The organism is Pseudomonas sp. LB3P31, assembly GCF_054897945.1.
Genome location: NZ_CM142710.1, coordinates 5,707,520 through 5,763,119, shown reverse-complemented (window position 1 = coordinate 5,763,119; position 55,600 = coordinate 5,707,520). Strand labels below are relative to the sequence as shown.

General features: G+C 58.7%; 53 protein-coding genes and 2 pseudogenes (2 of these 55 cut by a window edge). 36 read left to right on the top strand and 19 right to left on the bottom strand.

The features are described from left to right. The 5 genes from ACYZTK_RS26245 to ACYZTK_RS26225 form a co-directional block, all read left to right on the top strand. A protein-coding gene (locus ACYZTK_RS26245) for a flavin reductase family protein (RefSeq protein WP_462012489.1) crosses the window boundary here: on the top strand, positions 1–459 show its 3' portion. 27 nt of this gene lie to the left of the window's left edge; the window shows 459 of its 486 coding nt (coding positions 28–486); its start codon lies off the left edge, out of view; it ends in the stop codon at positions 457–459. Between the two features lie 127 nt (positions 460–586). Beyond that, the gene (locus ACYZTK_RS26240) at positions 587–2,038 is read left to right on the top strand and encodes an NAD-dependent succinate-semialdehyde dehydrogenase (RefSeq protein ID WP_462012488.1); all 1,452 of its coding nucleotides are present in this window, start codon (positions 587–589) and stop codon (positions 2,036–2,038) included. Positions 2,039–2,160: 122 nt separating this feature from the next. After that, positions 2,161–2,550, top strand: a complete 390-nt coding sequence (locus ACYZTK_RS26235) for a carboxymuconolactone decarboxylase family protein (protein ID WP_462012487.1) — start codon at positions 2,161–2,163, stop codon at positions 2,548–2,550. 90 nt (positions 2,551–2,640) lie between these two features. Beyond that, a complete protein-coding gene (locus tag ACYZTK_RS26230) occupies positions 2,641–3,393 on the top strand; it encodes a GntR family transcriptional regulator (RefSeq protein ID WP_462012486.1) in 753 nt (250 codons plus the stop codon). 2 nt (positions 3,394–3,395) lie between these two features. Then, positions 3,396–3,959: an NUDIX hydrolase gene (locus ACYZTK_RS26225; protein ID WP_462012485.1), complete on the top strand. Its 564-nt coding sequence runs from the start codon at positions 3,396–3,398 to the stop codon at positions 3,957–3,959. A gap of 240 nt (positions 3,960–4,199) precedes the next feature. On the opposite strand, the gene ACYZTK_RS26220 is transcribed toward ACYZTK_RS26225, so the two are convergent. Beyond that, on the bottom strand, positions 4,200–5,156 hold the full coding sequence (locus ACYZTK_RS26220) for a threonine dehydratase (RefSeq protein ID WP_462012484.1): 957 nt from the start codon (positions 5,154–5,156) through the stop codon (positions 4,200–4,202). 104 nt (positions 5,157–5,260) lie between these two features. Between ACYZTK_RS26220 and ACYZTK_RS26215 the strand changes: the two genes are divergently transcribed. Further along, positions 5,261–6,061 carry a helix-turn-helix transcriptional regulator gene (locus ACYZTK_RS26215; protein WP_462012483.1) on the top strand — a complete coding sequence of 267 codons (801 nt, stop codon included), beginning with the start codon at positions 5,261–5,263 and terminating at the stop codon, positions 6,059–6,061. An 84-nt stretch (positions 6,062–6,145) separates the two neighbouring features. On the opposite strand, the pseudogene ACYZTK_RS26210 reads toward ACYZTK_RS26215, so the two are convergent. Next, positions 6,146–6,295 (bottom strand): annotated as a pseudogene (locus ACYZTK_RS26210) (LysR substrate-binding domain-containing protein); the annotation flags it as partial. A gap of 113 nt (positions 6,296–6,408) precedes the next feature. Further along, positions 6,409–6,927 carry a GNAT family N-acetyltransferase gene (locus ACYZTK_RS26205; RefSeq protein WP_462012482.1) on the bottom strand — a complete coding sequence of 173 codons (519 nt, stop codon included), beginning with the start codon at positions 6,925–6,927 and terminating at the stop codon, positions 6,409–6,411. A gap of 155 nt (positions 6,928–7,082) precedes the next feature. Here ACYZTK_RS26205 and ACYZTK_RS26200 point away from each other — a divergent pair, with 155 nt between their 5' ends. The 3 genes from ACYZTK_RS26200 to arsH are packed head-to-tail and all read left to right on the top strand — an operon-like array spanning position 7,083 to position 8,638. After that, positions 7,083–7,430, top strand: a complete 348-nt coding sequence (locus ACYZTK_RS26200) for a metalloregulator ArsR/SmtB family transcription factor (RefSeq protein ID WP_462012481.1) — start codon at positions 7,083–7,085, stop codon at positions 7,428–7,430. Between the two features lie 26 nt (positions 7,431–7,456). Then, complete coding sequence (locus ACYZTK_RS26195) at positions 7,457–7,927, top strand: arsenate reductase ArsC (RefSeq protein WP_462012480.1); 471 nt, start codon at positions 7,457–7,459, stop codon at positions 7,925–7,927. Positions 7,928–7,939: 12 nt separating this feature from the next. Then, the gene (gene arsH / locus ACYZTK_RS26190) at positions 7,940–8,638 is read left to right on the top strand and encodes an arsenical resistance protein ArsH (protein ID WP_462012479.1); all 699 of its coding nucleotides are present in this window, start codon (positions 7,940–7,942) and stop codon (positions 8,636–8,638) included. 137 nt (positions 8,639–8,775) lie between these two features. Here arsH and ACYZTK_RS26185 read toward each other — a convergent pair whose 3' ends face one another. Beyond that, entirely contained in the window at positions 8,776–14,610 is a 5,835-nt protein-coding gene (locus ACYZTK_RS26185) for a DUF3320 domain-containing protein (RefSeq protein WP_462012478.1), read from the bottom strand. Between the two features lie 371 nt (positions 14,611–14,981). Here ACYZTK_RS26185 and ACYZTK_RS26180 point away from each other — a divergent pair, with 371 nt between their 5' ends. After that, on the top strand, positions 14,982–15,305 hold the full coding sequence (locus tag ACYZTK_RS26180) for a type II toxin-antitoxin system TacA family antitoxin (protein ID WP_462012477.1): 324 nt from the start codon (positions 14,982–14,984) through the stop codon (positions 15,303–15,305). Then, entirely contained in the window at positions 15,268–15,849 is a 582-nt protein-coding gene (locus ACYZTK_RS26175) for a GNAT family N-acetyltransferase (RefSeq protein WP_462012476.1), read from the top strand. The genes ACYZTK_RS26180 and ACYZTK_RS26175 overlap by 38 nt, the downstream gene beginning before the upstream one ends. Before the next feature lie 48 nt (positions 15,850–15,897). Here ACYZTK_RS26175 and ACYZTK_RS26170 read toward each other — a convergent pair. Continuing rightward, positions 15,898–16,167 (bottom strand): annotated as a pseudogene (locus tag ACYZTK_RS26170) (M20/M25/M40 family metallo-hydrolase); the annotation flags it as partial. A gap of 239 nt (positions 16,168–16,406) precedes the next feature. On the opposite strand from ACYZTK_RS26170, the gene ACYZTK_RS26165 reads away from it, so the two are divergent. Beyond that, positions 16,407–16,655 carry a hypothetical protein gene (locus ACYZTK_RS26165; RefSeq protein WP_462014982.1) on the top strand — a complete coding sequence of 83 codons (249 nt, stop codon included), beginning with the start codon at positions 16,407–16,409 and terminating at the stop codon, positions 16,653–16,655. Between the two features lie 21 nt (positions 16,656–16,676). On the opposite strand, the gene ACYZTK_RS26160 is transcribed toward ACYZTK_RS26165, so the two are convergent. After that, entirely contained in the window at positions 16,677–17,558 is an 882-nt protein-coding gene (locus ACYZTK_RS26160) for a LysR family transcriptional regulator (RefSeq protein ID WP_462012475.1), read from the bottom strand. A gap of 99 nt (positions 17,559–17,657) precedes the next feature. Here ACYZTK_RS26160 and ACYZTK_RS26155 point away from each other — a divergent pair, with 99 nt between their 5' ends. Both ACYZTK_RS26155 and ACYZTK_RS26150 read left to right on the top strand, forming a co-directional pair. Beyond that, positions 17,658–18,593, top strand: a complete 936-nt coding sequence (locus ACYZTK_RS26155) for a DMT family transporter (RefSeq protein ID WP_462012474.1) — start codon at positions 17,658–17,660, stop codon at positions 18,591–18,593. 317 nt (positions 18,594–18,910) lie between these two features. Beyond that, positions 18,911–19,975: an acyltransferase family protein gene (locus ACYZTK_RS26150; protein ID WP_462012473.1), complete on the top strand. Its 1,065-nt coding sequence runs from the start codon at positions 18,911–18,913 to the stop codon at positions 19,973–19,975. Positions 19,976–19,985: 10 nt separating this feature from the next. Here the strand turns inward: ACYZTK_RS26150 and ACYZTK_RS26145 are convergent, their stop codons facing one another. From ACYZTK_RS26145 to ACYZTK_RS26135, 3 genes are all read right to left on the bottom strand, one after another. Continuing rightward, positions 19,986–21,338, bottom strand: coding sequence for an SLC13 family permease (locus ACYZTK_RS26145; protein ID WP_462012472.1), 1,353 nt, complete (start codon positions 21,336–21,338; stop codon positions 19,986–19,988). 129 nt (positions 21,339–21,467) lie between these two features. Continuing rightward, complete coding sequence (scpB, locus tag ACYZTK_RS26140) at positions 21,468–22,262, bottom strand: methylmalonyl-CoA decarboxylase (protein WP_462012471.1); 795 nt, start codon at positions 22,260–22,262, stop codon at positions 21,468–21,470. Next, the gene (locus tag ACYZTK_RS26135; protein ID WP_462012470.1) at positions 22,259–23,488 is read right to left on the bottom strand and encodes a CaiB/BaiF CoA transferase family protein; all 1,230 of its coding nucleotides are present in this window, start codon (positions 23,486–23,488) and stop codon (positions 22,259–22,261) included. Before ACYZTK_RS26135 ends, scpB begins: the two co-directional genes overlap by 4 nt. Positions 23,489–23,624: 136 nt before the next feature. Between ACYZTK_RS26135 and ACYZTK_RS26130 the strand changes: the two genes are divergently transcribed. The 4 genes from ACYZTK_RS26130 (at position 23,625) to ACYZTK_RS26115 (ending at position 26,394) form a co-directional block, all read left to right on the top strand. After that, the gene (locus ACYZTK_RS26130) at positions 23,625–24,539 is read left to right on the top strand and encodes a LysR substrate-binding domain-containing protein (RefSeq protein WP_462012469.1); all 915 of its coding nucleotides are present in this window, start codon (positions 23,625–23,627) and stop codon (positions 24,537–24,539) included. A gap of 91 nt (positions 24,540–24,630) precedes the next feature. Beyond that, positions 24,631–24,933 carry an ArsR/SmtB family transcription factor gene (locus ACYZTK_RS26125; protein WP_462012468.1) on the top strand — a complete coding sequence of 101 codons (303 nt, stop codon included), beginning with the start codon at positions 24,631–24,633 and terminating at the stop codon, positions 24,931–24,933. 143 nt (positions 24,934–25,076) lie between these two features. Next, positions 25,077–26,090: a zinc-dependent alcohol dehydrogenase family protein gene (locus tag ACYZTK_RS26120; protein ID WP_462012467.1), complete on the top strand. Its 1,014-nt coding sequence runs from the start codon at positions 25,077–25,079 to the stop codon at positions 26,088–26,090. After that, positions 26,080–26,394 carry an antibiotic biosynthesis monooxygenase family protein gene (locus ACYZTK_RS26115; protein WP_462012466.1) on the top strand — a complete coding sequence of 105 codons (315 nt, stop codon included), beginning with the start codon at positions 26,080–26,082 and terminating at the stop codon, positions 26,392–26,394. The genes ACYZTK_RS26120 and ACYZTK_RS26115 overlap by 11 nt, the downstream gene beginning before the upstream one ends. A gap of 100 nt (positions 26,395–26,494) precedes the next feature. On the opposite strand, the gene ACYZTK_RS26110 is transcribed toward ACYZTK_RS26115, so the two are convergent. Beyond that, positions 26,495–28,354 carry an ABC transporter ATP-binding protein gene (locus ACYZTK_RS26110; protein ID WP_462012464.1) on the bottom strand — a complete coding sequence of 620 codons (1,860 nt, stop codon included), beginning with the start codon at positions 28,352–28,354 and terminating at the stop codon, positions 26,495–26,497. A 170-nt stretch (positions 28,355–28,524) separates the two neighbouring features. On the opposite strand from ACYZTK_RS26110, the gene ACYZTK_RS26105 reads away from it, so the two are divergent. Next, positions 28,525–29,079 carry a YdeI/OmpD-associated family protein gene (locus ACYZTK_RS26105; RefSeq protein WP_462012463.1) on the top strand — a complete coding sequence of 185 codons (555 nt, stop codon included), beginning with the start codon at positions 28,525–28,527 and terminating at the stop codon, positions 29,077–29,079. Between the two features lie 418 nt (positions 29,080–29,497). Then, positions 29,498–30,802, top strand: a complete 1,305-nt coding sequence (locus ACYZTK_RS26100; RefSeq protein ID WP_462014981.1) for an NAD(P)/FAD-dependent oxidoreductase — start codon at positions 29,498–29,500, stop codon at positions 30,800–30,802. A gap of 128 nt (positions 30,803–30,930) precedes the next feature. Here the strand turns inward: ACYZTK_RS26100 and copD are convergent, their stop codons facing one another. Genes copD through ACYZTK_RS26080 form a run of 4 tightly spaced genes read right to left on the bottom strand, consistent with a single transcriptional unit; the run spans position 30,931 to position 34,971 of the window. Further along, complete coding sequence (gene copD, locus ACYZTK_RS26095; RefSeq protein ID WP_462012462.1) at positions 30,931–31,851, bottom strand: copper homeostasis membrane protein CopD; 921 nt, start codon at positions 31,849–31,851, stop codon at positions 30,931–30,933. 3 nt (positions 31,852–31,854) lie between these two features. Continuing rightward, a complete protein-coding gene (gene copC / locus ACYZTK_RS26090; protein ID WP_462012461.1) occupies positions 31,855–32,238 on the bottom strand; it encodes a copper homeostasis periplasmic binding protein CopC in 384 nt (127 codons plus the stop codon). 56 nt (positions 32,239–32,294) lie between these two features. Continuing rightward, entirely contained in the window at positions 32,295–33,182 is an 888-nt protein-coding gene (locus ACYZTK_RS26085) for a copper resistance protein B (protein WP_462012460.1), read from the bottom strand. A 10-nt stretch (positions 33,183–33,192) separates the two neighbouring features. Beyond that, positions 33,193–34,971 (bottom strand): copper resistance system multicopper oxidase, encoded by a 1,779-nt coding sequence (locus ACYZTK_RS26080; protein WP_462012459.1) that lies wholly within the window; start codon positions 34,969–34,971, stop codon positions 33,193–33,195. A 218-nt stretch (positions 34,972–35,189) separates the two neighbouring features. Between ACYZTK_RS26080 and ACYZTK_RS26075 the strand changes: the two genes are divergently transcribed. The 6 genes from ACYZTK_RS26075 (at position 35,190) to ACYZTK_RS26050 (ending at position 41,087) form a co-directional block, all read left to right on the top strand. After that, on the top strand, positions 35,190–35,465 hold the full coding sequence (locus tag ACYZTK_RS26075) for a metal/formaldehyde-sensitive transcriptional repressor (protein ID WP_461981654.1): 276 nt from the start codon (positions 35,190–35,192) through the stop codon (positions 35,463–35,465). A gap of 8 nt (positions 35,466–35,473) precedes the next feature. Then, complete coding sequence (locus ACYZTK_RS26070) at positions 35,474–36,613, top strand: nickel/cobalt efflux protein RcnA (protein ID WP_462012458.1); 1,140 nt, start codon at positions 35,474–35,476, stop codon at positions 36,611–36,613. 222 nt (positions 36,614–36,835) lie between these two features. After that, entirely contained in the window at positions 36,836–37,264 is a 429-nt protein-coding gene (locus tag ACYZTK_RS26065) for a GFA family protein (RefSeq protein ID WP_462012457.1), read from the top strand. A gap of 369 nt (positions 37,265–37,633) precedes the next feature. Beyond that, positions 37,634–38,968 carry an MFS transporter gene (locus ACYZTK_RS26060; RefSeq protein WP_462012456.1) on the top strand — a complete coding sequence of 445 codons (1,335 nt, stop codon included), beginning with the start codon at positions 37,634–37,636 and terminating at the stop codon, positions 38,966–38,968. Positions 38,969–39,035: 67 nt separating this feature from the next. Then, positions 39,036–40,286, top strand: coding sequence for an OprD family porin (locus ACYZTK_RS26055; RefSeq protein ID WP_462012455.1), 1,251 nt, complete (start codon positions 39,036–39,038; stop codon positions 40,284–40,286). Positions 40,287–40,373: 87 nt separating this feature from the next. After that, positions 40,374–41,087, top strand: a complete 714-nt coding sequence (locus tag ACYZTK_RS26050) for a GntR family transcriptional regulator (RefSeq protein WP_462012454.1) — start codon at positions 40,374–40,376, stop codon at positions 41,085–41,087. A gap of 9 nt (positions 41,088–41,096) precedes the next feature. On the opposite strand, the gene ACYZTK_RS26045 is transcribed toward ACYZTK_RS26050, so the two are convergent. The 3 genes from ACYZTK_RS26045 to ACYZTK_RS26035 all read right to left on the bottom strand — a co-directional run bounded on the left by ACYZTK_RS26045 (position 41,097) and on the right by ACYZTK_RS26035 (position 44,139). Further along, entirely contained in the window at positions 41,097–42,047 is a 951-nt protein-coding gene (locus ACYZTK_RS26045) for a PDR/VanB family oxidoreductase (RefSeq protein ID WP_462012453.1), read from the bottom strand. A gap of 86 nt (positions 42,048–42,133) precedes the next feature. Next, positions 42,134–43,192 carry a Rieske 2Fe-2S domain-containing protein gene (locus ACYZTK_RS26040; protein WP_462012452.1) on the bottom strand — a complete coding sequence of 353 codons (1,059 nt, stop codon included), beginning with the start codon at positions 43,190–43,192 and terminating at the stop codon, positions 42,134–42,136. Positions 43,193–43,356: 164 nt separating this feature from the next. Then, on the bottom strand, positions 43,357–44,139 hold the full coding sequence (locus tag ACYZTK_RS26035) for an AraC family transcriptional regulator (RefSeq protein WP_462012451.1): 783 nt from the start codon (positions 44,137–44,139) through the stop codon (positions 43,357–43,359). Between the two features lie 108 nt (positions 44,140–44,247). Between ACYZTK_RS26035 and ACYZTK_RS26030 the strand changes: the two genes are divergently transcribed. After that, positions 44,248–45,129: an EamA family transporter gene (locus ACYZTK_RS26030; protein ID WP_462014980.1), complete on the top strand. Its 882-nt coding sequence runs from the start codon at positions 44,248–44,250 to the stop codon at positions 45,127–45,129. A 34-nt stretch (positions 45,130–45,163) separates the two neighbouring features. Here the strand turns inward: ACYZTK_RS26030 and ACYZTK_RS26025 are convergent, their stop codons facing one another. After that, positions 45,164–46,042: a diguanylate cyclase domain-containing protein gene (locus tag ACYZTK_RS26025; RefSeq protein ID WP_462014979.1), complete on the bottom strand. Its 879-nt coding sequence runs from the start codon at positions 46,040–46,042 to the stop codon at positions 45,164–45,166. A 445-nt stretch (positions 46,043–46,487) separates the two neighbouring features. Here ACYZTK_RS26025 and ACYZTK_RS26020 point away from each other — a divergent pair, with 445 nt between their 5' ends. The 9 genes from ACYZTK_RS26020 to ACYZTK_RS25980 all read left to right on the top strand — a co-directional run bounded on the left by ACYZTK_RS26020 (position 46,488) and on the right by ACYZTK_RS25980 (position 54,877). After that, positions 46,488–47,501, top strand: coding sequence for an iron ABC transporter substrate-binding protein (locus tag ACYZTK_RS26020; protein WP_462012450.1), 1,014 nt, complete (start codon positions 46,488–46,490; stop codon positions 47,499–47,501). 21 nt (positions 47,502–47,522) lie between these two features. Beyond that, a complete protein-coding gene (locus tag ACYZTK_RS26015; protein ID WP_462012449.1) occupies positions 47,523–49,103 on the top strand; it encodes an ABC transporter permease in 1,581 nt (526 codons plus the stop codon). Continuing rightward, entirely contained in the window at positions 49,100–50,170 is a 1,071-nt protein-coding gene (locus ACYZTK_RS26010) for an ABC transporter ATP-binding protein (protein ID WP_462012448.1), read from the top strand. The genes ACYZTK_RS26015 and ACYZTK_RS26010 overlap by 4 nt, the downstream gene beginning before the upstream one ends. Before the next feature lie 77 nt (positions 50,171–50,247). Further along, a complete protein-coding gene (locus ACYZTK_RS26005) occupies positions 50,248–50,934 on the top strand; it encodes a response regulator transcription factor (RefSeq protein ID WP_462012447.1) in 687 nt (228 codons plus the stop codon). A gap of 99 nt (positions 50,935–51,033) precedes the next feature. Next, entirely contained in the window at positions 51,034–51,798 is a 765-nt protein-coding gene (locus tag ACYZTK_RS26000) for a COG4705 family protein (protein ID WP_462012446.1), read from the top strand. A gap of 28 nt (positions 51,799–51,826) precedes the next feature. Continuing rightward, entirely contained in the window at positions 51,827–52,264 is a 438-nt protein-coding gene (locus ACYZTK_RS25995; RefSeq protein ID WP_462012445.1) for a hypothetical protein, read from the top strand. A gap of 100 nt (positions 52,265–52,364) precedes the next feature. Beyond that, positions 52,365–53,030: a response regulator gene (locus ACYZTK_RS25990; protein ID WP_462012444.1), complete on the top strand. Its 666-nt coding sequence runs from the start codon at positions 52,365–52,367 to the stop codon at positions 53,028–53,030. Continuing rightward, on the top strand, positions 53,006–54,379 hold the full coding sequence (locus ACYZTK_RS25985) for an ATP-binding protein (protein WP_462012443.1): 1,374 nt from the start codon (positions 53,006–53,008) through the stop codon (positions 54,377–54,379). The genes ACYZTK_RS25990 and ACYZTK_RS25985 overlap by 25 nt, the downstream gene beginning before the upstream one ends. 57 nt (positions 54,380–54,436) lie before the next feature. Then, positions 54,437–54,877, top strand: a complete 441-nt coding sequence (locus tag ACYZTK_RS25980) for an EamA family transporter (RefSeq protein ID WP_462012442.1) — start codon at positions 54,437–54,439, stop codon at positions 54,875–54,877. Between the two features lie 4 nt (positions 54,878–54,881). Here ACYZTK_RS25980 and ACYZTK_RS25975 read toward each other — a convergent pair whose 3' ends face one another. Further along, positions 54,882–55,600, bottom strand: partial view of a carboxylate-amine ligase gene (locus ACYZTK_RS25975; protein WP_462012441.1) — the 3' portion only. Its footprint extends 466 nt past the window's final position; 719 of the gene's 1,185 nt are visible here — the last part of the coding sequence; the start codon falls outside the window, past its right edge; the stop codon is at positions 54,882–54,884.

The following is a 55,600-nucleotide window of genomic DNA, read 5'->3' as shown; positions in this document are numbered from 1 at the left end:
GTCATGAGCTCCTTTCCATCCGGGGTCACGGTGGTCACCACCCTGGACCCGGACGGCGGCATCGTCGGCATCACCGCCAGCGCCTTCAGTGCGCTGTCGATCGACCCGGCCCTGGTGCTGTTCTGCCCCAACTACGCCTCGGACACCTACCCGATTCTGCGTGACAGCAAGCAGTTTGCGATTCACCTGCTGTCCGCCGACCAGACCGCAGAAGCCTATGCCTTTGCCAGCAAGGGCAAGGAAAAGGCCAAAGGCATCGAGTGGCATTTGAGCGAGCTGGGCAACCCGTTGCTGGGCAAGGCGACGGCGATCATCGAGTGCGAGCTGTGGCGCGAATACGACGGCGGTGATCACGCGATCATCGTCGGTGCGGTGAAGAACCTGATCCTGCCCGAGCAGCCGGTGACGCCGATGATCTACCACAAAGGCAAGCTGGGCCCCCTGCCCGCGCTGGCCTGATATTTCCCCTGTAGGAGTGAGCCTGCTCGCGATGGCGATGCAGCAGTCACAAATGATGCTGGATGTGCCGCCGTCATCGCGAGCAGGCTCACTCCTACAGTTGATCACCATTACTCCAGGAGTCCGCATGAGCCCAGCAGCCTCACCACTGTTCCGCCAACAGGCCTACATCAACGGCCAATGGCTCGATGCGCCAGACGGTGCGGTTCAGGACATCTTCAATCCGGCCACCGGCGAGTTGATCGGCCAGGTGCCCAATCTCGGCGCCGCCCAGGCTCATGAAGCCATCGAAGCCGCCAACAAGGCTTGGCCGGCCTGGCGCGCACTGACCGCCAAGGAACGCAGCACTGTCCTCAAGCGCTGGCACGCGCTGATGCTGGAGAACGCCGACGCCCTGGCGCACATCCTCACCCTTGAACAGGGCAAGCCACTGGCCGAAGCCAAGGGTGAGATCCTCTACGCCGCGAGCTTCATCGAATGGTTTGCCGAGGAAGCCAAGCGCATCTACGGCGACACCATTCCAAGCCACAAAGGTGACGCACGCATCGTCGTCAGCAAGGAACCGATCGGCGTGGTTGCTGCCATTACCCCGTGGAATTTCCCGGCCGCAATGATCACCCGCAAGGCTGGCCCGGCGCTGGCCGCCGGCTGCCCATGCATCGTCAAGCCCGCTCCGGAAACGCCGTTCTCGGCCCTGGCGATGGCGGCCCTGGCCGAACAGGCAGGCATCCCCCCGGGCATCTTCAACGTGATCACCGGCGACGCCGTGGCCATCGGCGCCGAGCTGACCGCCAGCCCGCTGGTGCGCAAACTGTCGTTCACCGGCTCCACGGCGATCGGCAAGCTGTTGATGGCGCAATGCGCGCCAACCCTGAAAAAAGTCTCGCTGGAACTGGGCGGCAACGCGCCATTTATCGTATTCGATGACGCCGATCTGGAACGTGCGGTGGAAGGTGCGCTGATCGCCAAGTTCCGCAACGCCGGGCAGACCTGCGTCTGCGTCAACCGTTTCCTGGTGCAGGCGGGCATTCACGATGCCTTCGTCGCGCGACTGGCCGAACGAGTGGCGCAACTGAACGTCGGCAGCGGTTTCGACGACGGCATCACCCAGGGTCCGCTGATCAACGAACGTGCCGTGGCCAAGGTCGAAGACCATGTGCAGGACGCCCTCGCCCACGGCGCGCAACTGCTCTGCGGCGGTGAACGTCACGCCCTCGGCCACGGCTTTTTCCAGCCGACCGTAATGGCTGGCATCACCGCCTCGATGAAAGTCGCCCGGGAAGAAACCTTCGGACCATTGGCGGCGGTGTTTCGCTTCGACACCGAAGCCGAGGCGATCCACCAGGCCAACGACACCGAGTTCGGCCTCGCCGCCTATTGCTACACCCGCGACCTGGGCCGCGCCTGGCGCATGAGCGAGGCGCTGGAGTACGGCATGGTCGGGATCAACGAAGGGCTTATTTCCACGGAAGTCGCCCCGTTCGGCGGCATCAAGTCCTCGGGCCTGGGCCGCGAAGGCTCAAAATACGGCATCGAAGATTACCTGGAACTCAAATACACCCTGATGGGTGGACTCTGACTCACTCTGTAGGAGCTGCCGAAGGCTCGGGCCGCGATCGGACGATCTTTTGATCTTAAAGACGAACATCAAAAGATCGCAGCCTTCGGCAGCTCCTACAGGGGACGCAGGAGATTTTTGAAATGAGCAATGAAAAGTACGAACAAGGTCTGAAAATCCGCACTCAGGTGCTGGGTGAAGCCTACGTGCAGCGCTCGATCGATAACGCCGACGACTTCACCCGCCCGCTGCAGGAAATGGTCACCGAGTACTGCTGGGGCCACGTCTGGGGGCGTGACGGCTTGTCGCTTAAAGAACGCAGCATGATAAACTTGGCGATGATTTCGGCCCTCAACCGGCCGCACGAACTCAAGCTGCATGTACGCGGCGCCTTGCGTAACGGGCTGAGTCGTGAACAAATACGCGAAATTCTGCTTCAGGTCGGTATTTATTGCGGAGTCCCCGCTGCCGTAGACAGTTTCCGGCTCGCCCGTGAAGCCTTCGCCGAAGCCGATGCCGAGGCCTCCAGTTAACCCTTGGCTGTTTGATCTGACCGGAGCACAGACGATCGTCGTGATCGAAGTGCCCCTTTTGCATGGACAGCCACACTCAGAGCGGACCCCATGAAACGCCTGCCACTCGACGACAGCTTCAAGGTCAATCGCAACCCCGTTACCCTGCGCGAAATCGTGCTGGATAAGCTGCGAAGCGCCATCATGAACTTCCAGCTCCTGCCGGGAGACCGTCTGGTCGAGCGCGATCTGTGCGATCGCCTGGGCGTCAGCCGCACGTCCGTGCGCGAGGCCTTGCGTCACCTCGAATCCGAAGGCCTGGTGGAATTCGCCGACGCCAAGGGGCCGCGGGTCGCGATCATTACCCTGTCCGATGCCGGTGATATCTACGAGCTGCGCTGCGTGCTCGAAGGCCTGATCGTCCAGTTGTTCACCCTGCGTGCCAAGGCCAAGGACATCAAGGCCCTGGAGAAAGCCCTGGAGGAAAACCGCAAGGCCCTCAAGGACGGCGAGCTGCAGCAGGTGATCGATTCGGTGCAGGGCTTCTACGATGTGCTGCTCGAAGGTTCGGGCAACCATGTCGCGGCCACCCAGCTGCGTCAGTTGCAGGCGCGCATCAGCTACCTGCGGGCGACTTCGGTGTCCCAGGTGAACCGCCGCGGCGCGAGCAACCAGGAAATGGAACGCATGGTCGAGGCGATCAAGAGCGGCGATCCGCTGGCCGCCCACCAGGCCTGCGTCGATCACGTTCGGGCAGCGGCTGCCGTGGCCCTCGATTACCTCAAGAGCAAGCAGGAAGAAACCGGCCAGATGCCGGTGATCACCTTGCCGATTGCCCTCAAAGAACCTCGCATAGGTCGCTAATCATGTTCAGCCCGAGCTTTTGCCCAAGGTGTGGTGCCAGTGACCTCAAGTCGCAGCTGCCGCCGGGTGATACGCACGAGCGCCTGATGTGCGACGGTTGCGGCTACATCCATTACGTCAATCCGAAGATCATTGCCGGCTGCATCATTGAGCAGGACGGCAAGTATCTGCTGTGCCAGCGCGCCATCCCGCCCCGCCCGGGCACCTGGACGCTGCCGGCGGGTTTCATGGAAGGCGGCGAGACCACTGAGCAGGCGGCCTTGCGCGAAGTCTGGGAAGAGAGCGGAGTGCGCGCGGAAATTCTGTCGCCCTACTCGATTTTCAGTGTGCCGAAGATCAGTGAGGTGTACATCATCTTCCGTGCCATTGCCCTGGAGATTACCGGGCAATATGGGCCGGAGACGCTGGACTACAAGTTTTTCGCGCCTGAGGATATTCCCTGGGAGAGCATCTATTACCCGGCGATCCGGCAGATCCTCGAGCGTTATATCGAGGAGCGCCAGGCTGGTGTTTATGGGATCTATATCGGTAACGACGATACCGGCAAGATCCACTTTATCCGCTAACACCATTCCCCCCGTAGGAGCTGCCGAGAGAAACGAGGCTGCGATCTTTTGATCTTGCTTTGTGTACATATCCAGACATCTGTGGGAGCAAAGCTTGCTCGCGATAGCGGTGTACCAGTCACCATCAATATTGGATGTCGATCCGTCATCGCGAGCAAGCTTTGCTCCCACAGGGGGTGGTCCATTTACCGCTAATACTGCGCCGAACTGTCCGTGAAAAGTGGAACTGACTCACCCCGCTCACCCAATCACCCTCGCATACACCCCCCGATCCACATTCCCCCCAGACAAAATCACCGCCACCTTCCTCCCCGCCATCGCCCCCCGCTCCTGAATCAGCGCCGCCAGCGCCGACGCCCCTGCCCCCTCGGCAAGGTTATGAGTATCGGTGTAGTACACGCGCATTGCCTCGGCAATCTGCCCGTCATTGACCGCGACAACCCGCACCGCACCCTCACAGTAGACTTCGAATGCCTCGGGGATCGGTTTACGCACGGCCAGGCCATCGGCAAAAGTGTTCGCCGATGGGGTTTCGCGGATTTCTCGCGCTTCAAATGACAGCTTTGCCGCGGCAGCCTCGGTCGACACCACCCCCACCACTTTGGTTTTCAGCCCCAGCGCATCACGCGCGGCGATCACCCCGCAAATCCCCGAACCGCAGCCGATCGGCACGTAGACGGTGTGCAGGTCTGGCACTGCCGTGAACAGCTCCAGCGCATAGGTGGCCACGCCCTTGACCAGCTCGGTGTGGAACGGCGGCACCAGGAACAGATCATGTAGCTGCGCCAGGCGCGCGGCCTCTACCCGTGCATCATCGAAGTCGCGGCCACACTCGACCACCTCACCGCCAAAGCCGCGCATGGCATTGTTCTTCTCGACCGAGTTGCCCTCGGGCACCACGATCAATGCGCGCAAACCCAGTGCACCGGCCGCCAGCGCCAGGCTCTGGCCATGGTTGCCGCGGGTGGCAGTGACGATACCCTTGGCGTTGGGGTGAGTGCGCTTGAGCCAGTGCATGAAGGTGATGCCGCCGCGCACTTTGAACGCGCCGGTGGGGGTATGGTTTTCATGCTTGACCCACACCGTGCAGCCCAACCGTTCAGCCAGCAAAGGCCAGGCGTATTGGGCAGTGGCAGGCATGACCTGATACACCTGGCGGGCCGCTTGTTCGATGTCGTCGCGAGTCAATAGGTGCATGGGCCGTCTCCCTGAGGTTTGGCCCAGTCTAGCCTTGGGTCGATACGTCGGCTTTCAGAAAACCGACCTGACTTTTTTGCCTCATCTTTACTACTATGCGAGGCATGAATCCGCGAAATCGCCTGCCGCCAACGCTCCAGACTGAACCGGTCCGCCGTGTCGAGGCCGGCCCGTGGGCGATCGAGTTGCTGCCTGGCAGCGCCTACGCGGCCCGCTACGTCGCCAGCCATGCCGCGATCGGCTTTGCCTTCGACAGCCAGCGCGGCCTGCACGCCATCGGCAGTGACCGCGTGCTGCCCTTCCTCGCCAACCCCAACGGCCTGGCGTTTGTCCCGGCCGGTTGTGACGTGTTGTCCGAGTCAGCCCATGGCGGCGAATATCTGCGAGTCATGCGCGCCGATGGTCTGCAGTCGCTCGGGGAGCGCGTGTTCAACAACCGCATCGACCCGCAGGCCATCAGCCTTGCCCAATGCATGCGCAGCGCATTGCTGCACCCCTCGGTGAGTGACGATTGGGAAGCCTGGGCACTGGCGTTGGCAGATCGAGCAACGGCGCACAGCACATTGCCGGCGCAGTCACCAGGCTCCATCACCGCCAGCCGCCTGCGCCTGCTCGACGAGTTTATCGACGCCGGGCTGCAGGGCCCCTTGAGTGTGCAGACCATGGCCGGCCTGCTAGGTCTGTCAGAAGGGTTTTTCATGCGCGCCTTCAAGCAGGCAACCGGCAAAAGCCCGCACAGCTACCTGATCGACCGCCGCCTCGCCAAGGCCCGCGCGCAATTGCGCGATTCAACTACCGGCCTGGCGCAAATCGCCCTCAGCTGCGGCTTCAACTCCCAGGCACACATGGCGACGGCGTTCAGGCAACGGCTTGGGGTGAGCCCGGTGCAATTGCGCCGGGGTTAAACTGACCCTGTTCCTCAGGCGCCAAAGCGCACCAATGCCGCATCGACAAACCTTCGCAGCTTGGCAGTTCTCTGCCGATTGGCCGCGGTCGGCCGGCCGTGACCAGTAGGCGTATCCCAGGCACTCGTGATCCTGCAGATCCTGGGGGGTTTGCGGTACCCCGCGCTCGGCCAGGTAGTGCGGTGCCGCGCAGGTGTCCAGCCGATACGGCGCCAACGGCCGGGCGGTCAGGCTCACTCCCACAATCTGTGTTCCGTCGATTGAACTGGGTTTGCTGGTGCCGTTGTTAAAGACGCCGCATTCTGGCGCTGCGATTGCGCAGCCAGAACCTATGAACATTTATGCATTCAACTCACTGGCCAGAACATTGCACACCGACTTGCCGGAGCAAACCCGCGCTTGTACTCATCGCTCAATGCCGCCGCCAGCCGCTGATCCAGGTCTGAGGCGTGCTTAATCTGGAACCCCAGACGCGTGTAAAAGGGTGCATTCCATGGCACGCTCTTGAATGTCGTGAGCGTTACAAAACGCAGTGCGTTTGACCGGGCATACCGCTTCGCCTCTTCGATCAGTTTTCGCCCCAAGCCTCGTCCTTGCATGGACTGCATGACAGATAATTCATTGATATGGAGATCATTGCCATGACGCTTTGCGCTGATAAATCCCAGTGGCTGATTCTCGGCATCAACAGCTACCCAGCACGTTGATTGCGCAATGAGTTGGCTATGCAACTCGACGCTCATTGGCAGGGAATCAGCCAGCCAGGTCAACCCTTCGACGCTGCGGAATGATTGCGCAGCGGACATTTCAATGGAGGGCAGCAGTTCGGCATCTTGCGGTACCGCCAAGCGAATAATCGAGGGCATGTGGCTCCATTAATGGTGTGGTGAATTAGCGTGCCCATTCTAATCCCAGTCCTGTACTGGTGGCAGATGCCACGCACGCAACATCGAATTTCCCCCTTGCGCACAACATATGGATATTCGTATATTCGCTCATCCATATGTAACGAGGGCCCGTGATGATCACCCCCCCCGAAGTCTTCAAGAGCCTGGCCGACGAGACCCGCGTGCGCGCCACCCTGCTGATTGCCAATCAAGGCGAGCTGTGCGTTTGCGAGCTGATGTGTGCGCTCGATGACAGCCAACCAAAAATCAGTCGCCACCTGGCGCAACTGCGCAGCAACGGTCTGCTGCGGGATCGACGTCAGGGCCAGTGGGTGTATTACCGCCTCAACCCGGATCTTCCGGAATGGGTTGATGAAATCCTGCGAGTGACCTCGAACTCCAACTCCGATTGGCTTAAGGACAACACCTCCCGCCTGCAGAACATGGATGGCCGACCTGTGCGCGAAGCCGTCTGCTGCTGATCCCCTTCCTTTTCCAGGAGCACCCCATGCGAGTCCTGTTCATGTGCACAGCCAACAGCTGCCGCAGCATCCTGTCCGAAGCCATGTTCAATCACCTGGCGCCGGCAGGGTTCGAAGCGGTGAGCTCGGGCAGTTTCCCCAAGGGCCAGGTATTGCCGCGCAGCCTGTCCACCTTGCAGCAGGCCGGCATTGCCATCGACGGCTTGCACAGCAAAGGCAACGACGCCTTCGAAGGCAACCCGCCGGACATCGTCATCACCGTCTGCGACAAAGCCGCCGGTGAAAGCTGTCCGGTGTACTTCGGCCCGGCGCTGAAAGCCCACTGGGGGCTGGAAGATCCATCCGACGTTACCGGTGACGAAGCGCTGATCGATGCCGCCTTCCGCACCACGCTCGCGCGTATCGAGCAGCGCTGCAAGGCCTTCCTCGAACTGCCCTTCAACCGCCTCAGCCGCGATGAGCTGAAACACGAGCTCGATCGCATCGGCACTCTCTAAGGAGGACTATTCATGTCAGAACACCTGCCCAATCTCGATCCCACCCTGTTCAATGGCCTGCAAACGTCAGCCACGGGCGAGCACAAACCACGCATTCTGCTGCTGTACGGATCGACCCGCGTTCGCTCCTTCAGCCGCCTGCTGATAGAAGAAGCCGCACGCCTGCTCGAACACTTCGGCGCCGAGGTGCGCATCTTCAATCCCTCCGGCCTGCCATTGCCTGACGATGTCCCGGTCGAACACCCCAAGGTCCAGGAACTGCGCGAGCTGGTGCTGTGGTCAGAGGGTCAGGTTTGGTGTTCGCCGGAACGCCATGGCGCGATGTCGGCGGTGTTCAAGGCGCAGATCGACTGGATCCCGCTGGAGCTCGGCGCGGTTCGGCCGACCCAGGGCAAGACCCTGGCGGTGATGCAGGTCTGTGGCGGTTCGCAGTCGTTCAACGCGGTCAATCAAATGCGCGTGCTGGGACGCTGGATGCGCATGTTCACCATCCCCAATCAATCGTCGGTGCCAAAGGCCTATATGGAATTCGACGAGGCCGGGCGGATGAAACCGTCACCGTTCTATGATCGCGTGGTCGATGTGATGGAAGAGCTGGTGAAATTCACCGTGCTGCTGCGCGACCGCCAGGAATTTCTGGTCGATCGCTATTCGGAGCGCAAGGAGACTGCAGAGCAACTGATGGCGCGGGTTAATCAGCGTTCGATTTGAGGCTGGCGGCTGTGCCGCGACATTGCGGCAGGTCAGGCTGAATCATCATACGCAGGCGCGCATTAACTTTGACCTGGCATCGCAGTGACCTTTTATTCGCCATTTTTAAGGTCACCGCGATGAATTAATCAGATTCTCTAGCCAAGGATTCGCTCTATACGTTCACGAGCCGCCCCCGTGAGACGTTTCACGCCTAGTAACCTGGCCACCTCCAGGGCCAAATCCCCTGCATCGATAATACTCGCGGCAATGCGCAACTCCTCGGCAGCAATTTCCTCGATTGAACGCGCATCATTGGCCGATGCCGGAACACGGTATGTAGACCACTCCATTACATCGCCCTCAGCGTGCCAGACGAAAACCTCCTCGGATTCCGCGTGCCGGACGTGATGGTGCTGTTCTACCAACTCCAGCACTCTATCTCGAATAAGCCGTCCTGACCGCTGGAAGCCGTGCGCACGAGCAACACGCTGGACCAGGAGCGCGTCGAGAATTGGGGCTTCCTGGCGTAACACCTGTTCAATGATCTCACGGAGCACCGAGGTGTAAGCAGGCAAGTGAAACTGCTCGGCTTGGATCATGGGCGCAAGTGAGGAAAGATCGGCGACGCGATACTCACCCCGCAGCCCCGAAGAAATAGGTTGATCACTGTGAGCGCGAGCGATACGAACCTCAGCAATACCCACCGGAAGTTCACCCAAAGCGGTAACGAGCACGTCTGGCAACTCCTCAGTTATACCGGGCCTGGTTGAGAAATCGATAGCGATTGGAACGGACAGCGGCTCATTGGTTACTGAGTTCGCAACTGCGTCCACTCGGGATTTAGCGAGAAGGTTGTTCAAAGCCGTGTGCAGCTTCTGCAAAGCGCCTTCCTTGTCTACCCACCATTCCGTGGACCAGAGGCGCACCAGGTTCCATCCCAACCCGCTGAGAATCGCTCCTCGCACTTTATCGCGATCCCGAGCAGTGGCGGCACTATGGTAGGTAGCACCGTCACACTCGACCCCAGCCAGGTAGTCACCCGGACGATCAGGGTGAACAATGCCGAGGTCAATGCGAAAACGCGACACTCCGATCTGAGGCACTACCTGCCAGCCGAGACGCCGCAGCCCTTGAGCAACAGCTTCTTCGAACGGCGAGTCGTATCCGCCAACCGATCCATGTACCGCCTCGGCCAAAGCCTTGGGACCACGCTGAGCAAACTCTATGAAGTGTTTCAAATCACGAACTGCGCGTGCATTGGTCCGGTTGAGGTCGATCATTGACGGATCGAAGGACGAGAACACCAACATCTCTCGTCGTGACCGTGTGATGGCGACGTTTAACCTGCGCCATCCACCGTCTTTGTTGAGAGGACCGAAGTTCATCGACATGACCTGCGCACCCGGCTCGGAAGGGCCATATCCTATGCCGAGCATGATCAGATCTCGCTCATCTCCCTGGACCGTTTCCAGGTTTTTGACGACCACGGGTTCGGTCTGGGTGTCCTGGAAGAAGGGTTCGATTTGCGGATAATGTTTACGGGCGGTGTCCAGCAAGTCGTTGATGAAATTTTGCTGGTCGGAGTTGAGCGTAATGATACCGATCGAGTGACCAGCAGCAATGAACGCAGGATCGGTAAGGCGTTTGACGGTCTCACTGACGATGGCTTCAGCTTCAGCCTGGTTATAGCGGCCTTTCCCTTTCGCGTAGACGCCCTCGACCCTTCGCCACTCGACGGCACTGGCACGGGTCTCTGCCGCTGGAAACGTGATGAGGTTACTGTCGTAGTAACGGTGATTGGAGAACGCAATCAGGCTTTCGTGACGACTACGGTAGTGCCAACTCAAACTGTGGCTCGGTACCCCTGCTCCCAAGCACTCGTCAAGGATGCTTTCCATGTCCTCGGCCGTGTCATCATCACCAGCATTCGGGCCGCGGCTGAAAAAGTTCGTCGGCGGCATCTGGCGCGGGTCACCGGCGATAACTACCTGCTTACCCCGGGCTATCGAACCAATTGCATCCCATGGCGCAATTTGCGAAGCCTCATCGAAAATTACCAAGTCGAATGGAGGCTGATCGGCGGGCAAGAACTGTGCAATCGACAATGGGCTCATGAGCATGCAGGGCGCCAGACGATTCAGCGCATCTCCCATCTCAATCGCCAACTGCCGGACTGGTTTGTGCCTGCGCGACTTCTGCAGTTCATGCTTGAGAATGGCAAAGCCGCTGCTTTTAGGAATGTCATTCTTTGAAGGAATCAGGCCACACAGTTTCGCCCGAATATAACGCACTGTCAGGTTCGCCAGTTCATCGTCCAAGCGGATAAAAGCGCCAATGTCACTCATGTGCTCGGCAGCAACAAAGTTCCTCAGAAGCGGTTCGCTGTCGATGCCCTGTGTCGCAAACCAATGGGCATAGGCTGTGACAAAAGTTTCCTCGCTTGCAGACGGATCCAGGCTTCCTGCTTCCAGTGCCAGGGCCAGGCTTGCCAGGCCCGCTTCACCAGCCTGTTCACGCACTCGACACCAATCACACCAGGCCTTGAGTTGTTCTTCCTGCTGCTGGATAGAAAGTGAAGTAGCCCGCAACGCTGCAACCCCGGGATGCGCGTCGGTGTCCCTGGCAGCCAATCCAGCGAATAGCCGGACGGCTTCGTTATAGCGAGATAGCGCCTGTTGCAATGCCGATAACGCTGTGCCGATTTGCCCTCCCGGCACCAGCATTTCATTCGCTTCGATGACCAGGCGCGCAACTGTTCCACGCAACGAAACCAGGTGCTCGGGTGATTCTGCCAAGCCACTCAGCCGTCCCCGCAGGGTTTCAGCCAGCGTGATAGCTCGCAAGATACGAGCGGTGTCGCTGGTCAGTCCTTGCCAGCCAGGGATCGACTGCATGTCACTTGCCAGTGAGTCCAACTCCACTAGCTGCGAATGCAGGCGCTCAAAAATCTCGAGGTCTCCAAGGGTATCCGGAAGGCCCACCGCACCACCTGCCACAGCCAGTTTCTTCGCAACTTTTTTCTTGGCGAAAGTAGCCAGAAACCAGAACTTGCCCTCGGCTTCTCGCCATTCGCTGCGCATTGTCCCAACGGAGATCCGCCGACACGCTTCATCGGCGTAATCCAGTGACAGGCTTTCCTCCAGTTCCCGATAAGTCTCTATCAACTGACAAGCCCGCCGGGCTGCCTCGATACGTGTGACAGCGTCGGGGGCGAATGCGAATGAAAGGTTCATCCCGCAGGATTCCACAATCAGGCTCGTCAGATCGTGGAGCTGCTGGACCTGGGTGGCTTCGGTAACAGGCAACGCCAGGTGCGTCAGACCAAGAAGCCTCTCACTTTCTGTATTTAGCGCGTCGAGTGCCTGTGGCAGCTCACGTGAGGCAGTTGCAATTTGAGCTTGCCAAGCGTTCGACCATTGGGTTTGCGCCAGAGCGCCAAACTGCCCTGACAAGTCGCGCGCCGCAGACCCGTTCAGTCCGAGCCGGCGCGCGAGATCGAGCAACTGGCCGTATTCAGCAGCATCGTGTTCCTTGCCTGGTGGCCAGGCCAATCTCGGCGTCTGAGGGCCATGGTCACGAACGACACGTCCAATCGCCTGATGCAGGGAAAGACCGTTGCTCCAGCGTCGATGCAGGACCTCGACCAACTGATTAAGTCGCGAGCGCAGGCTTTGCAGTCGAGCAGCCTCGCGCTCCCACTCCTCGGCGCTCAAGGCGTCACTTACATCCCATGCGCGATCCAATTGCTTGAGCACTTCAACTTTGGAAGCCTTGCTTGAATGCAGCTCCAGGCAAAATTCGCCGAGCCCCCTGTCTGCCAGGCGCCGATAAACCACGTCAAGGGCTGCCCGTTTTTCTGCCACGAACAGCACGCGACGCCCCAACGCGAGGTTGTGCGCAATCATGTTGGCAATTGTCTGCGACTTACCGGTACCTGGTGGCCCATCCATGACGAAGCTATGGGTGCTGGCAGATGCCACGACGGCAGATAACTGCGAAGAGTCAGCCGGCAAAGGCGCGAAAAGTTGAGCCGGCGTTACTGATGAGTCCAGACGCTCGGGTCTGGGAAACTCGTCTGAGCTGGAGAAGCCCTCACCTGCTTCACCAGGCTCCAGCAAATGCTTGACCAATGGGCTTTGCAACAGTTGCGCAGCGTTGGCGTTCAGGTCCTTCCACATCAAATATTTGGCAAATGAGAACGTCCCCAGAACCAGTTCGGTACTCACTTCAAAACCGGGGACGTCGCGGACCGCCCGCCGAACCATATTCCAGATGCCGGTCACATCGATGCCGCTCTCATCATTCGGTAGCTCGCCATCGAGTCCGGGTATCGCCAACTCAAAATCTTGACGTAGTAACTCAAGTAGAGTCAGGTTGAAACGCGGTTCCTCGTCGAGCAACGTCAGCGTTACTCCAGACAGGGCACTTTTACGCTCCAGTTTCACCGGCAACAGAATCAGTGGTGCGGAGTAGGTTTTCGGATCTTCAGCGCTTTTCTTCCACTTGAGAAAGCCAATCGCCAGGAACAGGGTATTTGCCCCGCCCTCCTCCAGATCGCTGCGGGCTTTTCGGAACAGCTCGATCAGAGTTGCTTCAAGCTTGGTCTTTTCCAGGCTGGCGAGCACTTCACCCCGAGCAAGTGCCTGACGGGCGACTTCGTCGACCAGGTTTTCATTATTCTGCTGCTCATACACCGCCACATCACGGCCACTGCTTTTCAGGTCAGGTACTGGAACCACTCGAATGCGCTGGCCACTGGAAAGAAGGTCTTCAAGAGCCGCTGGATCCGGGCAAAGAAGGCGCACGCCTTTCGCACTGTCTGGAAGATGCAGCAGACGGTTTCGAGTAGTCAGATCAAGGAGTTTGCGTTGCCATAGCGTTAATTTGCCGGCAGGACCTTCGGGCCCCTCAACGATTTCGACATCGAATCCAGGGAGTGCCGGGGCTTCCTCCAACCCTTCAGCGGTCGGCGCAGCATCACCGGTCACATCGGCTGAACTCAGTGCTGACACTAGCGCCATTGGGCGGATCTTCTGCATCCGGGCACGGCGCAAATCGATAGCCATGATGAACTGCTCATCATCGAGTTGCCGATGCGCAGCTGCGACCGCTTGGCTAAAATTAGGTGTCGGCACCTGAGTCGCCAAGGTGGTCTCGAAAACCACCATTTCTTTCAGATCCAGGCGTTTGCGCACTGCCGACGCTTCATCGGTTAACAGCTGGGAAAACTCTTGAGGCTGTAACCAAACGCCTGCAAACGCGTGCCCTTTCGTCACTATAAGCAGGGCATTCAATCCAGCCTGCTCCAACGCCGCAGCGAACAGCAGTGCTGTATCCAGACAGGTCGCCACGCCGCTTTCCAAAATAACGCTGGGCGGCCTGATCTTCTGGCCCTGTTGCTCAAAACTGGCTGGAGGCAATGCATAGCTCAACTGAAAGCTGCACACTCCAGACCAAATGGCGGACGCAAGCTCCCATGTGCGCGTGCGTGACTTGCTTTCATAGCCATCAATACCGTCTTTCTTACCTGCGCGCCGCAAAACGAGAGAAGCAACTTTGAGTACTCGGTCCACGGCTGGATCATTGGGTAAGCAAAAAGCTGCCAGCAACTCCGGCATGGCGCTCAAACCACCCCATTCAGTACGAGCGAGCAGCTCGGTCGGAAAGCGCTGCTCGACTAGCAGGTTGTCGCCTTGGGACAAGCGCATTACCACATCGGCGCTCAAGCTTTCACTCAGCCCGGATAGATAGCCAGCGTTGAGCTTGATGTCGCGTTGAGAGATGCTGAGACGATCACCCGCATGGATACGATCAATATGCCAGGTTCGGCTTTCAACAAAATCCGGGTCGGTGCTTAACGTCAGTACCAAATTTTCAAGATTTGTTTCTTCCTGGTTCCAAATGCTCAATTCTCGTACTAGCGGAATGGCATTCTGGTGGGAAGCGAAGCCGATCTTGCGAGCGATCATTGCCTCAATCTTGATGTTCATTCACGGGCTCCTGAAGCTGCCAGCGCTTGCCTCATAAAGAGGCAGCTAAAAAACTCCTATAGTCCATGACTAATCACCGGTTGGGAATTTTTTTATCTCAGAATCCCGGCGCATTGGTCAGGCAAATTGAGCTAAGCGCGTGGGCTTGCCCGGTGCACGCCTGAGCTTGCCGCTGGCTGCACCGTTGCGATGCCACCGGCCATTCCTGGCCCGACGCGCGCGATCAATCACAGCCGTACGTTAGACGTACGCGCTTGACCCACACCAAAGACCCGGCTATCGTACGTACGCAGCAATGCTACCAGCACTCTCGGAGCCTCTAACCAGAGCAGGGAAGAAACACTTACCAAATACCAGCAGCAGGTGACGAAATGTCCACATTGGTTGAAAACTTGAACGCGGCAAAAACTGCGCGTCTTGATCTCAAGACGACTGAGTTCGCCAAAGACTTCATTCGCAAAGCAGCGACCATTTCAGGTCTCGACATGACCTCTTTCATTATGGCCTCTGCCTTCAAAGAAGCCGAAGCGGTAATGGAAAACTACAACCGCCTGGAGCTTTCAGAGAAAGCATTCTCTCGGCTGCACGAGATTCTCCGCGATAGCGATGAAGAAGCAACACCACCCCCTGCCTTGGTAAAACTCATGAGGAAGAAAAATGAGCGTGCAAGAGATCGTGAGTTACGAGGTAGATAAAAACCTGCGCCGAAACTATTCCTCGTACACGTTCCTCAAGACCTTCAGCTGCGGGGAAGACATGCTGGACGACTACTTCAAGACCAAGCTCAAGCGGGCCTTGAAGAGTGACAACCTCACCGGCATTGGCGCCATCAACGACAAGGGTGAGCTGTTTGCTTTTTGCACCCTGACTTTTCTGATATTGGACAAAGCACGGGTTCAGGCTTATCTGGAACCAGGGAATCAACCTCCTCAGATTCCGGCGGTTAAACTCAGCATGCTTGCCGTTGACGCGCCTTATCAACGACAAGGTATTGGAGGGGAGCTGCTGATGATCGCTTTCGATCAGGCAATGACTGTGCACAAGACCATTCCCGTTAAAGGGATGTATCTTGATGCAGCGCCCAAAGCGATCAACTTTTACCAATCTCTCGGGTTTGAGATTTTGGAGGAAGCAGGTGCCCTCGGTACAACACCGATGTTTATCCCGATCAAGACGATTATTGCGGCCGCATCCGCTGTGAATCCGGCGACTGAAGACACTTCGACATTTTCCACGTAATTGCACAGGTGCGTTCGCGCACTGAGCATCAGTAGCGATCAGGCACCCTCAAGCCCCGGACTTGGCCAGTATCGACTGCAACAGCACATCGGCGCCGGCCGTCGCCCAATGGGGATGGATCTCCTCGGCTTCGTTATGGCTGAGGCCATCCACGCAAGGCACGAAGATCATCGCCGTCGGGGCGACACGGTTCAGGTAACAGGCGTCATGCCCGGCGCCGGAAATCATCGGTCGATGGCTCAAGCCCAAGGATTCGCTGGCCGCCCCCACGACTTCCACGCAGCTAGCGTCGAAGTTGATCGGCGCGTACTGGAAGATATCTCCTGAGAATGGCGGTTTGGCGTCTGTTTTCGCTTGGACTAAAAATCTGCGTGGACGGGCTTATGATGGAATCTACTGAAATCATAGCAAGGGTATGGGAAAGCGCTTTCACCCACTCCAGTCTGAAAACGGTCGGAGCAAAAAAAAATTTGAACCCCCTTTTACCGCGCTCGCCTAATGATCAGCTTGTGAAGAAATCCCACAGGCACTGTGCCAATACCGGCATATTCCGAGAGGTGGTCAACGTGGCTAAAGACGACAAGAAAAGCAAAGGTGATTCTTCGAAAGACAGCAAGGATTCGAAGGACAAAAAGGCATCACCGACCAAGAAAGCAGCTGCGGCCTCGGCTCCTTCGAAATCTTCCGATAAGAAAGACAAGAAAAAGGATGCTGAGCCAAAAAAATCTGCAAAAAAAGCTGATAGCAAGCCGGAAAAGGCCCAGAAATCAGACAAGGCTGAAAAGCCGGCGAAAAAGAAAAAGTGATATCTGCTGTCTGCCAGGGCTTTACGCCCTGGCCTCTTGCTCAAACCCATGGCTGATCAATCTCACCATCACCTCCGCCGCCTCACTCAATTCCCCCGGCGCCAACATCAGTCGTAGTTCATGCACGGGTAATTCGGGAAATCCGTCGGCAACCGTCAGCACGCGCATGCCTTGACTCACTCGGGCACGGTCGACGATGCCGATGGCCAATCCGGCCTCGATGGCGGCTTCCAATGCGATCACCCCGGCGCTGATGATCACCGCCCGCCAACGTCGACCTTGTTGGGTCAGTGCGTCAACCGCCACGCTGCGATACGGGCAACCTTTACCGTGCAAAGCAAGGGGCACGGGTTTGCTCAGGTCCTGCAGGTAGTGGTGGGCGGCCACCCAGACAGGTTGGGTGATGCCGAAGGTCTTGATGCAGCGCAACTGCGCCGCCGCAGCATCAATCGGCTCCACCAACAGGGCCATATCCAGTTGTCCACGGTGAAGCCGGGTGTTCAAGCGACCGCTGGCGCCGGTTTCCACCTCCAGTTCTATGTGCGGAAAATCCGCGGTCAGATGCGGCAGCGTACAGCCCAGTATCGCGCCGGCGTACTCCTCGGAAATGCCCAGCCTGACCCGTCCACTCGCCACTGGCGCAACGAAGCTGGCCAGCAGCCCGTCGTGGAGCCGCAACAGTTCTGCGCTTTGCAGCGCAAAACGACGGCCCAGCGGGGTCAGGCTGACTGTCTGATTATCGCGCTCCAGCAAGCGGCCTCCGGCCAATGCTTCCAGGCGCCGAACATGCAAACTGACCGCCGACGGGCTTTTGTTTAGAAAACTCGCTGCCGCCAGGAATTGCCCGAAGCGCAAGATCGCATGAAAAGTTCGCAGCAGTTCGATATCAAGCGCTTCAGCCATGGTTGATAAATCCTGCATCAGTGGTGCTGATCGTATCGTTTGATTGCATCAACTGCTTATTCATACCATCGAACTCAGCCCACTGTCAGGTGCCATTCGATGAACGTCATGCACACACGCCTAGCGCTTTTGACCAGCGGCGCGTTGCTGTTGGCCATGGTCGTCAGCTGGAGCTCGGGGTTTATTGGATATCGCTACGTCGCCGATCAGGGCAGCGTTTACCTGGCCTCCTTATGGCGCTTCATCCTCGCGGCAGCCGTGTTGCTGCCCTTCTCCTGGGCGGGTCTGCGCAAGTTGCGCGGCAGGGATTTAGCCCATCAGGGCTTGCTGGGGCTGTTCGCGATTGGCGGATACATCGGACCGATCGCCGGCTCCATTCAACTGGGGGTCGCGCCGGGTACCGCCTCGCTCATCGCCAATCTGCTGCCACTGACGATTGTGGTGCTGGCCGGTAGCGTGCCCGGGCAACGCACGCGCGGCTGGCAGTGGGTCGGCCTGGCGCTGTGTCTGACCGGCATGCTGGTGGCCAGCGCTGCCAGCGTGGAATGGGATGCTGCTGACGTCTGGGTCTACAGCTTGCCAGTACTGGCGGTCCTTTCCCTGGCGGCGGCCACGCTGTATCAGAAAGCTTCGCCCGGTGCATCGATGCCGGCCTCGACCGCCCTGTTCATTCAGGTAGTTGCAGTGATTCCAGTGTTTGCGGTGCTGGCCTGCGTCGAAGGGGATATGCGCCCGCCGACCAGTGCGGGTTTTGCCGCAGGTGTTTTGTGGCTAGTGGTGTTCGCGACTTTGGGCGGCTATGGATTTTATTGGCTGTGCCTGCAACGTTTCAGCATTCAACTCATCAGCGGTGCACTTTTCCTGACACCACCGGTGACCATGATCTGGGCATGGCTGCAGTTCGACGATCCGTTGACCGTCAGCGCAATGGTCGGCGTCGGATTGACCCTGCTGGGATTGCCACTGTTGGGGATGCGCGCGGTGGATGGGCTGGGCTCCAGCAAGTCCCGCAGGCGCAAAAGTTGTACCTTATAAAAAACGCTGCACAACTATTTCTGACTAACTATCGATGCAAGTAAATGAGATTTTTTTGACGCCATAATTGAGTCAATAATCCACTCGTCATAACGCAGAAAACCGACTTGCTCTTTTAAAGACTGATGCTAACGTGATGTCACGCTTATCGATTCGATTTAATAGTGCGCTGCATAATACATAGTTATTTATAGCGCGCTTGTTTGTGCTGCATCTATATATGTCAGGTGTCTTTCTATTATCAGAGTGCGGCAGGTACATCGCTTTCGCCCCTACTTCGATGCCACCTTCCGAGCCAGACTGATAAGGACCTCGCCATGAATTCCGCGCTCCAGGCTCCAGCCGACAAGCTGGAAAGTGTTCAAATGCTGCGCGCCATCGCAGCCCTCGCCGTGGTGTTTTTTCATATCCCCCTGTTCCGCAATGGCGACTGGGGAGTTGATATCTTCTTTGTCATCAGCGGCTTCATCATGGCCCTGGTCACCGCTCAATCAAGCAGCCATTTTTTTACCAAACGCGTTATCCGTGTGGTTCCGCTGTATTGGCTCGGCACCTTCGGTGTCTTCGCCGTCGCCCTGCTGCTGCCGAGTCTGCTGGACAACACCACGGCGGATGTACCTGGGTTGCTCAAATCGCTGTTTTTCATTCCATACCAGAAAGGTGAATACGTTCAGCCTTTGTTGTACCTGGGGTGGACGTTGAACTACGAAATGTTCTTCTATGCGCTGTTCGCCATTTCCATGGCCATCAGTCACCGTCACCGTTTGCTGATTTGCTCAAGCCTGTTGCTGGCGTTGGCGCTGCTAGGCCATCTGGTGCCGTCCGATGCACCTTTGTGGACCAGGTTCTACACCCAGCAGATTCTCGCCGAGTTCGTTCTGGGCATGGGCTGCTACGCCTTGTACGCACGCACCGCACAATGGCGCGCCTCCAGTCCGAACAACGGTGTGCGCACCCTCTTGATATTGATCGGCGTGGCTGCCCTGGTTTACATGCCGTTTGCCTATAGCCTGGCGCAATCCCTGGGACGCGGCCTGGCCTGGGGCATACCGGCAGCCGTCATATTCCTCACCATGGTGCATGGCTTGACGGGGGTCCAGTTACCTTGGTTCGTGGTACTGATCGGCGATGCAAGTTACTCGCTCTACCTGTTTCATCCGTATGTGTTGAAGGTCTTCAACAAGGTATTCCATGTGTTCGACGCGCCGGGGGCCCTCGCCTATGTGATGACGCCGGTGAGCATTATCCTGTGCTGCATCGTGGCGGTCGGTGTTTACCGCCTGGTGGAATTGCCGATGACCCATTGGCTGCGAGGGGTTTTCATCGACCGGAAGAAAGTGGCCACCCGGTCGCAGGTCGCGCCCATGTCAGGTGGCGAGTAAACCCGATGCTTCAAAGAACCCCAGGCACCACCAAAGTCAACCAGGCAACACACGGCCCCACCAGAGCAATCACCGCGCTGTAGACCAGCAGGCTGCGCAGGACTTTTTCCCGCTCCCGCTCCGGAGTGTTCGCCACCACCAGCGCACCGTTGGTGGAGAACGGGCTGGTGTCGACGATGGTGGTGGAAATGGCGATGGCCGCGACCACTCCGACCGCACTGATCTGACCCTGGCTCAAGAACGGTACGGCCAGGGGAATGATCACCCCGAGCAAGGCCGTGGACGAAGCGAAGGACGAGATGATCGCGGCGGTGAAACACAGCAGCAGAGCCACCAGCAGCGGGTCACCCAGGCTGGAGATGCCATGGGCAACATAGTCGATGGTGCCGATGCGCTGCATCACGCCGATGTAAGTGATGATCCCGGTGATCAGCAAAACAGTCGACCAACTCACCTTGTCGATGGCCGCCTTCTGCGCCGTGGGCGCAAACATCGCCAGGACCACCGCGACCGTCATGGCCACCAGGCCGATATTGAACTTGAATACCAGTGCCGAGATCGCCAGCGCCAACAGCCCTGCCAGTGTCGATAGCTTGGCCCAGTCCAGGCGGTGAACGGTTTCCAGCGGCGCACCGGCGCCCGTCAGGTCGGCGCGGTGATAGGCCGGGGAAGCCGGTGTACCGCCGTGGCCAAGAATGGCCAGCGATGCACCCGCTGCATGCAACCGTGGACCTGGTGCGACTGCCACCAGCGACAGCCGGGCGCTACGCAGGCCACCGAAAACCACGAACACCACCATCGCAATCCCCAAGTTGAATAGCAGGCTGGAGACGAACAGAGTGGTCGGTGCGTAAGGCAGTCCCGAGGACTCGACGATCTGATTGGTGATGCCGCCGAAAATACTCACGGGCGAAAAGCTGCCGCCCTGGGCGCCGTGAATCACCATGAGTCCCATGAGCACCGGGTTGATGCGGTACTGCACGGCAAAGTTCAGCGCAATAGGCGCCAGGATCGCCGCCACCGCCGGGCTCAGCGCACCGAAACCAGTGAGCAGCGCCGCCACCACGAACATCACCCAGGGTATCAAGGCGACTCGGCCACGCACCATCAACACGGCCCGCTCGATCAGCCAGTCGATGGTGCCGTTGTTCTGCGCGATGCCGAACAGGTAGGTCACACCCACCAGCGTCAGGAACAGGTCACTGGGGAAACCGGCGAAGATGGTCGCCGCTGTCATGTCCATGATCACCGAACCTACGATAAAGGCCGCGGCGAACGCCAGCGCGCCCATGTTGATCGGTAATACGCTGGCGATACCGAAAACCACCACCAATACCAAAATCGACAGAATTTCATTATTCATTGCAATCTGACTCCCCGCCGTCGGACGGCCCCGCAGGTACCGTCCTTGTTGTTATTTTTTCGGGATGTGGAGCAAGCGACTCACGTCAGGCCGTGGGGGCCATCACGATTGCGCCAGGGATCTGTCGTGCTAGTTGCCTCTGAAAACCGCCGGCCGGCGCTCGGCAAAGGCTGCCAATCCTTCGCCAAAGTCGGCACTTTCGCAGGCCTGGCGGCGCAGTTCGGCAATCTGTTCCATCGCCTGCACCGGCATCGGTTGCAGGTCCTCGAGGATGCGCAGCTGTTCCTTGACCGCCGCGATGGCCAGGGGCGCCTTGCTGGCGATGCCCTGCGCCAGTTCAAGCACGGTGGCTTCCAGCACAGCTTCGTCGACCAGTCGGTTGACCAGACCAAAGCGTTCCGCACGCTGCGCATCCAGCTTCTGCGCAGTGAAAAACATCTCCTTGAGCACATGAATCGGCAAGTTGTTGAAGAAGCGCAGCAAGCCGCTGGTGGTGTATGGCAGTCCAATATTCACTGGTGTCATGGCAAAGCTGGCGCTGTGGTCCGCGACGACCATGTCGCAGCTCATCACCAGATCCACCGCGCCGCCCCACACCGAGCCGGACACCAGGGCAATCACCACGCCAGGGTAGGCACGGATGCGCCGCAATACTTGTTCAAGCGGCTTGCCGTAGGCGATCGGGTCACGATCGTGTTGCAGTTCGCGGATATCGTGGCCGGCACTCCACACGGGCTGGCCGACTTCGCCGCCGAGGATCACCACCGGGACGCGTTCGGAAGCCAAGGCCAGCAGGCTTTCGTCGAATGCCGTCAGCAGTTGGGCGCTGAGTGCATTGCGGTGGGTGGGGTTGCTGAAGACCAGCCGCGCGATGCGTTCATCGACCCGGTTGACGGTCACGGTAGCGCTAGAGGTTGGATTCATTGTGCGGTTCCTGTTGAGTGCGCGCAGGTCATGTCGTCGGAGTTCTGCAAGACTATTTTAGCGGCGAGCAGCGCGTTGATTGACGCAGTGTCGAACCCGGCTTCGCGCAGTACTTCGACGCTGTGTTCGCCAAGCAGCGGCGGTGGGCGGCTGGCAGTGGCGTCAGTGCCGCCGAACACCGGGGTCACGACCTGGCGCAGCGCGCCAAGTGTCGGGTGAGCAAGTGTCTCGGTCAATTGGCTGTGCAGCACCTGCGGGTCGTCGAAGACCTCATCAAGTGTGTTGATTGGGCCGGCGGGTAACCCGGCATCGACGAACAGCGTGGTCCACTCGCGTTTGCTGCGGGTTTGCAAACGGCTCTCCAGAATCTCGCGCAATTCATCACGACGTTCGACCCGCGCTTCATTAGTGGCAAAACGCGGATCGTCCGGCAGCTCGGGAAAATCCAGCAGTGCGCACAGACGCAACCACATGGCCGAGGTGATCGGCGCCAGATTGAGCGGGCCATCCTTGGTCTGGAACACGCCGTAAGGCGCGATCACCGAATGCGCGTTGCCGCTGCGCCGCGGCACATCCCCCAAGCTGAGGTAGCGTTGCCCGTGCACACTCAGCAACCCGACCAGGCTGGCCAGCAGCGACGTGCTGACATGCTGGCCGCGCCCGGTGCGTTCGCGCTCCAGCAGAGCGGCCAGCACTGCTGTCACCAACCACATGCCCGAGGTCAAATCGCCGATGGCGGTGCCAGTGCGAGTCGGGTCGCCATCGACGAAACCAGTCAGGCTCATCAGCCCCGAGTAGCCTTGGGCAATCTGGTCGAATCCCGGCCAGCTGCTCATCGGCCCGTCGGCGCCAAAGGCGTTGATGCTCCCCAGCACCAGGCGCGGATTGCGCGCGCTGAGCACCTCATAACCCAGGCCCATGCTTTCCAGGGTGCCGGGTTTGAAGTTCTCGATCACCACGTCCGCGTCATCGATCAGTTGCTGGATCGTCGCCAGCCCCTGGGGATTGCGGAAGTCGATGCACATACCGCGCTTGTTGCGGTTACAAGACAAATAGTAGGTGCTCACGCCCCGATCAAATGGGCCCCAGGTGCGGCTCATATCGCCCGTTGGGCCGGGCTCGATCTTGATCACGTCGGCGCCGAGGTCTGCCAGCACCATGGTGCAGAACGGCCCCGACAGTGCGCGACTCAGGTCGACTATTTTCACGCCTTGCAAAGCATGCATAGGATTCTCCGGTGAAGGTTGAGTGCGGCCTGCACTTCGGTGGTTGTGAGCCGAGTCTAGGCGCGCTGTCTCATAAGCTTCAAATATGATATTCCTCTACCGTCATCGAAAATTCTTATGCCTCAGGAGTTATTGCATGGACCTGCGCCAGCTGCGTTACTTCATCAAGGTGGTCGAATGCGGCAACATCACCCGAGCCAGTGAAGTGCTACACATTGCGCAACCTGCGATCAGCCAGCAGATGCGCAATCTGGAACGGGATATGGAGATGCAACTGCTTGAGCGCAGCGTGCATGGCGTGATCCCCACCGCCGCCGGGCAGACGCTTTACCGACATGCCATCGAATTGCTGCGCCAGGCCGACGGCACCCAGGAGCTACTGCGCCAGGACGCAGAATTCCCGCGAGGCAAAGTGTCGGTCGGCATGCCATCGAGCACGTCTCGGGTGTTGGCGATTCCGCTCGCTCGTACCATTCGCAGTCGCTATCCGGGGATCAAGCTGGAGTTGATCGATGCCCCCAGTGCCGACCTGGGACGGCTGATCAGCGTCGGGCGGGTGGCTCTGGCGGTGAATGTCGATGCGGTCGAAACCCGCGGCATGGCGGTGCGGCGGTTGTTGACCGAGACCCTGTACCTGGTGGCGTGGCCAGATTTTGCGCTACCGGATGAACCGGTGACGATTGAAGCCTTGGCGAATATGCCGCTGGTGCTGCCCTGTGCTCCGAACACGATTCGTAGTCGAGTCGAATCGGCGATGCAGGAAGCCGGCCTGAAATGCGAGGTTGAGTTCGAGGCCAATTCCACCGACCTGCTGTTCGCAGCCGTCAAGGCGCAGCTCGGTGTCACGATCCTGCCATGGGCCGCCGCCCATGTGGAGCTCGGGCAACATCGGCTTAAACTGGCCAGGATCAATCATCGGCTGTTCAAGCGAGATCTTTCGTTGTGCTGGCATGACACGGTTGTAGAAAGCAATGCCGTGCAGAAGGTCAAGGCGACCATTTTCGAGTTGTTCGAGGAATTCGGGCGGCAGCCGGGGTGGGCGGATAGCTAGTAATGCCCCGTCCCGTCATCCACGACACCAGGCATCCAATGGCCTCGAATCGACAAATTGACATATCGAATAATCTCGATATAATCAGCTCATGGACCTACTCGAAATATTCAAAGCCCTCTCCAACCGCACACGTCTTGAAATCCTGAAAGGATTGAAAGACCCGGCGAAAAGTTTCCCTCCACAGGATGAGGGCGACGTCCACACGGTTGGCGTTTGCGTCAGCAGCATTCAGGAAGGCGTCGGGCTGTCGCAGTCGACGGTGTCTGATTACCTTGCCACCCTGCAACGCGCAGGTCTGGTCGAAGTCAGGCGCATCGGCCAGTGGACCTATTACAAACGCAATGAAGCGACCATCAGTGCTCTCGCCGAGATCATTGGAAAAGAGCTGTAAGGTTTTAATCCGTGATATCGATAATTCCCGATATCCCAATTTACCGAAATGAGGCCGGCTCACGTTAGGAAATACGCAGTAATTTTACGCAGCTATACATCGATATTTCCCGATATCCCTTTTTCCAGAAATGAGGTTTTCCAATGAAAGCGATGATACTCAAGTCATTTGGCGGTCCGGAATCGTTCGAGCTTCGTGACGTGCCCACACCTGTGCCGGGCATGGGACAAGTCCTGGTCCGGGTCCACGCCACCTCCATCAATCCGTTGGATTTTCAGGTCCGACGTGGCGATTATCGCGACCTGGTGCCACTTCCGGCGATTACCGGTCACGACATATCCGGCGTTGTCGAAGAAGTCGGGCCGGGAGTAACGGCCTTCTCAGTGGGAGACGAAGTCTGGTACACCCCGCAAATATTCGACGGCCCGGGCAGTTACGCCGAGTACCACGTTGCCGACCAAAATATCGTCGGCAAGAAGCCCGCCTCGCTCAGCCATCTTGAGGCGGCAAGCCTGAGCCTGGTCGGCGGAACGGCATGGGAAGCACTGACCGTGCGTGCGGCGCTCAAAGTGGGAGAAAGCATTCTGATTCACGGCGGCGCGGGAGGCGTCGGGCATGTGGCGATCCAGCTGGCAAAAGCCATTGGCGCGAGAGTCTTCACCACGGTGCGCGAAGCAAACTTCGAGTTCGCACGACGCATGGGTGCCGACGTACTCATCGATTACGAGAAGGAGGACTACGTCGACGTGATCAATCGGGAAACAGCTGGTTGCGGAGTCGATGTGGTGTTCGACACCATTGGCGGCAACACGTTATCGCGCAGTCCCGACGCGCTCGCTCAACTCGGCCGGGTTGTCAGCATCGTGGACATCACCCAGCCACAGAACCTCGTCCAGGCCTGGGGCAAGAACGCCAGTTTTCACTTCGTCTTCACCCGACAAAACCGCGGCAAGCTGGATGAATTGAGCACGTTGATCGAGCGCGGTCAGTCGCGCCCACACGTTGGCGCCGTCTATTCCCTTGCCGACATTGCGCTCGCGCATGCGCGACTGGAGAGCCCCAACAATGGTCTCCGAGGGAAAATCGCGATAGCAGTCGTGCCCTCCTCCCAGCTCGCACACGTTGAACTCACTTCAGGGGAATCCCATGATTTATGAGTTCGCTCTACTGCCCGTTCACCAGGATCAGATAGAAAACTTCAGGCATGCATTTGCCGAGGTCGCTCCTTTGCTTTGCCGCGCAAAAGGATACTGCGGTCACATGCTCGCGCAGGGGATCGAAAACCCGCAGCAATTTACCCTGATCGTGCGCTGGCTATCACTTGAGGATCACACTCCGGGCTTTGAAGCGAGTGAAGACCACCGAGTATTCATGCTGGGCCTGCAGGAGTATTTCTCGGAAGATCCGCAGGTCTATCACATTGAAGGAGCGCCTTTCTCAATGGGTAATGCCGCTCTCTGACCGACCGCCAGCTGAAAGCCATTCTCGCCGACTGGTAGCCCTGAGTTTCAGGGCTACCATTGTGTTAATCAGACCCTGGCGAAGGGTGCACGCATCACGCTCACACCGAATCCACAGCCTCGATCACGCCCTTGTCCTCACCGAGGAACCCGCCGCTCTGATGCTGCCACAGCCGCGCATACACGCCGTTCTTCGCCAGCAATTCGCTGTGGGTGCCCTGTTCGATGATGCGTCCATCATCCATGACGATCAGCCGATCCATGGCTGCAATCGTCGACAGCCGATGGGCAATCGCGATTACGGTCTTGCCCTGCATCATGTCATCCAGGCTTTCCTGAATCGCAACTTCGACTTCCGAGTCCAGCGCACTGGTGGCCTCGTCAAGCAGCAGGATCGGAGCGTTCTTGAGCATCACACGGGCAATCGCCACGCGCTGGCGCTGGCCACCCGACAGCTTGATGCCGCGCTCACCCACCAGGGTGTCGTAGCCGGTATGACCTTGCCGGTCGCTCAGCTGACTGATGAACCCATCGGCCTGGGCACTGGCCGCAGCGCTGCGAATTTGCGCGTCGGTCGCGTCGGGACGGCCGTAGGCGATGTTGTCGCGAATGGATCGGTGCAACAGGGAAGTATCCTGGGTGACCATGCCGATGGAGCTGCGCAGGCTGTCTTGCGTTACGTGCGCGATGTTCTGGCCGTCGATGCGGATCTCCCCGCTGTCGACGTCGTAGAAGCGCAGCAGCAGGTTGATCAGCGTCGATTTACCAGCACCTGAGCGGCCTACCAGACCGATTTTTTCGCCGGGGCGGATGTTCAAATTCAAGCCATCGAGCACCTGGCGTTCGCCGTTGTAGTTGAAGCTGACGTTATCGAAGGTGACTGCGCCGCCGGAGGTCACCAGCACCTTCGCGTCCGGCGCATCCTGCACTTTGGTGCCCAGGGTCAATGTGGCCATACCATCCTGCACGGTGCCGATGCTCTCGAACAGCGAGGTCATCTGCCACATGATCCAGTGCGACATGCCATTGATCCGCAACGCCATGGCGGTGATTGCCGCCACGGCACCGGCACCGACCTCCCCCTGGTGCCACAACCACAGCGCGTAACCGCCTGCGGCCATGATCAACGCCACCACCAAGGCCTGATTGACGATCTCGAACTGACTGACCAGGCGCATCTGGCGAAAGCCGGTCTGCTTGAAATCTTCCATCGCCGCACGGGCGAAATGCGCTTCCCGATTGGAGTGCGAGAACAGTTTTACCGTAGTGATATTGGTATAGGCGTCGGAGATACGCCCAGTCATCATCGACCGCGCATTGGCCTGTTCCTGCCCGACTTTCCCCAGTCGCGGCACGAAATACACCAGGGCCAGCCCGAACAACACCACCCAGGCAATAAATGGCAGCATCAGTTTCAAGGCAAAGCCGCCGGCCAGGGCGATGATCGCGATGAAGTAAACGCCGATCCCGGGGGCGATCTCGATCAGGGTGAACAGCACGTCCCGCACGGCGAGCGCCGTCTGCATGACCTTGGTGGTGACCCGACCGGAAAACTCATCGGAAAAAAACGACAGGCTTTGCCGCAGCATCAGGCGATGGAAGTCCCAGCGCAGCCGCAATGGCAAGTTGATCGCCAATATCTGGTGCTGAACCATGGTGCGCAACGCCACCAGCCCGACGCTGGTCACCATCACGATGCCCATGCCCCACAACACGCGACTTTCCTGCGCAGCCGCATCACCGCCTGCCTTCCAGGTCGAGAGCAGGTCCACGACTTGCCCGAGGAAAGAAAACAACCAGGCTTCGTAAATCGACACGGCGGCGCTGAGCAGCGCGAGCGCCAGGATATACCCGCGGGCGCCACGGGTGCAGGCCCAGAGGAACCGGCCCAGGCCATTGGGCGGCGGCGGTACCTCGTCAGGAGGAAAAGGGTCGAGTCTTCGTTCAAACGCACCAAGCATGGTGGTCTCCAAAACAATCAAGTAGAGGGGATTCTGCCATTGAACGGTTGCCTTGGGGGTTTTGCGAAGTATGGGGATGGTGGTCTGCAATGCCTCCAGGCCAGGCAAGGGCTTGCAGGACGACTGGGAACGTTATATGACAGTCAGGCGTATTAGTTGGAGGAGTTGCAGTGACAACAATCGATGCGAAATCCCGATTCGAAGCCAAGCTACTTCGTCCGGCAAAGCCCGGTGATGATACGTCGTGGGCGTTCGTCGTACTGCCGAAAGACGCGAGTGAACAGCTTCCGCGGCGAGGAAGGACGACAGTTGAAGGCACCCTCAATGGGCACCCTTTCCAGGCGACCCTTGAGCCGGATGGTGAACTGAGCCATTGGCTGCGGGTAAGCGGAGAGTTGTACGAAGCTGCAGGCGCGGCCGTCGGGGATATCGTCACGCTGGAGCTGATCGCGGTGAAGAAGGAACCCGAGCCGGACATCCCGGAAGATTTCCAGGAGGCGCTGGCAACCAATCCCCAGGCTCGTGAAGTCTGGAACCTTACGTCGACCATCGCACGAGTGGACTGGATACACTGGATGACTTCAGCCAAGCAACTGAAGACGCGCGCAAAACGAATGGCTGATGCCTGCGATATGCTTGCATCCGGCAAGAAGAATGTTTGCTGTTTCGACCAATCTGGCTACTACAGCAAGGCTTTCCGCGCGCCAGAGGCGGAAAATTCTTGAATGGAATATTCCGTTAAATACGCATCAGGAGATTTATCAGCAGACTCCTTCAGTTGTTTATTCAAGCAATAACTAAAGGTCCTCAAATGCCGATTTAACCAAACTCCAGACGGTGGCAGGATCACCAACCATGATTCCGCTCCCGCGCTTGATCCGTCGCCACCTGCGCCCTTCGTTCCCGAAGGCGCAGGCCCGTCCCCGCAAAAATCCTCTTTGCCAAACGATTCTGGCCTTTTGGGCGCTATGGCACTGCCGTCACGCGCGCCCACCAGACGTAACCTGGCGTTGATTTGAAGCCGTTGGTTGAACACAGCCAGCCTCAATCCGATGCAGACCACCCAGCCGCTAACGGTGGCCGGTCTGCCAGCGCCGCTGCTCCAGTCGCAGCGCAGCCCCCAGGAGCAATTCCATGACCGTCATGAACCAAGCCGTCATCCCTGCCGCCGAGCGGACGCCGTCTTACTACAGCGCAACCCTCAAGCATGAGACCGACTACCCCACCTTGCAGGGTGAAGTGAATGTTGACGTCGTCATCATCGGCGGCGGTTTCACGGGCGTTGCCAGCGCCGTTGAACTGGCCGAGCGCGGCCTTAAAGTTGCCTTGATCGAAACCCACAAGATCGGCTGGGGCGCCAGTGGTCGCAATGGCGGTCAGGTCACCAGCAGCCTGTCCGGCGACGCAGCGATGCGCAAGCAGATGCAGAAGTCGCTCGGCACCCAGGTAGACGACTTTATCTGGCGCCTGCGCTGGCGTGGCCAGGAAATTATCCAGTCCAGGGTCGCGAAGTACCGCATCGACTGCGACCTCAAGCACGGCCATCTGCACGCCGCGATGAAACCCGCGCACATGGACGAGCTGCGCAGCTTCCATGATGAGGCGCAGCGCCGCGGACTGGGCGACACCGTCACCTTGCTGGACCGTGCACAAGTGCGCGCCCATCTGGCGAGCGAGCAGTACCTGGGGGCACTGAAGAATACGCGCAACCTGCACCTGCACCCGCTCAACCTGTGCATCGGCGAGGCACGCGCAGCACAAAGCCTGGGGGCGCTGATCTTTGAGCACTCCGAAGTGCTGGAGATCGTCCACGGTGACCGCCCGGCGGTCATCACGGCACAGGGTCGAGTCAATGCCAGGCAGGTCATGCTGGCCGGTGATGTTTACCACAAGCTGGAACCCAAACAGCTGAAGGGCAAAATCTTCCCGGCCATGGGCGGTATCGTCACCACCGCACCTTTGGGAGACCTGGCCCGACAGCTTAACCCGCAGGATCTGGCGGTCTACGACTGTCGTTTTGTCCTCGACTACTACCGCATGACCGCCGACGGCCGTTTGCTGTTCGGTGGCGGCGCCAACTACTCCGGACGCGACTCACGAGACATTGCCGGCGAACTGCGCCCCTGCATCGAACGTACGTTCCCACAGCTCAAGGGCGTGGACATCGAGTACCAGTGGAGCTGCGCCATGGGGATCGTGGTCAACCGCATCCCCCAACTGGGCAAGCTGTCGAACAACGTCTGGTACTGCCAGGGCTATTCGGGGCACGGCATCGCCACCAGCCATATCATGGGCGAAATCATGGCCGAAGCGATCACCGGCAGCCTTGGTCGCTTCGATACCTTCGCTGCCTGCCAGCACATCAAGGTTCCGCTTGGCGATATTTTCGGCAACCCGATGCTGGCGGCAGGCATGTGGTACTACCAGATGCTGGAAAAGCTGCGCTGAGATCCCTGCCGTGAATAACCCGCGGAGCTAATTTAGCCGGACAGCGTTCAGCTAAAGCGAGCCTCCTCGCGGTGATCTGACACCATCGCCTTAAGCGATGGTGTCAGAAAGGTGTGTTGGCCGGACGCTTACATCTCAGGACTTAACGTTCCTAACCAAGCCACTAGCCCCACAATCAAAACCGCTGTCGATAACTCGACCAACACGCTGCGCCTTAACGTAGTAGCCGCCACTCGAAATTCCCCCTCTCGCAACGACCGCTCCAATAGCGGGCCAAGGTGAAATCGGTTCAGTGCGGCCAACACCAGCATTCCAGAAAACAACACCAATTTGATGAACAGCAGAGTCCCGTAGGTGCTGAGGACTACGTCATCGAATTTGGGGCCCACGATGAACAGATAGTTCACGACGCCTGTGACTGTGATGACGAATACGATCAACGCGCCCACCGATTCGAATCCGGTGACGGCCCGGGCCAGCAATCTGATGCGCTCCTCGGTTTTCAGCGTGTCGAGCCTTGTCATCCCGGCAAATGCGACTAGCGCGCCGAGCCAGGCTCCGGCCGCCAGCAGGTGCAGTATGTCCGTTGCAAAATGCCAAAAACGACGACTGCCTTCGTCCATCGCCCCATGACCATTCCAGGCCAGACTGGCGAGGGCGATGCCACCGGCAATAGCTGCGACCAAAAGGCTAAGGCCAGGCGCACGTTGGTAAGGTATCACCGCTACACCGCCGACGATCAACGCGATGATTCGCACGACCCAGGCCAGCCCCACGTCCGTCTGCAAGACCATCATCTCAATATGCGGACGCAGCTCAGCGAAGTCTGACTCCCCACTCATGGAACTTGCCATCATCACCATGCTGGCGACAGACACCAGCACACCCAGCGCCGACGTTCCCACTACCACAGACCGAAACGGCAACACGGCACCCGATACTCGCTCTCGTCCTTTAAGGCTGTACAACCCGAAAAGCGCCACGCCAAAGAGCAGCATCAAATCCATGTACAAACCGAAGCGCAGAGCAATACTGGCCCAATCGCTCATCAATTACTTCACTTTGAACGTAACGTTGCCGGTAATCGGGTGAGTGTCCGAGGACACCGCACGCCATTCCACTTTGTAGCTGCCGGCGGGCAAAGGAGAGAGCGGCGTGATAACCATGGTTTTCGGGTCGCTGCCGCCAGAGACTTTTGCCTTCATGGGCATTGGAGAGTGGGCCATACCGGACATTTCGCTCATGACCAGTTTCGCACCAGAGAACTGGGTCATGAGATTTTCGGAAAAATGCAGTTCGATCTTGCTGGGGGCAGCGCCGTCCGCGCCTTCCTGCGGGTTCGAGGAGAGCAGTTTCGGGTGCGCCTGAGCAGATGTGCTCAGCAGCAACCCGGTGGAAAGTGCAATGGCAACAACGGTAGTTTTGATCACGCGCATACAAGATCTCTCGCCGATTCAAGCGGCATATATTTTGATTGTTAAGTCGACGCGTTCTAGAACCACAGCCGAACACCCAGGACGAGACGCGCTTCACTGCGATCCTCGCCGTCGTCGTTGGCATAATCAGCTGTTTTGCCGTAGGTGCGGTTCCAAGTCACACCGATGTAAGGCGCAAGCTCACGACGGATTTCATAGCGCAGGCGCAGGCCCGCTTCAGTGTTGGACAGGCCAGCGCCGATGCCTCGTTGCGGGTCGTTTTTGCTATAAACATTAAGTTCGGCGGTTGGCTGCAAAATGAGTCGATTGGTCAGCAGAATGTCGTAGTCGCCTTCCAGCCGTACGGCGGATTGACCACCTTCACCGATAAACGCCGTGGCTTCAGCTTCAAAGTTGTACAGTGCCATGCCTTGCAAGCCGAGCGCCGCCCAGGTTTGCGGATCGCCCGGTTTGAAATCCTGGCGAACGCCGGTCACCACGTCCCACCAAGGGGAGATGGCGTGGCCCCACAGTGCCTGAACTTCCACGTCTTCGGTCTTGCCGTTGGTGCGTTCGCCTTCAGAGCGCAGCCACAGGCGGTCGATATCGCCGCCGATCCAGCCTGAGATATCCCAGGCCAGGGTGCTGCCGTCATCGGCGTCCTGCCATTCAAGTTTGTCTGCTAGAAGGAACGTGTTGAGCGCGGAGTCGTGCACGTTGTGTCCACCCGGGCTGACAAACACAGCGGCGCGATCGGCATCGGTCAATGGCGCAATTGGCGTGCGACTTTTGGTGGGCGCAGCGGGCTGCATTTGGCCGTCGCCCATGCCTTGCATCTGGCTATGGTCCATGCCCTGCATCTGGCTATGGTCCATGTTCTGCATGTCGTCCGTGGCCGCCATTGCCGAAGAAAGTGTCAGGCTCGCTGCCACGAGCATCAAAGAGATCGGAGTGATCCTGGTCATGGGTAGCGCCTCATTCTTCCACGCGAACTTCACGGAACATGCCCATTTCCATGTGGTACAAGAGATGGCAGTGATAGGCCCAACGCCCGAGGGCATCGGCGGTGACCCGATAGCTGCGCCGGGAGCCGGGCGGCATATCGATAGTGTGTTTGCGCACCATGAACTCACCGTTTTCATCTTCGAGATCGCTCCACATGCCGTGCAGATGGATCGGGTGAGTCATCATCGTGTCGTTGACCAGCACCACCCGAACCCGCTCGCCATATTTGAGGCGCAGGGGTTCGGCATCAGAGAACTTCACCCCGTTGAATGACCAGGCGAACTTTTCCATGTGGCCAGTGAGGTGCAGTTCTATGGTGCGGCTGGGGTCGCGGCCGTCCGGGTCCTCGAAGGTGCTGCGCAGGTCGGAATAGGTCAGGACGCGACGACCGTTGTCACGCAGACCGAGGCCAGGGTCATCAAGCTTGGGTGAGGTGGTCATGGCTTGCATGTCCACCAGCGGATTGTTGCTTTCCGTCACGGGGTGGGACTGCATTTCTCCCATTCCAGCCATACCGCTGTGATCCATGTCGGACATGCTGTCCATGCCTTGCATTGAGCTGTGGTCCATACCCGTCATCTGGCTGTGATTCATGCCCGCCATGTTGGCGCCCATACCGCCGTGATCCATACCTCCCATACCCATGTCATCCATGGTCACCAGCGGCCTCGGGTCCAGTGGTGGTATCGGTGCGGACACACCCGTCTTCACCGCCAGGGTGCCACGGGCATAGCCGGTGCGATCCATCGACTGGGCGAACACGGTGTAGGCGTCCTGGGTCGGCTCGACGATCACATCGAATGTCTCCGCCACCGCGATGCGAAACTCGTCGACGCTCACCGGTTTGACGTGCAGACCGTCTGCGGCGACCACCGTCATTTTCAGACCGGGAATGCGCACGTCGAAGTAGGTCATGGCAGAGCCGTTGATAAAGCGCAGGCGCAGTTTCTCGCCGGACCGGAACACCCCCGTCCAGTTCATGCCAGGCGCCTGGCCGTTCATCAAGTAGGTGTAAGTCGCGCCGCTGACGTCGGCCAGGTCCGTGGGGTTCATCTTCATCTCAGCCCACATCTTGCGATCTGCGACCGTGGAGCCCCAACCTTTTTCACTGACGTCGTGGATGAAGTCGCCCACGGTGCGCTTGTTGTAGTTGTAGTAATCCGACTGTTTTTTCAACGTTTTCATCAAGCCGACCGCGTCTTCGTCGCTCCAGTCGGTCAGCATCACCACGTAATCGCGGTCGTACTGGAACGGCTCCGGCTCCTTCGCATCGATCACCAGGGGACCGTAAACTCCGGACTGTTCCTGAAGCCCCGAATGACTGTGGTACCAGTAAGTACCGTTCTGCCGGACCTTGAACTGATAGACATACATCCCGCCCGGTTCAATGCCATGAAAGCTCAGGCCTGGCACACCGTCCATGTTGGCCGGCAGCAGAATGCCGTGCCAATGAATGGAGGTGTCGGCGCTGAGTTTGTTCCTCACCCGCAACGTGACCGTGTCGCCTTCGCGCCAACGCAGTAGAGGGCCAGGTATGCCGCCATTGATGGTCATCGCAGTGCGCGGGTTGCCGGTGATGTTGACCGGCGTTTCACCGATGAACAGGTCGAAATCGTTACCGGCCAGGACATTCGGCTCGCCGGGGCTGGTGATTGCCCAGACAGGTGTGCGCCAAAGCCCGAGGCCGCCGAGTATCCCGGCGGCGGCGAGTCCCTTCACAAAGGTTCGTCTTGATGTTTCAGGTTGCATGGCGCTTTGTTCCCAGTCAGTCAATGACAGAGCAAGCAGGAGATACTGCCAAGTTTGATGAAGAGGGTAATGGGTGCAAGCTTTCAGAAGGCTGAGCGCAAGATTACTGTTTTGTCAGCTACACCCTCGGCGCTGGCCGTGACCCACTCCAATGCGCAATTGCGCATTCCTGGTTTTTGAGTGATCATGCGCATCAATATAGGGTAGGGGGGTATGGTATGTCGCATGTACATGGACAAAAAGACGATTTGTTGAAGCGTGTTCGTCGCATCGCTGGTCAGGTTCAGGCCATAGAGCGAGCGTTGGAGTCGGACGCTGACTGTGCCAAAACGCTGCATCTTGTCGCAGCCACTCGCGGGGCAATGAACGGTTTGATGGATGAAATTATTGAAGCGCACGCGCACGCTCACGTTGCAAACCCTGAATTGAGCGATGAAGAGCGCGCGAAAGGTGTCGAAGAGTTGCTAGAAGCCATCCGTCGTTACTCGAAGTAGATCCCGTCATGCCAAATTTTGCAGAACTGCTTCAACAGGGTGGGAGCCATGCGTGGCTCTACTTCCCGAGCGCAATACTACTGGGTGCGTTGCACGGGCTTGAGCCCGGCCATTCAAAGACCATGATGGCAGCGTTCATCGTCGCCATCCGTGGATCGGTGAAACAGGCCGTTTTGCTGGGCTTGGCCGCAACGCTTTCGCATACCGCAGTGGTGTGGTTGGTTGCCATCGGTGGCATGTATCTGGGCAAAGGTCTGGACGCCAGAACGACTGAGCCGTACTTCCAGCTCGCGTCCTCCGCACTGATCATTCTGATCGCGATATGGATGGTGTGGCGTACCTGGCGCGGTGAACAGATGTTCAAGTTTGAGCAGGGGGATGATCACCACCACGGCGACCATGCCCATGCTCATCACGATGAGACTCAGCACATTGATACGGGTCACGGGCGGATCGAACTGTCGATCTTCGAACAGGGAATGACCCCACACTGGCGCATGAAGGCGTTGAGTGGACATGCCTGGTCAGCGGCAGAGGTTCGACTGACGACTACTCGCTCAGATGGCAGCATTCAAGCGTTCTCGTTCGTCGAGCGCGAAGGTTTCCTGGAGTCCACTGCCGATATTCCTGAGCCTCATGACTTTAGTGCTCGTTTGAGCCTTGGGCATGCGGGCCATTCCCATGATTACGATCTGGATTATCAGGAGCACGGACATAGTCACGAGCACTCCGAGCTGGAAGGTTTGGAACTGTCGATAGATGGGTATCAGGATGCACATGAACGCGCCCATGCCAACGATATCCGTAAGCGCTTCACCAATCGTGACGTCACCACTGGCCAGATCATTATGTTTGGTTTAACCGGGGGGCTGATTCCTTGCCCTGCGGCTATCACCGTTCTGCTGCTCTGCCTTCAGGTCAAGGAGGTCGCCTTGGGAGGCGTGCTGGTCCTGTGTTTCAGCCTAGGTTTGGCGCTTACCTTGGTGTCCGTCGGTGCGGCGGCCGCCATTGGGGCCAAACAAGCTTCCAATCGCTGGCCTTGGCTTGGCACAGTTGCGCGTCGCGCACCTTATCTGTCCAGCGTGCTGATCATCGCTGTTGGACTTTACGTCGGGGTTCACGGGTGGATTGGTTTGAGTGCTGCGTAGGCCAGTCTCGAACCGTTTGCAGATCTGAAGCCAGTACGTTGTTGTTGAGCTTTTTTCCGCTTGCGAGGGCGTATTACCCCAGCCGGCGGCAGCCTTCTCCGGCTTTTCGCTGGTTTCCGGGGCGCTGCGTGAAGGGGTGTAGTGTCGGCCCGCGCGCCTTCCCGAGCTCAACGCTTGAGACGATAATGAACGCCTTGGATTTCTTCTTTTAAGGATATAGGTATGTTGTCAGGGCAATGCCTTTGTGGATCGGTTCGATTTTCCCTCAACGTTCAACCACGATTTTTTTATCGTTGCCACTGTTCTCTCTGCCGCAAACAAACCGGGGTTGGCCATAATCTGGCAACCATTGTCAAAGACAGTGACTTTCGGTGGGAAGCAGGGGAAGGCGAAGTCAGCAGCTGGCGCAAGCCAAGTGGGTATAGAAACGATTTCTGTAGGCAATGTGGCTCTACTGTTCCTAATGTTTTGAGAGAGAAGCCGTACTTCTGGATTCCCGTTGGGCTTCTTGATGACGAGGTGAGCATGGAGTGTGTGGGGGACTTTTGCACCGATGATGCAATGCCTTGGGATCAGCACCACTCGGATAAATCACATGCTGGATCGCCAGACTCACTTTTGTTCCTTTTGAGTGAGCTCCAGGTTAATTAACCGCCTCCGTTATTGGTTCCGGATGTCCCTGAACCGGAAAACCTGACCGCACTGGATCCTTTGACGTTCAGGATCTTGGAGCGATCGATAATCGCACAGTTTCAAAAATTGATAAGTCATTGTTTTCAAACATTTTTTAATAGAAATTTGAAAAAATCAGAAAACACTCGTCTAACAACTACTTTCCAATGGATCCATAAATTGATTGACTGGCGCCACACGGTGTCAGGTACCACGCCTGCCCGCCCATAAAAATAACAAGGGTGTCGTGATGACTAATGTCTCAATCGGGCTCAAGCCATGGCTTGTACCCACCTTCGTGTGCCAATTCCGCTCTACCTGTACGCAGCCTCGTACCGAGGGGCGACCATGACCGTCAATCTCAAGAGCGTGGTGGATGAGCGCCCGATGGCGCCATTCCAGTGGCTGGCCGTGGGCATCTGCATTGTCCTGAACATGATTGATGGTTTCGACGTGCTGGTGATGGCCTTCACGGCCTCCTCGGTGTCTGCCGAATGGGATCTGAACGGTGCACAGATCGGCCTGTTGTTGAGTGCCGGATTGTTTGGCATGGCGGCAGGCTCACTGTTCATCGCCCCATGGGCGGATCGCTTTGGCCGTCGACCTCTGATTCTGTTTTGCCTGTTGCTCTCGGGGGTCGGCATGCTGTTGTCGGCACTGAGCCAGACGCCGGTGCAACTGGCGCTGCTGCGCGGGCTGACCGGGCTGGGTATTGGCGGAATCCTGGCCAGCAGCAACGTGATTGCCAGTGAGTACGCCAACAAGCGCTGGCGAGGACTGGCGGTGAGCCTGCAATCCACCGGTTATGCCTTGGGCGCGACACTTGGGGGTTTGTTGTCGGTGTGGCTGCTTACGCACTTTGGCTGGCGCTCGGTGTTCATCTTCGGTGGCGCCGTGACCCTGGCAGTGATTCCACTGGTGCTGCTGTACTTGCCTGAGTCGCTGGATTTTCTGATTGCCCGGCGTCCCGTCAACGCCTTGGCACGGATCAATCGTCTGGCCGCCCGCCTCGGCCAGCCGGCGTTGCGCGACCTGCCGGTCGCCATCACAGCGCCGACTTCAGGTCGCGGACGCCTGGCGCAATTGCTCTCTCCCGCCTCGCGGCGCACCACCCTGCTGATCTGGTTGCTGTTCTTCCTGGTGATGTTCGGTTTCTATTTCGTGATGAGCTGGACGCCAAAACTGCTGGTCGCGGCAGGGCTGTCGGCACAACAGGGCATCAGCGGCGGAGTGTTGCTGAGCGTCGGCGGTATTTTCGGCGCGGCACTGATCGGCGGCATGGCCTCGCGGTGGCGGCTGACCCGCGTGCTGTCACTGTTCATGCTGGTGACCGCAGGCTTGCTGGTGTTGTTCGTCGGCTCGGCCTCATCGGTGTCAATGGCGCTCGGCCTGGGTCTGTTGATCGGGCTTTTTTCCAATGGCTGTGTGGCGGGCCTGTATGCGTTGTCGCCGATTGTCTACGACGCTTCGGTGCGCGCGACGGGGGTTGGTTGGGGCATCGGTATCGGGCGCATTGGCGCGATTCTTTCGCCGATTGTGGCGGGCCTGCTGCTGGACAGCGGCTGGCAACCTCTGCACCTGTATGGGGTGTTTGCCGTGGTTTTCGTCATCGCCGCAGCGGTGCTTTTGGCACTGCAGCCTGACACCCAACCGCAGTCGGGCGCCCAGCTCAGCCGGACCTGAACCCTTTGCAAAGAGGTAGCGGGGCCTCCCCCGCTACTGACTACATACTCCCAGGAACATAACAATAATGACTAGCTTCCCCCTCCCTCCCCGGGTCCTGCTCGGCGGTGCACTGGCGCTTGCCCTGATACCTAGCGCGAATGCCGACAGCAACGGTTTTTTCGAAGATTCCGAGACCAGCCTGATGCTGCGAAACTACTATTTCAATCGGGATTTCAGAGATCCGGGTGCCAGCAAGAGCAAGGTAGAGGAATGGGCCCAAGGCGCCATCCTCAAATTCAACTCCGGTTATACACCCGGCGCGCTCGGCTTCGGCCTTGATGGAATTGCGATGTTTGGCATCAAGCTCGACAGCAGCCCGCAACGCAGCGGTTCGGAATTGCTGCCTGTACACGACGATGGGCGCTCCGCCGACGACTACGGGCGTGCCGGGGTAGCGGCGAAAATGCGTTTTTCCGCCACCGAGTTAATGCACGGTGAGCTTATGCCGGACATTCCCCTGCTGCGCTACGATGACGGCCGCCTGCTGCCCCAGACATTCCGGGGCACCCAGTTGGTGTCCCGCGAGCTCACGGGGCTGAATCTGCAGGCAGGTCGATACACCGCCGTCAGCCTGCGCAATTCTTCCGACATGCAAGACCTCTCTGCCTGGGCTGCCCCTGGCGTTACCTCAGACAGCTTCAAGTATGTCGGCGCCGATTACCGCTTCAACGATCAGCAAACCCAGATCGGCGCCTGGCACTCGCAACTCGAAGACATCTACCAGCAAAGCTACCTGAACCTGCTGCATAAGCAGACGTTCGGAGAATGGACCCTCGCCGCCAACCTGGGGTATTTCATCGACAAGGAAGACGGCAGCGCACGTATCGGCAATGTGCAAAGCCACACCGCCTACGGGTTACTCTCGGCCAAGTTGGGCGGTCATACCCTGTACCTTGGCCTGCAGAAGGTCAGCGGCGATACCGGCTGGATGTCGGTCTATGGCAGTAGCGGTCGGACACTGGGCAATGACATGTTCAACGGCAATTTCAGCAACGCCGATGAACGCTCCTGGCAGGCTCGCTATGACTACAACTTCGCCGCCGCAGGCATTCCCGGACTGTTGCTGATGACCCGCTACGGCCACGGAGACAACGCCACCACCAAGGGCGCAACCAATGGCAAGGAATGGGAACGTGACACCGAGGTCAGCTACACCCTGCAAAGTGGCCCGGCGAAGAACCTCAGCGTGCGCATCAACAATGCCACCAACCGTCGCAGCTTCAACAGCGACCTCGACCAGACCCGCGTAATCGTCAGCTACCCGCTGTCACTCTGACCCCATCCTGCAGGGGTGCTTGTCGCCCCTGCAACCGGCCCCCTCCTTGCGCTACTATGGCGACCCCACTCTCTGGAAGTCGCCTGCATGAGTAAACCCGGTCAAATGGTGCTGGTCGCACTGCGCAAAATGATTGCCACGGGCGAACTGGCGGCCGGCGAGCGGCTGATGGAAATCCCTACGGCGGAACGCTTCGGCGTCTCGCGCATGCCGGTACGCATGGCTTTCCTTACCCTCGAGCAGGAAGGCCTGCTGGTGCGCCATGGCGGACGGGGTTATCAGGTGCGTTCAGTCAGCGCCGACGATATCGCCGGGGCCGTGGAAGTGCGCGGGGTACTGGAGGGGCTGGCCGCGCGGCAGAGTGCCGAGCGCGGGTTGAGCGAGCAGGCGCAAGCGGCGTTGCGCGAATGCCTGGTGCAAGGCGACGCACTGTTCGATAAGGGCTTTGTGACAGAAGAGGACCTTGAGGTGTTCCATGACCTCAACATGCGCTTTCATCAGGTGATCGTCGACAGCAGCGCCAACCCGGCCATTGCCGAAGCCCTGGCGCGCAACGACCATCGCCCCTTTGCTTCGGTATCGGCGCTGGCCATCGATCGCGAAGACATGGTGCGTGAATACCGGCGCTTCAACTTTGCCCACATGCAGCACCACTCGGTGTTCGATGCGCTGGTCAGCCGCCAGGGCGCCCGCGCCGAAGCCATCATGCGCGAGCACGCCAACGCGACCCTGCGCTACGCCGAAGTGTTCGGTGCTGGAAGCAGTAGCGAACGGATCAAAGTGATCGCGCGCGGCGAGTAAACGCCTGGCTCAGAGGTCCAATACCAACAGGGCCGATCTGGACCTCGAACAGCACGGCGTGAACTGATCATTGGCGGCTTGCTCCTGTTCGGTGAGGAACAGGTCACGGTGCTCGGGCACCCCTTCCAGCACCCGGGTCAGGCAGGTTCCACAAACACCCTGCTCGCAGGATATAGCGATCTCGACACCGTGGCTCTCCAGCACCTGGACCACCGTCTTGTCGGCCGGGATGTCGAATACTTGCCCGCTACTGCCAAGCCTGACCTGGAACGCCTGATCGGCACCGGCGTCCGCTGGTACCGCAGCGAAGTATTCTCGGTGCAATTGTCCATCGCTCCAACCCAGAGCCCTGGCACTGTCGAGCACATGCTGCATGAAACCCGAAGGACCACAGGCATACAGGTGCACGTCCTGCGCCGGATGGGCCAGAACCTTGGCGGCATCCAGGCGCGACTCGGCCTCTTCATCGAAATGCAGATGCACACGATCAGAAAAAGATGCACCTTTCAGTCGCTCGACAAAAGCCGCACGCTCACTGGAGCGAGCACAGTAATGCAATTCGAAATCGGCACCGCTGTGGGCCAGTTGCTCGGCCATCGAGAGAATCGGGGTGATGCCGATGCCGCCGGCGAACAGCAGGCTGCGCCGTCCCTCACCCACCAACGGGAAAAGGTTGCGCGGCTCACTGATGAACAGCCGATCGCCGCGGTTGATCTGTTCATGCATGCTCTGAGAACCACCGCGCGAGGCGGCATCCTTGAGCACGCCGATCAGGTAGCGATGGCGCTCCTGCGGATGATTGCACAGTGAGTATTGGCGAATCAGCCCACTGGGCAAATGCACGTCGATGTGGGCCCCGGCACTGAAGCCGGGCAATGCTCCTCCGGATGCGCAGGTCAGCTCGTAGCTGCAAATATCCAATGCTTCGTTGTTGCGGGATGTCACCACGACTTCAATCATGTCGCACCTTCAGGACCGGCTACCACAGTAGCCGCGCACAATGGGAATGGGAGTGGTCAGACGAGCGTTCGAGAGCACGCCCCTCTCTACTTCACCGAGGCAATCAGCTCGGCTTGCGGAGCGCGCTCACGGGCGATGATGCGTTCCAGCACGCGCCTGGACTGCACGCCACCGGCATCGATGTTGAGCTTGAGCAAGTTGCGCTGAGGATTGGCCAGCAGGTTTTTCTGCTGTTGCTCAAGCATGTCCAGGTCTTCGCTGAAGATCTTTCCCTGGCCCTCGCGAATGCTGGCGGTCAATTCCCGGTCGTGGGGGTTGAAGTTGCGCGCCATGCCCCAGAAGTACCAGATCGAGGTGTCGGTTTCCGGGGTAATGAAGTCGACCACGACGCTCGCGGCCTTGTGCTGCGGCTCTGCGTGGTAACCGCCCTTGCCGGCATGGGCGACGCCTACTTCGATCAATACATGACTGGGCGGGCTGAAGCGGCAGATCTGCCAACGGTCCACCAGTACATCGTCGGCCAGGTTGTTGCCTCGCAGGGCCATGCGCCAGAACGGTGGGGCCATGATGTTTTCCATGTGGCGTGCCGTGACGACTTCGTCACCCTGGACCGTGGTGACCGGTGCCACTTCATCAATCTCTTTCTGGCCAATGCTGGAGGCGTGCACATAGGTTTCGTGGGTGAGATCCATCAGGTTATCGATCATCAGGCGGTAGTCGCAGTCGATATGAAACAGCCCACCCCCGTACGCCCACTCATCACTCACAGCCCATTCCAGGTGATGGATCAGCGCGGGGTCTGCCTTGTCCTGCTCCCCAGGCCAGACCCAGATAAAACCGTAACGCTCTTCAACCGCGTAAGCCTTGTTGCACGGAAAGCCACGCACCCGTTGACCCGGCATCTCGACAGTCTTGCCGTCAGCGCCCATCACCAGACCGTGGTAGCCACAGACCAGGTTGCCATTCTCGACATACCCGAGCGACAGGGGAGCACCGCGATGCGGGCAAAAATCCTCTACGGCGGCAACGCGCCCCTCGTGGCCTCGGTAGAAAACGATTTTCTCACCGCATATTTGCCGCCCCAGCGGCTTGTCAGCGATCTCGTCGGGGGTGCAGGCGACATACCAGGTGTTTTTCGGATACATGAAGATCTCCAGCGCAGGCTTGTTTTTATGGATCCATTAAATAGGGATAAAACCACTCAAGTCAAGCTAAACGCCGATTGATTACATTTAATGGATCCACTAAAACCACTTATAGGCTATTCCCCCGATTGCGACCGGCAGAAGCCGGCCGCAGTCCAATACGCCTATACCTGCTGATCTACGAAATATCGGCTGGGCACTTCTCCCAGCAATTGTTTGAACACAGTCGCAAAAGCACTTGAGCTGCTATACCCCAACACCATTGCAACCTGTGTGACCGGTTGACCTTTTCCCAGCAGAACTATCGCCGCAAGCAGGCAGGCTTGTTGCCGCCATTCGATGTAACTGATGCCCGTGTGCAATCGAAATTGTCGGGTAAAGGTTCGTCGGCTCATTCCCGCGCGCTGAGCCATTTCGTCGATACCCACTTCCAGCGAAGGCTGCGCCAGAAATTCGCGGCACACCACCGCCAGACGTGGCTCCGCCGGCAGCGGGGCATTGAGCGAAAGTGTGGGCATCGCAGCAATTTCATGCAGCAGCAATCCCATCAAATGCCCGTCGCGTCCTTGGCTGGAATAGTCCGAGGGGACATCGATTGCCTTCAACAGCAAATGCCGCAACAACGGCGACACGTCCAACACCTGGCAGTGTCCCGGTAGTCCGAGTTGCTGCGCAGCCTGACTGCGGATGTAGGCGTTGTGCATGGTGACAGGGCCACGCATGTGCATGGCGTGGGGGAGCTGCGCCGGCACCCATATGCCGCGTCGGGGCGGAACGACCCAGTTGCCGTCATCGGTAAACACCGTGATGACGCCACTTGCGGCGTAGGCGAACTGTCCACGCGGATGGTCGTGTGCGGGGAACAACGTTCCATCCGCATAATCATGTGCGGTCACGACGGCATCGCTGGACGTGTTCTGGTAGGGAAGTACGGTAAGTTTGTGCATGGCCCGATTCTAATGAAAATTGGCCTGCGACTGAAAGCGGGCCAGCTCGATTGCCGGCATATTTCTCAACGCACGAGCATTTCCGCTCGGCTCTGGGAAAGACACAGCATGCAGACGAAACATCGGGTACTCGCGGTGCTGGTAACGGCCGTCTGGGGATTGAATTTTCCCCTGACCAAACTGGGACTTGCCGACATCGACCCACTGTTGTTGACCGCATTGCGTTTCGCGCTGGCTGCCCTGCCCTGGGTATTTTTCGTGGAACGTCCACGTGTTGCCTTGCGGTGGTTGGCGGTCTACGGGCTGATCTTTGGCGTGGCCATGTGGGCCTTGATCAATCAGGGGATCGCATGGGGCGTGCCACCCGGTAGCGCATCGCTGTTGATCCAGTTCAGCGCATTTTTCACATTGGGCTGGGGTGTGCTGTTTTTCCGGGAGCGCGTGAATCGACTGCAATGGGTGGGTAGTTTGCTCGCGGTCTTGGGGTTGGTGGGGATCGTCCTGTGCAGTCCCGGCGATGCGTCGAAGGCAGGTTTTGCACTGGTCATTGGCAGCGCATTGGCCTGGAGCCTCGGCAACGTAGTGATCAAAGTATCCAAGGTGCGTGAGATCTTCGCCTTCGTGGTGTGGGCCAGCCTGTTTCCACCCATCCCGCTCTTGCTGTTGACGTGGCTGCTGCATGGCTCGGCCCCCTTCCAGGCGCTGCCTTCACAGCTCAATGCAATGACGCTTTTTTCCCTGGCTTTCCAGGTGTACGCCGCGACGCACTTCAGTTACTGGGGGTGGAACCTGCTGTTGCGCGAATACCCGGTATCTCGCGTGGCACCGTTATCGCTGTTGATTCCGGTGTTTGGGATCGTCAGTTCAATGGTCGTCCTGGGGCAATACCCAAATCCGGCTAACTGGGCTTTGATCTTGTTGGTTCTATTGGCGCTAGCCTTGGGTTCGGGAAAAGTACAGGGGCTGCTGGTGCGCGATCGCGCGAGTTGATCGGATGCGGCTGTCGATGCGCGGGAAAGACTGACTACGCTGAGTCACGCCCCTCCACTTCCCAATGGCCCTTTTTTATCTGGTACATATCGGAATCAGCATGGCTGAGCAAGGTGTCTGCGTCCTCCCCGTCCGCCGGATAAAATGCCACGCCGATACTGCACGATGGCATTCGCATCCAGCCAAATTCAGGGCCCAGCGGCTCAGCCAGGGACTCGAGAATTTGCTCTACCTTCGCGTAAACCGCGGCCTGGGAGTGTACGTCGGTCAACAGCACAGTGAACTCGTCTCCGCCCATCCGCGCCACCAGGCCCGCTTCTCCAACACAGGCTTCCAGCCGCCGTGCAACCTTGCACAGCACTCGATCACCTGCCGCATGCCCATGCACATCGTTGATGCCCTTGAAGTCGTTGAGGTCCAGAAACATCAGGGCCAGGGTCGTCTCGTCGCGGCGCGCTGCCTGCAGGGCTGCATCCAGTCGCACATTGAACAGCGAACGATTGGTCAGCGCCGTCAGCGGATCATGATGGGCGAGAAAGCGCAGTTCCTCTTCGGCTTGAGTGAGCGCTGTCACGTCCCGTGCGACACCGATCCGCGCCCCAACTTCCTCACACCAGAAAGCAGCCCAGAGGATGTGCACGATACTGCCATCCTTGCGCAGGTAGCGATTGCGGAAATCGAAGTGCGGCTGACCACTCATGACCCGCACGATGGAGGCCCGGGTGATCGCCAGATCTTCAGGATGCATATAGTTGGTGATCGGCGTTCCGGTCAGCTCGTCGCTACGGTAACCGAGCAGCGCCATGCACCCATCGCTTACAAAAACGATCTGATTTTCACTGTCGACCACGAACACAGTGTCCAGCATCAGATGGATGAGTTTGGGATAGAGCGCTTCGAGGTCGACGGGCATAGGTCTGACGGTCCGGTTCTGACGTTTTGAACATATCCCGATCGAGCACCGAGGCACCTGTGGATACTGCGGGTTTTCAGTGGACAAGGGCAATACCCGGCAAAAAAAACGCCAGGGCACCCGACGAGTGTCCCTGGCGCTTGCCCAGGTTCAGCCCCCGTATCGATCAATTGACCGGCATGCGGGGTGACCAGGGTCGAGGCTATTGCCGGGAGGCGTTCTCACTACCAGGCCGGTTTAACAAGCCATGGGTGCGTCTCATGCACAACGAAAGACGGACAAGTGAAAACCGTGAACAAAAATGACATGTGTTAACGGTTTTTTTGACGTTTTTTTCTCATTTTGCTCCCTACATTCTCCGCATTTCCAAACATGCAAATGATTCGCGTTGATTGCCGGCGAATTCTCTGCATGAATTCTAAAAAGAGTCAGGAGCTGCAACAGCATGATTTCCCCTATTCCCTCGTTCCTCAAAACAGCCTTGCTGGCCACCGCGCTGCTGGGCATTGGTCAAGTGCATGCGGCAGAGGCTGATGGCATCGTGGTCTACAACGCGCAACACGAAAGCCTGACCAAAGCCTGGATCGACGGCTTCACCAAGGAAACCGGGATCAAGGTCACGGTGCGCAATGGCGACGATACCGAAATGGGCAACCAGCTGGTGCAGGAAGGCGTGGCGACTGCAGCCGATGTGTTCCTGACCGAGAACTCTCCGGCCATGGTCCTGGTAGACAACGCGGGACTGTTGGCCCCGGTGGCTCCGGTCACCCTGGAACAGGTCGGCGCAGCGTACCGTCCGGCGCATGGCAAATGGGTGGGGATCGCGGCGCGCTCTACAGTGTTTGTCTACAACCCGAGCACACTGCCGCAAGCCCAATTGCCAAAATCCCTGATGGACCTTGCCGATCCTAAATGGAAAGGTCGCTGGGCCGCTTCGCCGGCCGGTGCGGACTTCCAGGCCATCGTCGCTGCTGTGCTGGAACTCAAGGGCGAAGCCGCCACCCTGGAGTGGCTTAAAGCGATGAAGGCCAACTCCACGGCTTACCGGGGCAACAGCGCGGTGCTCAAAGCGGTCAACGCCGGGCAAATCGACAGCGGCCTGATCTACCACTATTACAGCTTTGGCGATCAGGCCAAGACCGGCGAAAACAGCAAGAACACCGCCCTGCACTACTTCAAGCACAACGATCCGGGGGCATTCGTCAGCGTCTCGGGTGGCGGAGTCTTGGCGTCCAGTAAACATCCGGAACAAGCCCAGGCCTTCCTGAAGTGGATCACTGGCACAGACGGTCAGGAGGTGCTCAAGACCGGTAAATCGTTTGAATACGCAGTCGGGATAAATGCCGAATCCAACCCGAAACTGGTGCCTCTGCAGCAGCTCGACGCACCGACCGTCGACGCGTCGAAGCTCGACAGCAAAAGGGCTGTGGAACTGATGACTCAGGCCGGGCTGCTTTAATTGAAAACTGGAGCACTACCGATGGCTGCCGCAACGTCGGTATCGCCGAATTTGCGCCGGCGCTCTAGTGGACGCTTCCCTGGGCGCGGGAACGCCTGGGTGGTCAGCGTGGCGGTGCTGGTGGCGCTGTTGGCGTTGCTGCCGATTGCCTGCATCGTTGCAGTGTCCTTTCAGACCGGCTGGGCAACGCTCGTACCGCTGGTGTTCCGGCCGCGCGTTGGCGAGTTGTTGATCAACACGGTGCTGCTGGTGGTGATCACGATTCCCTTGTGCGTGACGCTCGGTGTGGCACTGGCCTGGCTTACCGAGCGCACCGATTTGCCGGGACGACGCTGGTGGTCTTTATTGGCGACTGCGCCGCTGGCTGTGCCTGCCTTCGTTCACAGCTATGCGTGGGTCAGCCTGGTCCCGCCGATTCACGGGCTGCCTGGCGCAGTGCTGGTTTCGGTGATCGCCTATTTTCCGTTCCTGTACCTGCCGGTTGCCGCCACGCTGCGTCGACTCGATCCGGCCATCGAAGACGTTGCCGAATCGCTCGGCCTGGAACCCACTGCGATATTTTTCCGCGTGGTGCTTCCACAGTTGCGCCTGGCCATCTGCGGCGGCGCCTTGTTGGTGGGCCTTCACCTGTTGGCCGAATACGGCCTGTACGCAATGATCCGTTTCGACACCTTCACCACGGCAATCTTCGATCAGTTCAAGTCCACCTTCAACGGACCTGCCGCCAACATGCTGGCCAGTGTGCTCGCGCTGTGTTGCCTGGTGATGTTGACTGCCGAATCCGCCGCTCGCGGGTCGGCACGTTATGCGCGGGTCGGGTCGGGCAGCGCGCGCGAGCAGCGGGTGGTGCGCCTGAAACCCGCAGCCAGCCTCCTCGCGCTGACGTTGCAGGTTGCGACCTGCGCGCTGGCGCTAGGCGTGCCATTGCTCACCTTGGGTAACTGGCTGATCGCTGGCGGTACGCAAGTCTGGCAGATGGCCGAGCTACTGCCGGCACTGGAGCAGACGGTACTGCTGGGTGTCGCGGGGGCCGTCCTCACCACCTGCGCGGCCATCCCGATTGCCTGGCTGTCGACGCGCTATCCAGGCCGGTTGCAACGCATCCTGGAAGGCTGCAACTACATCACCAGTGCATTGCCAGGGATCGTCGTGGCCCTGGCGCTGGTGACCGTCACCATCCATTTCGCCCGGCCCATTTACCAGACGGCAATCACGGTGTTGCTCGCCTATCTGCTGATGTTTTTGCCCCGCGCGCTGGTGAGCCTGCGTGCCGGCATTGCGCAAGCGCCGGTCGAGCTGGAAAACATCGCCCGCAGCCTCGGCCGCTCACCCGCCCGGGCGCTGTGGCTGACCACTTTGCGTCTGGCCGCACCGGGTGCTGCCGCTGGCGCCGCGCTGGTGTTTTTGGCAATCACCAATGAGCTGACTGCCACCTTGTTACTCGCCCCAAATGGAACACGCACCCTCGCCACCGGATTCTGGGCCCTGACCAGTGAGATCGACTACGCCGCTGCAGCCCCCTACGCCCTGTTGATGATCCTGCTGTCGCTTCCGTTAACGGGGCTTCTTTATCACCAATCCAAACGAACGGCTGGCCGATGAACGCTCTTGAAATCCACTCCATTTCCAAGTCGTATGGTGCCCATCAAGTGCTGGAGAGCATCAACCTGTCGGTGCCGACGGGCAGTCGAACGGTGATCGTCGGCCCGTCCGGCTCAGGCAAGACCACCCTGTTGCGGATGATCGCCGGCTTCGAATTCCCCGACACCGGCCGCTTGTCACTCAATGGCCAAACGCTTGTCGACGAAACCCATGAAGTGCCCGCGCATCAGCGCTTGATTGGTTATGTCCCCCAGGACGGGGCCCTGTTCCCGCACATGACGGTGGCCGCCAACATAGGTTTCGGGCTCTCGGGTTCGCGCGCGGAAAAACACGAGCGAATCGCCGAATTGATGGACAGTGTGGCCCTGGATGCGAACATGGCCAACCGTTGGCCCCACGAACTTTCCGGCGGCCAGCAACAGCGCGTGGCACTGGCGCGAGCCTTGGCGCAGCAACCGCGCCTGATGTTGCTCGACGAGCCGTTTTCCGCCCTCGACACCGGCCTGCGCGCCAGCATGCGTAAACTGGTCGCGCGACTGCTGGCCGATGCTGGCGTCACCACGATTCTGGTCACCCATGATCAGAGCGAGGCATTGTCGTTCGCCGACCAATTGGCTGTGATGCGTCAAGGCCGGCTGGTGCAGTCTGGCGATCCGCAGGATCTGTACCGCTACCCCGAAGATGAACACACGGCACTGTTCCTCGGCGAAGCGGTGGTCATGTCCGCCCGAATCGAAGCGGGCTGGGCCCATTGTGACCTGGGCCGGGTACTGGTCAACAACCACCGAAACAACAGTTCAGCGAGGATCATGCTGCGCCCCGAACAGCTGCATCTGGTCGACGTCCAGTCCGCCTCCGGCGGGGCCAATGGATGTCGCGCCGTGGTGACCGAGCGCGACTTCAGCGGCAATGCCTGCACGTTGACTGTAGAGCTGCAGGCATCGCCCGAGGCCGACCTGCCAGGTCGATCCCTGATGGTGCGAAGTACCGGTCTGTACGCACCGCCGGCCGGCAGTGTGGTGCATGTCTCGGCCATGGGGCATGCGCATGTCCTGAGCCACTCCTGAACCTCGATGCGCGGGCTCGCCGACATCTATCAACCGCATGTTTGGTCTAACTTGATTAATCGCATAAAGGATATGCCATGAAAATTTTGATTATCGAGGACAATCACGACATTCACGACAACCTGATGGAGTTTTTCGCGCTCAAGGGGCATGACGTCGAAGGGGCACTTGATGGACTCAGCGGGCTTCATCTGGCCGCTTCAAAAAACTTCGACGCGATTGTTCTGGATGTCATGCTCCCGGGTATCGATGGCAACCAGATTTGCAGAAGTCTGCGGCAGAATTCGAAATCCGACATTACGATTATAATGTTAAGTGCCCGTGATCAACTGGAAGATCGTTTGCTCGGCTTTAAAGTGGGCGCGGATGACTACGTAACCAAGCCTTTTGCCATGTCCGAAATCCTTGCGAGAATTGAAGCTATAGTAGCGCGGCGAGTTGGCAAGGTTAATCGGACCATGGTTGTCGCCGATCTGCTGTTCGATCTTGACACCATGGAGATTTCCCGCGCTGGAACAACCATCAAGCTGAACCCTACCTGCATGAAGCTGTTGGAAATGCTCATGCGCAGAAGCCCGTATGTTGTCAAGCGGACCGAACTTGAAGACCTCATCTGGGGAGGACATCGCACCCACAGCGACAGCCTTCGCAGTAACATTCACATGTTGAGACGGGCTTTGGATAAAACCTTTGACGAACCACTGCTGCAAACTGTGCATGGGATCGGGTACAAGCTGTGCGCTTTGAACAATTCGCATGAATAGTCCTCAAGACGACTTGCCTCTCCTCAGGCTCATCTAAGTTTCGCCAGGTACTTTCTGTTCTGCGCACATTCCGCGCTGCTCAGCAGAGGGTATCCGCCTATGAAATCCGCAACAGCGGGCTGGCTCAACAAGGTTCCACAGGTGACCCTGTCATTCTGGATGATCAAGATCCTGTCCACGACCGTGGGGGAAACCGGCGCCGACTTTCTAACCGTCGATGCCGGTTTCGGCGTGGGACCGACCAGCATAGGTATGGGAGTGTTGCTGGCAATCGCACTGTTCTGGCAAATGCGCACCAGCGCCTTCACGCCGTGGATCTATTGGCTGACCGTGGTACTGGTGAGCATCGTTGGCACCCAGATCACCGACATTCTGACCGACATACTGGACGTGAGCCTGTACACCAGCACGGCCGTATTTTCCATCTTGCTGGCGATCAACTTCCTGGTCTGGTACCGGGTGGAACACAGCTTGTCGATACGCGACATTGTCACACCGCGGCGGGAGTTGTTCTACTGGGCAACAGTGCTCTGCACCTTTGCCCTTGGCACCGCTGCCGGTGACCTGGCTACCGAAGCGCTGGGCCTGGGATTTACACTCGGCGCCGGCATTTTCGCGGTGCTTATCGCTGCCACCCTGATGGCCTGGCGCATGGGCTGCAGCAGCGTATTGACGTTCTGGATCGCCTACATCCTGACCCGTCCATTTGGCGCCTCCCTCGGCGACCTGCTGACCCAGGCCAAGACCTATGGCGGCCTGGGGATGGGTGCCACCTGGACCAGTGCGATCTTCCTGTGCGTGATTGTCATGCTGGTTGCGGTAGCGCAGATCAGCGTCGTCAAGCGTAAAGCCGCCATCCAGTAAACATCCAGAAGCCACTCAAGGAACCGTCATGCGCCAGACTAAAACCATTATTCGTTACATAGCCATCGTCTCGTCCATCTTTTTGCTCGGCATGGCCGCCGGTTGCTCGAAGCCCGCAGACAAGCCCGATACGGGCGCCACGTCAGGTACGGTCAGTTCACAACCGCAATCGGGTTCAAAACTGGGAGACCTTTCCGAGTTTCGTAGTATTGCAGCCGACGTTTCCACCCTCGTCGATAAAAATGACCTGCCGGGTGCCAAAGCTCGGATCAAATCTCTGGAGACTGCCTGGGACTCTGCCGAAGCCGGGATCAAACCCCGTGCCGCAGGCGACTGGCATGTTGTGGACAAGGCGATCGACCACGCACTCGATGCCTTGCGCGCCAAAGATCCGCAACAGATCGACTGCAAGACCCGAATGAGGGAACTGCTGAGCGCATTCGATTCAATGAAGAGCCAGGCATGAGTTCGATGCAGCGCTGACATCTCGCCGGACAAACGCTTGAGCAAGTGCTTCAATACAAGCGCGACAACCAAGGCCGTCGCGCTTTTTTCGGGAGCGGGAAATGCGGATATTGCTGGTCGAAGACGACCCAATGATTGGAGAGGCAATCCAGGGCGCCCTGACCGATGCGAGTTATGCCACTGACTGGGTGAATAACGGTCTCACTGCGCTTGCAACACTGGACACCCAACACTATGACCTGGTGCTGCTGGACCTCGGACTGCCCGGCAAGGATGGGTTGGATGTACTCGACAGCATTCGCCGGCGCAACAACGCGGTGCCACTGCTGATCGTCACTGCACGGGATGGCCTGAATGATCGCCTGCGAGGCCTCGACGGCGGCGCTGATGACTACCTGCTCAAACCCTTCGCCATGGCGGAACTTCTGGCCCGTATACGCGCAGTGTTGCGCCGCAAAGGTGGCAATGCCCTGTCCCTGCTGGACAACGGCGTGGTGGCGCTGGACCTGATTTCCAAAGAAGCCACCATCGCAGGCAGTCCCGCGATCCAGCTGTCCAGTCGCGAGTTCGCCCTGCTCCAGGCACTGTTGATCCGTCCGGGCGCAATTCTCTCGCGCAGCGAACTCGAAGACCGCCTCTATGGCTGGGGCAATGAAGTTGAAAGCAATGCGGTGGAATTTCTGATTCACGCCTTGCGACGCAAGCTGGGCAGCCATGTCATCAAGAACGTCAGAGGTATGGGATGGATGGTTTCAAAAAACGGTTGAGGGATTCGGTTCAATTACGCCTGTCCGTGACGCTGTCTCTGGCCATCCTGATCGTTGCATTGATGGCCGGGATTTTTGCTTTCGTCTCAGCGATCAATGAAGCTCACGAAATGCAGGACGATACCTTGCGTCAGGTGGCGGTCCTGTTTGATCGGCAACAGATGACCTTGCACTATCCTCCGGCTCAGGAAGTCGAGGGCGACAACGAAGAATCCAGGGTCATCGTGCAGTACCTGGCTGACGGCAGCCAGGCCATCGGCCACGATGATAGTTTGATGCCGCTACCTTTCCCCACAACCCTCGCCGATGGCCTGTCAACGCAGAATGTCGCGGGCGAAGATTTCCGTGTCTTGGTCAGAACCACCGCCCGCGGTGAACGCATCGTGGTCGCTCAAGAAACCGATTCGCGCAATCAGGAGGCTCGCGAGAGTGCCTGGCGTAGTTCGCTGCCTTTTCTCATCCTGTTTCCAGTATTGCTGCTGGTGGTCGGCGATCTGGTGCGCAAGCTGTTCCGTCCCATAGCCACCCTCTCGGCTGAAATCGATCAACGCGATGACCAGGCCCTCTACCCTGTGGACGAGCACCATTTGCCAACCGAGATCCGCCCCTTCGTCGTTGCCATCAATCGCTTGCTCGCACGTGTTGCGCTGTCCATGGAAAACCAGCGTCGCTTCATTGCCGACGCTGCCCACGAACTGCGTTCGCCCATGGCCGCCCTGTCCCTGCAGGCCGAACGGCTGGCTGCCACGCAGATGCCGGAGCCTGCCCGTCAGCGCCTGCTACCGCTATCCCGGGGAATAGAGCGCAGCAGAAACCTGATCCATCAGCTCCTGACTCTTGCGGCCGCGCAATCGAGTACTGATCGGCCAAAGACTGCCGTTTCAGTCCACGAGGTCTACCGACGAGTACTGGAGGATTTACTGCCCCTGGCGGAACTTAAACACATCGATATCGGCGTAGAAGGCATCGAGGACGTACAGGTCATCATCAACGAAATGGACTTGTTGATTCTGGTTAAGAATCTGGTGGATAACGCGATCCGTTATACCCCCCCGGGGGGACGGATTGACCTTTCGGTCGAGCAGGTACAGGAGACTACAATCCTGCAGGTAAAAGATTCGGGCCCGGGTATCCCGGTAGATGAGCACACGCGGGTGTTCGATCCGTTTTACCGCAGCCTGGGGACCGATGAAGCAGGCTCCGGGTTGGGCCTGTCGATCGTCAAGGCGATAGCGGAGCGCATCGGAGTTAGCGTTCAGCTAGGTTTCTCGAACGAGGCGCAGCAGAGTGGTTTGTGTGTTTCGATATACCTGCAAAAAGCACATGCTGCGGACCCCGCGCAGGGCTGAGCTGCATGCCCACGGGGTGCGCGGCACCAGGATCCCTTAACCTTCAGGCTGAATTCAATGGGCACGTCGTTATTTTCATCGTGGGTATTCTGGGCACTGCTGTCCGCACTGTTTGCTGCAATGACGGCTATTTTTGGCAAAATTGGCATAGTCGGCATCAATTCTGACTTCGCCACCCTGATACGCACCGTGGTGGTTTTACTCAGCCTGGCGCTGATCGTGTACGCGACCGGACAGTACCAGGCCCTCGGCGCGATATCGGCCCGCAGCTATGTGTTCCTGGTCTTGTCTGGCTTGGCAACCGGGGCCTCGTGGGTATGTTACTACCGTGCTCTGCAGGTCGGACAAGCGTCCCTGGTAGCCCCGGTAGACAAGCTCAGCGTGGTACTTGTTGCCGTTTTGGGGGTTACCCTGCTGGGAGAAAGACTTGATGTTCGCCAATGGATGGGCATCAGCTTGATCACTATCGGCGTGGTGCTGCTGGCGTGGCGTCGATAGTCGCTCACCGTGCATTCAGTACGCACGCTCCCGGGGCGCTCAGGTCTTGACGAATACCCCGTGCGACTGAGCCTGCGGTTTCTCTCAACAACGAATCGACCACTTGCTTGAAAGCTTCATTTTCACTAAACCCGCCCTCCAACGCCTCTTGATAAACAAGGCGTTGACGCTGCGCACTGGTCCCTTGTCGAATGATACTTCGCACCTGGGCAAATATACCTTCAATGCCTGGCGCTTCAGCTGTTTCCCTCAAGATCTGCTCTGCCATGAACAACCATTGTTCGATTGTAAACGGCCGGTCGAAGCCCTCGACGATGAAGGCGGCGTGGACACCCGATCGTTTGGCTCTCCAGCGATTCTCCATGAGGATCCATCGGGACTTTTGCGAGTAACCAGCGCCTGGACGGCGTTGCTTTAGTGCGTGGGAGATCAACAGTCGGAACAGCGATGCAATGCACAACGCGTCGTTCAGCTGCGGACATGCGTCGGTCATTCGCAATTCCAACGTCGGATAATTGGCAGAGGGCCGCACGCCCCACCAGCAGTCGTTCGGCGTCTTCATCGATCCACTGGAAATATGAAAGGCGGTATAGGCGTCATACCCGGCTTGATCCTCGAAAAACTCCGGCACGCCCATCCGCGGCCATTCATCACAGGCGGTCTGGCGATAGCTGGCAAAACCACTGTCAGCCCCGTCCCAGAACGGTGATGAGCTGCTCAAGG

Excerpts from the sequence above, each read along its gene's own strand:
- ACYZTK_RS26045 (WP_462012453.1), bottom strand. The coding sequence starts at position 42,047 with ATGATTGAAGTCGTGGTGACATCCCGCAACAACGAAGCATTGGATATT.
- ACYZTK_RS26100 (WP_462014981.1), top strand. The coding sequence starts at position 29,498 with ATGAACCAAGCCGTCATCCCTGCCGCCGAGCGGACGCCGTCTTACTAC.
- ACYZTK_RS26070 (WP_462012458.1), top strand. The coding sequence starts at position 35,474 with ATGCCAAATTTTGCAGAACTGCTTCAACAGGGTGGGAGCCATGCGTGG.
- ACYZTK_RS26195 (WP_462012480.1), top strand. The coding sequence starts at position 7,457 with ATGCGAGTCCTGTTCATGTGCACAGCCAACAGCTGCCGCAGCATCCTG.
- ACYZTK_RS26060 (WP_462012456.1), top strand. The coding sequence starts at position 37,634 with ATGACCGTCAATCTCAAGAGCGTGGTGGATGAGCGCCCGATGGCGCCA.
- ACYZTK_RS26125 (WP_462012468.1), top strand. The coding sequence starts at position 24,631 with ATGGACCTACTCGAAATATTCAAAGCCCTCTCCAACCGCACACGTCTT.
- ACYZTK_RS26135 (WP_462012470.1), bottom strand. The coding sequence starts at position 23,488 with ATGCATGCTTTGCAAGGCGTGAAAATAGTCGACCTGAGTCGCGCACTG.
- ACYZTK_RS26025 (WP_462014979.1), bottom strand. The coding sequence starts at position 46,042 with ATGCCCGTCGACCTCGAAGCGCTCTATCCCAAACTCATCCATCTGATG.
- ACYZTK_RS26000 (WP_462012446.1), top strand. The coding sequence starts at position 51,034 with ATGAAATCCGCAACAGCGGGCTGGCTCAACAAGGTTCCACAGGTGACC.
- ACYZTK_RS26010 (WP_462012448.1), top strand. The coding sequence starts at position 49,100 with ATGAACGCTCTTGAAATCCACTCCATTTCCAAGTCGTATGGTGCCCAT.
- ACYZTK_RS26145 (WP_462012472.1), bottom strand. The coding sequence starts at position 21,338 with ATGAATAATGAAATTCTGTCGATTTTGGTATTGGTGGTGGTTTTCGGT.
- ACYZTK_RS25980 (WP_462012442.1), top strand. The coding sequence starts at position 54,437 with ATGGGCACGTCGTTATTTTCATCGTGGGTATTCTGGGCACTGCTGTCC.
- copD (WP_462012462.1), bottom strand. The coding sequence starts at position 31,851 with ATGAGCGATTGGGCCAGTATTGCTCTGCGCTTCGGTTTGTACATGGAT.
- ACYZTK_RS26080 (WP_462012459.1), bottom strand. The coding sequence starts at position 34,971 with ATGCAACCTGAAACATCAAGACGAACCTTTGTGAAGGGACTCGCCGCC.
- ACYZTK_RS26150 (WP_462012473.1), top strand. The coding sequence starts at position 18,911 with ATGAATTCCGCGCTCCAGGCTCCAGCCGACAAGCTGGAAAGTGTTCAA.
- ACYZTK_RS26235 (WP_462012487.1), top strand. The coding sequence starts at position 2,161 with ATGAGCAATGAAAAGTACGAACAAGGTCTGAAAATCCGCACTCAGGTG.
- ACYZTK_RS26160 (WP_462012475.1), bottom strand. The coding sequence starts at position 17,558 with ATGGCTGAAGCGCTTGATATCGAACTGCTGCGAACTTTTCATGCGATC.
- ACYZTK_RS26205 (WP_462012482.1), bottom strand. The coding sequence starts at position 6,927 with ATGCCCTCGATTATTCGCTTGGCGGTACCGCAAGATGCCGAACTGCTG.
- ACYZTK_RS26065 (WP_462012457.1), top strand. The coding sequence starts at position 36,836 with ATGTTGTCAGGGCAATGCCTTTGTGGATCGGTTCGATTTTCCCTCAAC.
- scpB (WP_462012471.1), bottom strand. The coding sequence starts at position 22,262 with ATGAATCCAACCTCTAGCGCTACCGTGACCGTCAACCGGGTCGATGAA.
- ACYZTK_RS26155 (WP_462012474.1), top strand. The coding sequence starts at position 17,658 with ATGAACGTCATGCACACACGCCTAGCGCTTTTGACCAGCGGCGCGTTG.
- ACYZTK_RS26225 (WP_462012485.1), top strand. The coding sequence starts at position 3,396 with ATGTTCAGCCCGAGCTTTTGCCCAAGGTGTGGTGCCAGTGACCTCAAG.
- arsH (WP_462012479.1), top strand. The coding sequence starts at position 7,940 with ATGTCAGAACACCTGCCCAATCTCGATCCCACCCTGTTCAATGGCCTG.
- ACYZTK_RS26220 (WP_462012484.1), bottom strand. The coding sequence starts at position 5,156 with ATGCACCTATTGACTCGCGACGACATCGAACAAGCGGCCCGCCAGGTG.
- ACYZTK_RS26005 (WP_462012447.1), top strand. The coding sequence starts at position 50,248 with ATGAAAATTTTGATTATCGAGGACAATCACGACATTCACGACAACCTG.
- ACYZTK_RS26230 (WP_462012486.1), top strand. The coding sequence starts at position 2,641 with ATGAAACGCCTGCCACTCGACGACAGCTTCAAGGTCAATCGCAACCCC.
- ACYZTK_RS26185 (WP_462012478.1), bottom strand. The coding sequence starts at position 14,610 with ATGAACATCAAGATTGAGGCAATGATCGCTCGCAAGATCGGCTTCGCT.
- ACYZTK_RS26130 (WP_462012469.1), top strand. The coding sequence starts at position 23,625 with ATGGACCTGCGCCAGCTGCGTTACTTCATCAAGGTGGTCGAATGCGGC.
- ACYZTK_RS26075 (WP_461981654.1), top strand. The coding sequence starts at position 35,190 with ATGTCGCATGTACATGGACAAAAAGACGATTTGTTGAAGCGTGTTCGT.
- copC (WP_462012461.1), bottom strand. The coding sequence starts at position 32,238 with ATGCGCGTGATCAAAACTACCGTTGTTGCCATTGCACTTTCCACCGGG.
- ACYZTK_RS26050 (WP_462012454.1), top strand. The coding sequence starts at position 40,374 with ATGAGTAAACCCGGTCAAATGGTGCTGGTCGCACTGCGCAAAATGATT.
- ACYZTK_RS25985 (WP_462012443.1), top strand. The coding sequence starts at position 53,006 with ATGGATGGTTTCAAAAAACGGTTGAGGGATTCGGTTCAATTACGCCTG.
- ACYZTK_RS25995 (WP_462012445.1), top strand. The coding sequence starts at position 51,827 with ATGCGCCAGACTAAAACCATTATTCGTTACATAGCCATCGTCTCGTCC.
- ACYZTK_RS26015 (WP_462012449.1), top strand. The coding sequence starts at position 47,523 with ATGGCTGCCGCAACGTCGGTATCGCCGAATTTGCGCCGGCGCTCTAGT.
- ACYZTK_RS26240 (WP_462012488.1), top strand. The coding sequence starts at position 587 with ATGAGCCCAGCAGCCTCACCACTGTTCCGCCAACAGGCCTACATCAAC.
- ACYZTK_RS26020 (WP_462012450.1), top strand. The coding sequence starts at position 46,488 with ATGATTTCCCCTATTCCCTCGTTCCTCAAAACAGCCTTGCTGGCCACC.
- ACYZTK_RS26030 (WP_462014980.1), top strand. The coding sequence starts at position 44,248 with ATGCAGACGAAACATCGGGTACTCGCGGTGCTGGTAACGGCCGTCTGG.
- ACYZTK_RS26120 (WP_462012467.1), top strand. The coding sequence starts at position 25,077 with ATGAAAGCGATGATACTCAAGTCATTTGGCGGTCCGGAATCGTTCGAG.
- ACYZTK_RS26085 (WP_462012460.1), bottom strand. The coding sequence starts at position 33,182 with ATGACCAGGATCACTCCGATCTCTTTGATGCTCGTGGCAGCGAGCCTG.
- ACYZTK_RS26215 (WP_462012483.1), top strand. The coding sequence starts at position 5,261 with ATGAATCCGCGAAATCGCCTGCCGCCAACGCTCCAGACTGAACCGGTC.
- ACYZTK_RS26200 (WP_462012481.1), top strand. The coding sequence starts at position 7,083 with ATGATCACCCCCCCCGAAGTCTTCAAGAGCCTGGCCGACGAGACCCGC.
- ACYZTK_RS26035 (WP_462012451.1), bottom strand. The coding sequence starts at position 44,139 with ATGCACAAACTTACCGTACTTCCCTACCAGAACACGTCCAGCGATGCC.
- ACYZTK_RS26110 (WP_462012464.1), bottom strand. The coding sequence starts at position 28,354 with ATGCTTGGTGCGTTTGAACGAAGACTCGACCCTTTTCCTCCTGACGAG.
- ACYZTK_RS26040 (WP_462012452.1), bottom strand. The coding sequence starts at position 43,192 with ATGTATCCGAAAAACACCTGGTATGTCGCCTGCACCCCCGACGAGATC.
- ACYZTK_RS26175 (WP_462012476.1), top strand. The coding sequence starts at position 15,268 with ATGAGCGTGCAAGAGATCGTGAGTTACGAGGTAGATAAAAACCTGCGC.
- ACYZTK_RS26055 (WP_462012455.1), top strand. The coding sequence starts at position 39,036 with ATGACTAGCTTCCCCCTCCCTCCCCGGGTCCTGCTCGGCGGTGCACTG.
- ACYZTK_RS25990 (WP_462012444.1), top strand. The coding sequence starts at position 52,365 with ATGCGGATATTGCTGGTCGAAGACGACCCAATGATTGGAGAGGCAATC.
- ACYZTK_RS26115 (WP_462012466.1), top strand. The coding sequence starts at position 26,080 with ATGATTTATGAGTTCGCTCTACTGCCCGTTCACCAGGATCAGATAGAA.
- ACYZTK_RS26180 (WP_462012477.1), top strand. The coding sequence starts at position 14,982 with ATGTCCACATTGGTTGAAAACTTGAACGCGGCAAAAACTGCGCGTCTT.